At 67.6% G+C, this 52,927-nt stretch carries 67 protein-coding genes and 2 tRNA genes (1 of these 69 cut by a window edge); 49 read left to right on the top strand and 20 right to left on the bottom strand.

Features of this window, described 5'->3' with window-relative positions:
• Positions 1 to 1,179, top strand: partial view of a tRNA (N(6)-L-threonylcarbamoyladenosine(37)-C(2))-methylthiotransferase gene (locus C458_RS11625; protein WP_008575911.1) — the 3' portion only. The gene continues 111 nt to the left of window position 1, outside the view; the window shows 1,179 of its 1,290 coding nt (coding positions 112–1,290); its start codon lies beyond the left edge, outside the window; its stop codon occupies positions 1,177 to 1,179.
• Between the two features lie 57 nt (positions 1,180 to 1,236).
• Here the strand turns inward: C458_RS11625 and C458_RS11620 are convergent, their stop codons facing one another.
• Positions 1,237 to 1,686: a GNAT family N-acetyltransferase gene (locus C458_RS11620; RefSeq protein WP_008575910.1), complete on the bottom strand. Its 450-nt coding sequence runs from the start codon at positions 1,684 to 1,686 to the stop codon at positions 1,237 to 1,239.
• 91 nt (positions 1,687 to 1,777) lie between these two features.
• Between C458_RS11620 and C458_RS11615 the strand changes: the two genes are divergently transcribed.
• Positions 1,778 to 2,368 (top strand): S26 family signal peptidase, encoded by a 591-nt coding sequence (locus C458_RS11615; protein WP_008575909.1) that lies wholly within the window; start codon positions 1,778 to 1,780, stop codon positions 2,366 to 2,368.
• Between the two features lie 54 nt (positions 2,369 to 2,422).
• Here the strand turns inward: C458_RS11615 and C458_RS11610 are convergent, their stop codons facing one another.
• The 3 genes from C458_RS11610 to map all read right to left on the bottom strand — a co-directional run bounded on the left by C458_RS11610 (position 2,423) and on the right by map (position 4,989).
• Positions 2,423 to 3,358, bottom strand: a complete 936-nt coding sequence (locus C458_RS11610; RefSeq protein WP_008575908.1) for a cation diffusion facilitator family transporter — start codon at positions 3,356 to 3,358, stop codon at positions 2,423 to 2,425.
• A gap of 81 nt (positions 3,359 to 3,439) precedes the next feature.
• Positions 3,440 to 4,006, bottom strand: a complete 567-nt coding sequence (locus tag C458_RS11605) for an HIT domain-containing protein (RefSeq protein ID WP_008575907.1) — start codon at positions 4,004 to 4,006, stop codon at positions 3,440 to 3,442.
• A 92-nt stretch (positions 4,007 to 4,098) separates the two neighbouring features.
• Entirely contained in the window at positions 4,099 to 4,989 is an 891-nt protein-coding gene (map, locus tag C458_RS11600; RefSeq protein ID WP_049896873.1) for a type II methionyl aminopeptidase, read from the bottom strand.
• 183 nt (positions 4,990 to 5,172) lie between these two features.
• On the opposite strand from map, the gene C458_RS11595 reads away from it, so the two are divergent.
• Both C458_RS11595 and ppk1 read left to right on the top strand, forming a co-directional pair.
• The gene (locus C458_RS11595) at positions 5,173 to 5,874 is read left to right on the top strand and encodes a metallophosphoesterase family protein (protein ID WP_008575905.1); all 702 of its coding nucleotides are present in this window, start codon (positions 5,173 to 5,175) and stop codon (positions 5,872 to 5,874) included.
• A 143-nt stretch (positions 5,875 to 6,017) separates the two neighbouring features.
• Positions 6,018 to 8,276: a polyphosphate kinase 1 gene (ppk1, locus tag C458_RS11590; protein WP_008575904.1), complete on the top strand. Its 2,259-nt coding sequence runs from the start codon at positions 6,018 to 6,020 to the stop codon at positions 8,274 to 8,276.
• Positions 8,277 to 8,291: 15 nt separating this feature from the next.
• Here the strand turns inward: ppk1 and C458_RS11585 are convergent, their stop codons facing one another.
• From C458_RS11585 to C458_RS11575, 3 genes are read right to left on the bottom strand one after another with little or no spacing between them, the layout of a single operon-like run.
• A complete protein-coding gene (locus tag C458_RS11585; RefSeq protein WP_008575903.1) occupies positions 8,292 to 8,552 on the bottom strand; it encodes a lipoyl domain-containing protein in 261 nt (86 codons plus the stop codon).
• A gap of 31 nt (positions 8,553 to 8,583) precedes the next feature.
• Positions 8,584 to 9,624 carry an alpha-ketoacid dehydrogenase subunit beta gene (locus tag C458_RS11580; RefSeq protein WP_008575902.1) on the bottom strand — a complete coding sequence of 347 codons (1,041 nt, stop codon included), beginning with the start codon at positions 9,622 to 9,624 and terminating at the stop codon, positions 8,584 to 8,586.
• On the bottom strand, positions 9,624 to 10,658 hold the full coding sequence (locus tag C458_RS11575; protein WP_008575900.1) for a thiamine pyrophosphate-dependent dehydrogenase E1 component subunit alpha: 1,035 nt from the start codon (positions 10,656 to 10,658) through the stop codon (positions 9,624 to 9,626). Before C458_RS11575 ends, C458_RS11580 begins: the two co-directional genes overlap by 1 nt.
• Positions 10,659 to 10,824: 166 nt before the next feature.
• Here C458_RS11575 and C458_RS11570 point away from each other — a divergent pair, with 166 nt between their 5' ends.
• The 3 genes from C458_RS11570 to C458_RS11560 all read left to right on the top strand — a co-directional run bounded on the left by C458_RS11570 (position 10,825) and on the right by C458_RS11560 (position 14,156).
• The gene (locus C458_RS11570; RefSeq protein WP_008575898.1) at positions 10,825 to 11,466 is read left to right on the top strand and encodes a dienelactone hydrolase family protein; all 642 of its coding nucleotides are present in this window, start codon (positions 10,825 to 10,827) and stop codon (positions 11,464 to 11,466) included.
• Between the two features lie 131 nt (positions 11,467 to 11,597).
• Positions 11,598 to 13,409: a formate/nitrite transporter family protein gene (locus C458_RS11565; RefSeq protein WP_008575896.1), complete on the top strand. Its 1,812-nt coding sequence runs from the start codon at positions 11,598 to 11,600 to the stop codon at positions 13,407 to 13,409.
• A 114-nt stretch (positions 13,410 to 13,523) separates the two neighbouring features.
• Positions 13,524 to 14,156, top strand: a complete 633-nt coding sequence (locus tag C458_RS11560) for a DsbA family protein (RefSeq protein ID WP_008575894.1) — start codon at positions 13,524 to 13,526, stop codon at positions 14,154 to 14,156.
• A gap of 67 nt (positions 14,157 to 14,223) precedes the next feature.
• Here the strand turns inward: C458_RS11560 and C458_RS11555 are convergent, their stop codons facing one another.
• The 3 genes from C458_RS11555 to C458_RS11545 form a co-directional block, all read right to left on the bottom strand.
• On the bottom strand, positions 14,224 to 14,652 hold the full coding sequence (locus C458_RS11555) for a hypothetical protein (RefSeq protein WP_008575893.1): 429 nt from the start codon (positions 14,650 to 14,652) through the stop codon (positions 14,224 to 14,226).
• Positions 14,653 to 14,763: 111 nt separating this feature from the next.
• A complete protein-coding gene (locus C458_RS11550; protein ID WP_008575891.1) occupies positions 14,764 to 15,699 on the bottom strand; it encodes an oxidoreductase in 936 nt (311 codons plus the stop codon).
• A gap of 85 nt (positions 15,700 to 15,784) precedes the next feature.
• Positions 15,785 to 16,804 carry an isoaspartyl peptidase/L-asparaginase gene (locus C458_RS11545; protein WP_008575890.1) on the bottom strand — a complete coding sequence of 340 codons (1,020 nt, stop codon included), beginning with the start codon at positions 16,802 to 16,804 and terminating at the stop codon, positions 15,785 to 15,787.
• Between the two features lie 118 nt (positions 16,805 to 16,922).
• Here C458_RS11545 and icd point away from each other — a divergent pair, with 118 nt between their 5' ends.
• The gene (gene icd, locus C458_RS11540; protein WP_008575888.1) at positions 16,923 to 18,182 is read left to right on the top strand and encodes an isocitrate dehydrogenase (NADP(+)); all 1,260 of its coding nucleotides are present in this window, start codon (positions 16,923 to 16,925) and stop codon (positions 18,180 to 18,182) included.
• Positions 18,183 to 18,233: 51 nt separating this feature from the next.
• Here icd and C458_RS11535 read toward each other — a convergent pair whose 3' ends face one another.
• From C458_RS11535 to C458_RS11525, 3 genes are all read right to left on the bottom strand, one after another.
• Entirely contained in the window at positions 18,234 to 18,689 is a 456-nt protein-coding gene (locus C458_RS11535; protein ID WP_008575886.1) for a hypothetical protein, read from the bottom strand.
• A gap of 183 nt (positions 18,690 to 18,872) precedes the next feature.
• Positions 18,873 to 19,376 (bottom strand): hypothetical protein, encoded by a 504-nt coding sequence (locus C458_RS11530; RefSeq protein WP_008575884.1) that lies wholly within the window; start codon positions 19,374 to 19,376, stop codon positions 18,873 to 18,875.
• 243 nt (positions 19,377 to 19,619) lie between these two features.
• Positions 19,620 to 19,964 carry a cupin domain-containing protein gene (locus C458_RS11525; RefSeq protein ID WP_008575881.1) on the bottom strand — a complete coding sequence of 115 codons (345 nt, stop codon included), beginning with the start codon at positions 19,962 to 19,964 and terminating at the stop codon, positions 19,620 to 19,622.
• A gap of 140 nt (positions 19,965 to 20,104) precedes the next feature.
• Between C458_RS11525 and C458_RS11520 the strand changes: the two genes are divergently transcribed.
• Positions 20,105 to 20,644, top strand: coding sequence for a DUF5817 domain-containing protein (locus tag C458_RS11520; RefSeq protein ID WP_008575879.1), 540 nt, complete (start codon positions 20,105 to 20,107; stop codon positions 20,642 to 20,644).
• A gap of 42 nt (positions 20,645 to 20,686) precedes the next feature.
• On the opposite strand, the gene C458_RS18275 is transcribed toward C458_RS11520, so the two are convergent.
• Both C458_RS18275 and hmgA read right to left on the bottom strand, forming a co-directional pair.
• Positions 20,687 to 20,836, bottom strand: coding sequence for a hypothetical protein (locus C458_RS18275; protein WP_160162998.1), 150 nt, complete (start codon positions 20,834 to 20,836; stop codon positions 20,687 to 20,689).
• A gap of 209 nt (positions 20,837 to 21,045) precedes the next feature.
• A complete protein-coding gene (hmgA, locus tag C458_RS11515) occupies positions 21,046 to 22,257 on the bottom strand; it encodes a hydroxymethylglutaryl-CoA reductase (NADPH) (protein ID WP_008575877.1) in 1,212 nt (403 codons plus the stop codon).
• 151 nt (positions 22,258 to 22,408) lie between these two features.
• Between hmgA and C458_RS11510 the strand changes: the two genes are divergently transcribed.
• The 8 genes from C458_RS11510 to C458_RS11475 all read left to right on the top strand — a co-directional run bounded on the left by C458_RS11510 (position 22,409) and on the right by C458_RS11475 (position 32,416).
• Positions 22,409 to 24,052, top strand: coding sequence for an amidohydrolase (locus C458_RS11510; protein WP_008575875.1), 1,644 nt, complete (start codon positions 22,409 to 22,411; stop codon positions 24,050 to 24,052).
• A 210-nt stretch (positions 24,053 to 24,262) separates the two neighbouring features.
• The gene (nadA, locus tag C458_RS11505; RefSeq protein ID WP_008575874.1) at positions 24,263 to 25,420 is read left to right on the top strand and encodes a quinolinate synthase NadA; all 1,158 of its coding nucleotides are present in this window, start codon (positions 24,263 to 24,265) and stop codon (positions 25,418 to 25,420) included.
• Positions 25,417 to 27,024 carry an L-aspartate oxidase gene (locus tag C458_RS11500; protein WP_008575871.1) on the top strand — a complete coding sequence of 536 codons (1,608 nt, stop codon included), beginning with the start codon at positions 25,417 to 25,419 and terminating at the stop codon, positions 27,022 to 27,024. The genes nadA and C458_RS11500 overlap by 4 nt, the downstream gene beginning before the upstream one ends.
• Complete coding sequence (gene nadC / locus C458_RS11495) at positions 27,011 to 27,817, top strand: carboxylating nicotinate-nucleotide diphosphorylase (protein ID WP_008575869.1); 807 nt, start codon at positions 27,011 to 27,013, stop codon at positions 27,815 to 27,817. Before C458_RS11500 ends, nadC begins: the two co-directional genes overlap by 14 nt.
• 81 nt (positions 27,818 to 27,898) lie before the next feature.
• Positions 27,899 to 29,092, top strand: coding sequence for an MFS transporter (locus C458_RS11490; protein ID WP_008575867.1), 1,194 nt, complete (start codon positions 27,899 to 27,901; stop codon positions 29,090 to 29,092).
• Between the two features lie 99 nt (positions 29,093 to 29,191).
• Positions 29,192 to 29,989: an orotidine-5'-phosphate decarboxylase gene (gene pyrF / locus C458_RS11485; protein WP_008575864.1), complete on the top strand. Its 798-nt coding sequence runs from the start codon at positions 29,192 to 29,194 to the stop codon at positions 29,987 to 29,989.
• Between the two features lie 89 nt (positions 29,990 to 30,078).
• On the top strand, positions 30,079 to 30,669 hold the full coding sequence (locus tag C458_RS11480; RefSeq protein WP_008575862.1) for a J domain-containing protein: 591 nt from the start codon (positions 30,079 to 30,081) through the stop codon (positions 30,667 to 30,669).
• 142 nt (positions 30,670 to 30,811) lie between these two features.
• Complete coding sequence (locus C458_RS11475; RefSeq protein ID WP_008575859.1) at positions 30,812 to 32,416, top strand: GTPBP1 family GTP-binding protein; 1,605 nt, start codon at positions 30,812 to 30,814, stop codon at positions 32,414 to 32,416.
• A 39-nt stretch (positions 32,417 to 32,455) separates the two neighbouring features.
• Here the strand turns inward: C458_RS11475 and C458_RS11470 are convergent, their stop codons facing one another.
• The 3 genes from C458_RS11470 to C458_RS11460 all read right to left on the bottom strand — a co-directional run bounded on the left by C458_RS11470 (position 32,456) and on the right by C458_RS11460 (position 34,323).
• Positions 32,456 to 32,947, bottom strand: a complete 492-nt coding sequence (locus C458_RS11470) for a hypothetical protein (RefSeq protein WP_008575857.1) — start codon at positions 32,945 to 32,947, stop codon at positions 32,456 to 32,458.
• Positions 32,944 to 33,876: a methenyltetrahydromethanopterin cyclohydrolase gene (gene mch / locus C458_RS11465; protein WP_008575855.1), complete on the bottom strand. Its 933-nt coding sequence runs from the start codon at positions 33,874 to 33,876 to the stop codon at positions 32,944 to 32,946. Before mch ends, C458_RS11470 begins: the two co-directional genes overlap by 4 nt.
• A gap of 132 nt (positions 33,877 to 34,008) precedes the next feature.
• Positions 34,009 to 34,323: an MTH1187 family thiamine-binding protein gene (locus tag C458_RS11460; protein ID WP_008575853.1), complete on the bottom strand. Its 315-nt coding sequence runs from the start codon at positions 34,321 to 34,323 to the stop codon at positions 34,009 to 34,011.
• A gap of 103 nt (positions 34,324 to 34,426) precedes the next feature.
• Between C458_RS11460 and C458_RS18270 the strand changes: the two genes are divergently transcribed.
• From C458_RS18270 to C458_RS11435, 6 genes are all read left to right on the top strand, one after another.
• Complete coding sequence (locus C458_RS18270) at positions 34,427 to 34,594, top strand: hypothetical protein (protein ID WP_155821754.1); 168 nt, start codon at positions 34,427 to 34,429, stop codon at positions 34,592 to 34,594.
• 108 nt (positions 34,595 to 34,702) lie between these two features.
• On the top strand, positions 34,703 to 35,761 hold the full coding sequence (locus C458_RS11455; RefSeq protein ID WP_008575852.1) for a YhjD/YihY/BrkB family envelope integrity protein: 1,059 nt from the start codon (positions 34,703 to 34,705) through the stop codon (positions 35,759 to 35,761).
• 39 nt (positions 35,762 to 35,800) lie between these two features.
• On the top strand, positions 35,801 to 36,085 hold the full coding sequence (locus tag C458_RS11450; protein ID WP_008575850.1) for a hypothetical protein: 285 nt from the start codon (positions 35,801 to 35,803) through the stop codon (positions 36,083 to 36,085).
• Positions 36,086 to 36,161: 76 nt separating this feature from the next.
• On the top strand, positions 36,162 to 36,416 hold the full coding sequence (locus C458_RS11445) for a hypothetical protein (RefSeq protein ID WP_049896826.1): 255 nt from the start codon (positions 36,162 to 36,164) through the stop codon (positions 36,414 to 36,416).
• A gap of 71 nt (positions 36,417 to 36,487) precedes the next feature.
• The gene (locus tag C458_RS11440) at positions 36,488 to 36,715 is read left to right on the top strand and encodes a hypothetical protein (protein WP_008575847.1); all 228 of its coding nucleotides are present in this window, start codon (positions 36,488 to 36,490) and stop codon (positions 36,713 to 36,715) included.
• Positions 36,712 to 37,002 (top strand): hypothetical protein, encoded by a 291-nt coding sequence (locus C458_RS11435; protein ID WP_008575844.1) that lies wholly within the window; start codon positions 36,712 to 36,714, stop codon positions 37,000 to 37,002. The genes C458_RS11440 and C458_RS11435 overlap by 4 nt, the downstream gene beginning before the upstream one ends.
• 173 nt (positions 37,003 to 37,175) lie before the next feature.
• Here C458_RS11435 and C458_RS11430 read toward each other — a convergent pair.
• Positions 37,176 to 37,246 (bottom strand) — tRNA-Gly (locus tag C458_RS11430).
• 12 nt (positions 37,247 to 37,258) lie between these two features.
• Positions 37,259 to 37,329: transfer RNA gene (locus tag C458_RS11425), tRNA-Gly, on the bottom strand.
• A gap of 289 nt (positions 37,330 to 37,618) precedes the next feature.
• On the opposite strand from C458_RS11425, the gene C458_RS11420 reads away from it, so the two are divergent.
• The 26 genes from C458_RS11420 (at position 37,619) to C458_RS11295 (ending at position 52,791) form a co-directional block, all read left to right on the top strand.
• Positions 37,619 to 38,461 carry a putative RNA uridine N3 methyltransferase gene (locus tag C458_RS11420; RefSeq protein ID WP_008575842.1) on the top strand — a complete coding sequence of 281 codons (843 nt, stop codon included), beginning with the start codon at positions 37,619 to 37,621 and terminating at the stop codon, positions 38,459 to 38,461.
• A gap of 4 nt (positions 38,462 to 38,465) precedes the next feature.
• Positions 38,466 to 39,482 carry a 50S ribosomal protein L3 gene (locus tag C458_RS11415; RefSeq protein ID WP_004062414.1) on the top strand — a complete coding sequence of 339 codons (1,017 nt, stop codon included), beginning with the start codon at positions 38,466 to 38,468 and terminating at the stop codon, positions 39,480 to 39,482.
• Positions 39,483 to 39,485: 3 nt separating this feature from the next.
• Complete coding sequence (gene rpl4p, locus C458_RS11410) at positions 39,486 to 40,232, top strand: 50S ribosomal protein L4 (RefSeq protein ID WP_008575840.1); 747 nt, start codon at positions 39,486 to 39,488, stop codon at positions 40,230 to 40,232.
• Positions 40,229 to 40,480 (top strand): 50S ribosomal protein L23, encoded by a 252-nt coding sequence (locus tag C458_RS11405; RefSeq protein WP_008575837.1) that lies wholly within the window; start codon positions 40,229 to 40,231, stop codon positions 40,478 to 40,480. Before rpl4p ends, C458_RS11405 begins: the two co-directional genes overlap by 4 nt.
• A 2-nt stretch (positions 40,481 to 40,482) precedes the next feature.
• Positions 40,483 to 41,208: a 50S ribosomal protein L2 gene (locus C458_RS11400; protein WP_004042612.1), complete on the top strand. Its 726-nt coding sequence runs from the start codon at positions 40,483 to 40,485 to the stop codon at positions 41,206 to 41,208.
• Between the two features lie 2 nt (positions 41,209 to 41,210).
• Positions 41,211 to 41,633 (top strand): 30S ribosomal protein S19, encoded by a 423-nt coding sequence (locus C458_RS11395; protein ID WP_004042610.1) that lies wholly within the window; start codon positions 41,211 to 41,213, stop codon positions 41,631 to 41,633.
• Positions 41,634 to 41,636: 3 nt separating this feature from the next.
• Positions 41,637 to 42,098 (top strand): 50S ribosomal protein L22, encoded by a 462-nt coding sequence (locus C458_RS11390; RefSeq protein ID WP_004042608.1) that lies wholly within the window; start codon positions 41,637 to 41,639, stop codon positions 42,096 to 42,098.
• Positions 42,098 to 43,006 (top strand): 30S ribosomal protein S3, encoded by a 909-nt coding sequence (locus C458_RS11385; RefSeq protein WP_008575836.1) that lies wholly within the window; start codon positions 42,098 to 42,100, stop codon positions 43,004 to 43,006. The genes C458_RS11390 and C458_RS11385 overlap by 1 nt, the downstream gene beginning before the upstream one ends.
• Positions 43,007 to 43,219, top strand: coding sequence for a 50S ribosomal protein L29 (gene rpmC / locus C458_RS11380; protein ID WP_004062417.1), 213 nt, complete (start codon positions 43,007 to 43,009; stop codon positions 43,217 to 43,219).
• Positions 43,219 to 43,650 carry a ribonuclease P protein component 1 gene (locus C458_RS11375; protein WP_008575835.1) on the top strand — a complete coding sequence of 144 codons (432 nt, stop codon included), beginning with the start codon at positions 43,219 to 43,221 and terminating at the stop codon, positions 43,648 to 43,650. The genes rpmC and C458_RS11375 overlap by 1 nt, the downstream gene beginning before the upstream one ends.
• Positions 43,641 to 43,985 carry a 30S ribosomal protein S17 gene (locus C458_RS11370; RefSeq protein ID WP_013035359.1) on the top strand — a complete coding sequence of 115 codons (345 nt, stop codon included), beginning with the start codon at positions 43,641 to 43,643 and terminating at the stop codon, positions 43,983 to 43,985. Before C458_RS11375 ends, C458_RS11370 begins: the two co-directional genes overlap by 10 nt.
• Positions 43,985 to 44,383, top strand: coding sequence for a 50S ribosomal protein L14 (locus C458_RS11365; protein WP_004042597.1), 399 nt, complete (start codon positions 43,985 to 43,987; stop codon positions 44,381 to 44,383). Before C458_RS11370 ends, C458_RS11365 begins: the two co-directional genes overlap by 1 nt.
• A 1-nt stretch (position 44,384) precedes the next feature.
• A complete protein-coding gene (gene rplX / locus C458_RS11360; RefSeq protein ID WP_004042593.1) occupies positions 44,385 to 44,741 on the top strand; it encodes a 50S ribosomal protein L24 in 357 nt (118 codons plus the stop codon).
• Positions 44,738 to 45,481 carry a 30S ribosomal protein S4e gene (locus C458_RS11355; RefSeq protein ID WP_008575832.1) on the top strand — a complete coding sequence of 248 codons (744 nt, stop codon included), beginning with the start codon at positions 44,738 to 44,740 and terminating at the stop codon, positions 45,479 to 45,481. The genes rplX and C458_RS11355 overlap by 4 nt, the downstream gene beginning before the upstream one ends.
• Complete coding sequence (locus C458_RS11350) at positions 45,478 to 45,996, top strand: 50S ribosomal protein L5 (protein WP_004042589.1); 519 nt, start codon at positions 45,478 to 45,480, stop codon at positions 45,994 to 45,996. Before C458_RS11355 ends, C458_RS11350 begins: the two co-directional genes overlap by 4 nt.
• A complete protein-coding gene (locus C458_RS11345) occupies positions 45,993 to 46,169 on the top strand; it encodes a 30S ribosomal protein S14 (RefSeq protein ID WP_004042587.1) in 177 nt (58 codons plus the stop codon). Before C458_RS11350 ends, C458_RS11345 begins: the two co-directional genes overlap by 4 nt.
• A 3-nt stretch (positions 46,170 to 46,172) precedes the next feature.
• The gene (locus C458_RS11340) at positions 46,173 to 46,565 is read left to right on the top strand and encodes a 30S ribosomal protein S8 (protein ID WP_004042581.1); all 393 of its coding nucleotides are present in this window, start codon (positions 46,173 to 46,175) and stop codon (positions 46,563 to 46,565) included.
• 4 nt (positions 46,566 to 46,569) lie between these two features.
• Complete coding sequence (locus tag C458_RS11335) at positions 46,570 to 47,106, top strand: 50S ribosomal protein L6 (protein ID WP_004042575.1); 537 nt, start codon at positions 46,570 to 46,572, stop codon at positions 47,104 to 47,106.
• Positions 47,106 to 47,813 carry a 50S ribosomal protein L32e gene (locus C458_RS11330; protein ID WP_004042573.1) on the top strand — a complete coding sequence of 236 codons (708 nt, stop codon included), beginning with the start codon at positions 47,106 to 47,108 and terminating at the stop codon, positions 47,811 to 47,813. The genes C458_RS11335 and C458_RS11330 overlap by 1 nt, the downstream gene beginning before the upstream one ends.
• Positions 47,813 to 48,268, top strand: coding sequence for a 50S ribosomal protein L19e (locus tag C458_RS11325; RefSeq protein WP_004042571.1), 456 nt, complete (start codon positions 47,813 to 47,815; stop codon positions 48,266 to 48,268). The genes C458_RS11330 and C458_RS11325 overlap by 1 nt, the downstream gene beginning before the upstream one ends.
• Entirely contained in the window at positions 48,268 to 48,822 is a 555-nt protein-coding gene (locus C458_RS11320; RefSeq protein ID WP_004062419.1) for a 50S ribosomal protein L18, read from the top strand. The genes C458_RS11325 and C458_RS11320 overlap by 1 nt, the downstream gene beginning before the upstream one ends.
• Positions 48,819 to 49,463 carry a 30S ribosomal protein S5 gene (locus C458_RS11315; protein ID WP_004042565.1) on the top strand — a complete coding sequence of 215 codons (645 nt, stop codon included), beginning with the start codon at positions 48,819 to 48,821 and terminating at the stop codon, positions 49,461 to 49,463. Before C458_RS11320 ends, C458_RS11315 begins: the two co-directional genes overlap by 4 nt.
• Entirely contained in the window at positions 49,463 to 49,927 is a 465-nt protein-coding gene (locus C458_RS11310; RefSeq protein ID WP_004062421.1) for a 50S ribosomal protein L30, read from the top strand. The genes C458_RS11315 and C458_RS11310 overlap by 1 nt, the downstream gene beginning before the upstream one ends.
• Positions 49,924 to 50,421, top strand: a complete 498-nt coding sequence (locus C458_RS11305; RefSeq protein WP_008575827.1) for an uL15m family ribosomal protein — start codon at positions 49,924 to 49,926, stop codon at positions 50,419 to 50,421. The genes C458_RS11310 and C458_RS11305 overlap by 4 nt, the downstream gene beginning before the upstream one ends.
• 3 nt (positions 50,422 to 50,424) lie before the next feature.
• Entirely contained in the window at positions 50,425 to 51,894 is a 1,470-nt protein-coding gene (gene secY, locus C458_RS11300) for a preprotein translocase subunit SecY (protein ID WP_004062422.1), read from the top strand.
• Positions 51,895 to 52,059: 165 nt separating this feature from the next.
• Entirely contained in the window at positions 52,060 to 52,791 is a 732-nt protein-coding gene (locus C458_RS11295) for a hypothetical protein (protein WP_008575824.1), read from the top strand.
• Positions 52,792 to 52,927 lie beyond the last annotated feature (136 nt).

The raw sequence follows: 52,927 nt of genomic DNA, 5'->3' as shown, positions 1-52,927 counted from the left end.
GAGGCCGATGTCGCCATCATGAACACCTGTACGGTCGTGGAGAAGACGGAGCGGAACATGCTCCGTCGGGCCAAAGAGCTGGCGGCGGAGACGGCGGACCTCATCATCACGGGCTGTATGGCGCTCGCGCAGGGCAACGACTTCCGCGAGGAGGGCATCGACGCCCAGATTCTCCACTGGGACGACGTGCCGACCGCCGTCACCAACGGCGAGTGTCCGACCCCCGGCCCCGGCGTCGAGCCCGTCTTGGACGGCGTCGTCGGCATCCTACCCATCGCCCGCGGCTGTATGTCGAACTGCTCGTACTGCATCACGAAGTTCGCCACCGGCCGGGTCGATTCGCCCTCGGTCGACGAGAACGTCGAGAAGGCGCGGGCGCTCGTCCACGCCGGCGCGAAGGAACTCCGCATCACGGGCCAGGACACCGGCGTCTACGGCTGGGACAACGGCGACCGGAAGCTCCCCGAGCTACTGGACCGCATCTGCACCGAAATCGACGGCGAGTTCCGCGTCCGCGTCGGCATGGCCAACCCCGGCGGCGTCCACGGCATCCGCGAGGAACTCGCCGCGGTGTTCGCCCGACACGACAAGCTCTACAACTTCATCCACGCGCCGGTGCAGTCGGGGTCCGACGAGGTGCTCGAGCACATGCGTCGCCAGCACCGCGTCGACAAGTTCAGAGAAATCGTCGAGACGTTCGACCGCGAACTCGACTACTGGACGCTCTCGACCGACTTCATCGTCGGCTACCCCACGGAGACCGACGAGGACCACGAGCGCTCGATGGAACTGCTCCGCGAGATTCGCCCCGAGAAGGTCAACGTCACGCGCTTCTCGAAGCGCCCCGGAACCGACGCCGCCGACCTGAAGGGCCTCGGCGGGACGCTCAAGAAAGAGCGCTCCAAGGAGATGTCCGAGGCGAAGATGGACATCGTCGCCGCCGCCTACGACGAGATGGTCGGCACGGAGCGCGAGGTGCTCGTCGTCGAGGAGGGCACCGGCGACTCCGTGAAGTGCCGCGACGAGGCCTACCGCCAGATAATCGTCCAGAACGCCACCGAACACGGCCTCGAACCCGGCGACTTCGCCCGCGTGACGGTGACCGCCCACCAGACCGTCTACGCCTTCGCCGAACCGGTCGAGGCACAGCCCGAACCGCGCGAGCCGACCGCCGCCTGAGCGGCCGGTTGCGCGCCGAAGACACGTCACTCCGCCGATTCACACTCCGCTCGGTTCTCAGTGCTCGTCGCGCCCTCGAACGCCGTCCACGCCGACCCGGAGAAACATCCCTTTCGACGCCGGCGCGGTCGGTTCGAACCCCCAGCGCTCGTAGTAGCCGTCCACGTCGGCCATGAGGTTCACGAACGCCGACGGCGGGGCCTCGCGGTCGAGGTAGTCCACGAGCGCGTCCATCACGCGGGTGCCGAGCCCGCGGCCCTGATGGTCGGGGTGGACCGCCACGTCGACGACCTGAAAGACGGTGCCGCCGTCGCCGACGAGCCGACCCATGCCGACTATCTCGTCGCCGGTCGCCCCCTCGAAGACGACGCGCACGCCGAAAATCGTGTTCGGAACGCCGCGCTCGGCGGCCGCGAGGGAGCGCGGAGCCATCCCCGCGGCGTCGCGGAGAGAGACGTACGTCTCGGGGTCGGGAAACTCGGAGACGAGGCGGTAGTCGTCGGTCACGACTCGACCGTCGCGCCGCCCGGTCCTAACGGTTTCTCTCACGCCGGTGTCGGCAACAAGATTGATAGCGACGCGACGGCTGACAGCAGCCGTGTCCGACGATAATCAATCGGAGGCCCGAGCGTTCGCCAGGGACGCGCTGGAAACGGTCGCGGTCGTCGTCGCGGTCGGCGCGGTGCTGTTCGCGGTGAGCGGCGTGTGGCCCCCGATGGTCGCCGTCGAGAGCGGGAGCATGCAGCCGACGCTCGAACGCGGCGACCTCGTCGTCGTGACCGCGGAGGGTCGCTACGGCGGCCCCGCGGCCGACGACTACGGCGTGGTCACGGCCAACGCGAGCGAGGGCTACGGCCGGCTCGGCGGCCCGGGCGATGTCGTCGTCTATGACACGCCGTCGCGCGACGGCTCGCCCATCATCCATCGCGCGGTCTTCTGGGTCGAGGACGGAGAGAACTGGTACGACCGGGCCAACACGTCTTACGTCGACGGCGCGGACTCCTGTGCGGAACTCCTGTCCTGCCCCGCGCCGCACGCCGGCTACGTCACTCGCGGCGACGACAACGACTACTACGACCAGGCGCGGGGCATCGCCCCGCCCGTCCGACCCGACTGGGTGCGGGCGAAAGGCCAGTTCCACGTGCCGTATCTCGGGGAGCTCCGGCTGGAAGTCCAGAAGCTGCTTTGAGGACCCCCGGCGCGTCAGCGGTCGTCAGCGGCCGTCAGTGGCAGTTAGTGGCCGTCAGCGGTCGTCGCCGCCGTCGGGCGAGAACATGGTGTAGCGCTCGGTCTCGTCGTCTTCCTTCCACTCGCCGAGTTCCTTCGGGTCGATGTGGACGAACACGTCGTCCACCTCGTCGATGTTCCGAATCGCCTGCACGACCCACGTCTCGATGTCGTGGGCCTCGGCAATCGTCATGTCGCCTTCCACCTCGATGTGGAGGCTCACGTCGATTTCGGGGCCGACGTAGTGGGCGACCACGTCGTGTGCGCCGTACACGTCGGGGTGCGACAGGGCGGTCTGGACGATGAGCGCCCGGAGGTACTCCGGCGGGGCGGCCCCGACGAGGTAGTTCACGTTGTCGCGGACGATTTCGTAGCCGGTGTAGACGATGCCGATGGAGACGACCATAGCGGCCAGCGGGTCCAAGATGGGGTAGCCGAACTGCCCGCCGACCACGCCGACGAGCGCCGCCCCGGCGGTGAGGATGTCGTTTCGGTTGTCGACGCCGGCGGCGACGAGCGCCGGCGAGTTCTGCTCGCGGCCGACCGAGTAGCAGTAGCGGTAGAGGACGTACTTGGCCGCCGCCGCGACGACGAGGACGACGACGCCGAGCGTCCCCGCGTCTCCGCCGTAGGTCCCCGCGAGGATGCTGGACGTGCTCCGCCAGAGAATCGCCCCGCCGGCGGCGAAGATGCCGACCGCGACGAAAAGCGAGATGAACGGCTCGATGCGCTCGTGGCCGTGGGGGTGTTCCCAGTCCGGCGGCTTCGTCGTCAGATAGAGGCCGCCGAGGATGATGGTGCTGTAGACAGCGTCCGCGAGGCTGTTGACCGCCTCGGACCCGAGGGCCAGGCTCCCGGTCGTCCACCACACGCCGGCCTTCCCGGCGACGAGAAGCACGTTCGCCGCGAGGACGACGAATCCGACCCGACGGATGGCCCGCTTTCGCTCCATTACCGTGGCTTTCGAGAGTGGGGTTCAAATGCGCTTCGGGCCGGAGCGGGCTATTAGACGCACTCGACGTGAGTTTTAGAGTCAGTCTAATTCGAAGCGAACCGCGTCGTCGTCGCCGTCGACGACCGCGCCGTCGAGGCCGGCGAACGCCTCGCGAAGCTGGTCGTAGGAGTCGTCGAGCGCCTGCACGAGCACTTTCGTGTCGGAGATGACCGGCATGAAGTTGGTGTCGCCGCTCCACCGCGGGACGACGTGGGTGTGGAGGTGGTCGTCGATGGAGCCGCCGGCGGCCGAGCCACCGAGGTTCTCGCCCGCGTTGCAGCCGTCGGGGTCGAAGGCGGCGTCCAACGCGGCGAGCGTCTTCGACTTGAGCCGCGCGTGGTCGAGGAGTTCCGCGTCCGAGAGGGCGGCGAACTCGCCGGTGTGGCGGTGCGGGATGACCATGACGTGGCCCGGCGCGTAGGGGTAGTTGTTCAGGAGGACGAACGAGTGCGGCGAGCGGGCGACGATTTTGCTCTCCCTGTCGTCGTCGCGCTCGGGGAGCGCACAGAAGGGACAGCGGTCGTCATCCGGGTCGTCGGCGTCGGCGTCTTGGTCGTCGTCGCGGGCGACCCACTCGATGCGCCACGGGGCGAACAGTTGGTCCATGGCGGCCCAATGGACCCGGACGTGCAAGCCGTTTCGGTCTCGGAGCGGTCGGTGCCGACCCCGAACCCGACGCCGACCCCGACTTCGTCCGATTACCGCGTCAGGTTCTCGTAGCCGTCTTCGGTGACGATGATGGTGTCTTCGGCCTGTCCGACCATCGCGCCGTCTTCCTCTTTCAGCACGGGGTAGCCGCGGAGGATACCCTGCTGTTCGAGCCGTCGGATGGCCATCTCGGAGCGGCCGCCCTCGAACCAGCGGGCGGCGAAGGGGAGCAGTTTGTACTCCTCGCGCACCTCGTCGAGCAGTTTTCGCGACATGCGGTCGCGGACCGAGCGGTCGTTGACGAGGCTGTAAATCTCGTTTTTCGACCCCTCGGTGACCTTGCCCGTGCCGTCGGTGGCGAACGGTTCGATGGCGACTACGTCACCGACTTCGAGTTCGACGCCGCGGTCCGCGCCGCGGTTCGGGATGGTCGGGTCGGTGTGGGCGTCCCACTGCTCGACGCCGTGGCCCGAGAGATTGAGGACGGGCGTGTAGCCGTAGCCGCGAATCACGTCCTCGATTTCCGCGCCGATTTTCCCGGTGTGCGCGCCCGCTTCGACCATGTCGAGGGCGGCGTCGAGCGCCTCCTCGGCGGACTCGACGAGCTCGTCGTTGCCCGAGAGGTCGACGGTCACCGCGGAGTCTGCGATGTAGCCGTCGACGTGGACGCCGACGTCGAGACAGACCATGTCCTCGCCGAACGCGGTATCGTCGTCGCGGCCGGGGCTGGCGTGCGACGCCTCCTCGTTGATACTGATGTTGACCGGGAACGCACAGCCATCAGCGAGTTCGCGGATGCGCGCTTCGGCGTGTTCAGCGACTTCGAGGTGGGTGACGCCGGGTTCGACCATCTCGGCCGACTCGTCCAACACCGTGCGGAGGACCTCCCCCGCCTCTCGATACTTCTCGACCGTCTCGTCGTCGAGGGGTCCGATACTCATGGCCGCGACTTCGCGGCCGCGCCGGAAAGCGATTGCGGGACGGCCGGCGACAGAGGGCGGGCCGTCGCCGGCGGCTCGCGCGGCGTGCGTGAGACACGCAGCCATGTCTATATAGCACAACAGTTCGAAACTAGCAACCCTTTCTTAGGTAGCCACCTTCAGACAGAGGAGAGAACGTTTCCAATGAGTGTCCCATCCTTCCACCCCGACGTCGCCGAGCAACACCTTCGAGTCGACATCGACGACTGGGACGACGTGTACGTCGTCGGCGACGTACACGGCTGTCTGCCGGCGCTCGAACGCCTCGTCGACCGGCTCGACCCCTCCGAGGACGACCTCGTCGTCTTCGTCGGCGACCTCGTGCGGAAGGGCCCCGACAGCAAGGGCGTCGTGGACTACGTCCGCGAGCGCGACAACTTTCTGACCGTCCGCGGCAACAACGAAGAAAAGCTCATCCGCGGCACGAAGGAGCTAGACGCGCTGACCGACGACGACCTCGAATGGATGTCGAACCTCCCGGTCGCCATCACGTGGGAGGACGCCATCGTCGTCCACGGCGGCATTCACCCCGAAAAGCCGCTCGACGAACACGACGTGGACGAACTCGAAAACACCCGGGCGATGAACCCCGGCGACAGCTACGACGGCCCCTTCTGGTTCGAGTACTACGAGGGGCCACAGCGCGTCTTCTTCGGCCACACCGTGATGGCCCACCCCGCCGTCTTCGAGCACGCGATGGGCCTCGACACGGGCGCGGTCTACGGCGGCGCGCTCACCGCCTACGACCTCCACGCCGACGAACTCGTCGCCGTCGACTCCGAGGTCACCCACGAGTCCCGCAAGGACTCGAAGATTCTCGAACCCCGCCAGCCCGCGCTGGTCTGAGCCACCGAGGCGACGGTAGCGGCGACGACGGAGGCGGCGAACTAAAGGTCGCCGCCGAACTGAACTCGCGGCCCTCGTACAGCAGGCGCGCCAGTTGGAGGCGGCGAACTAAAGGTCGCCGCCGAACCATCACCACGCAGCACATGTCCGACGACGAGGTTCGCGGCGGCGACTCGCAGGGCCGACAGGCCGGTCAGGGACAGACGACCGCGCCGGTCCGCGTTCGCGACCGCGACGACGACGAGTCGAATCCGGCCGACGCCGACCTCGCAGACCCCGCGCTGTATCTCAACCGCGAACTCAGCGAACTCGCCTTCCACGAGCGCGTCCTCCACGAGGCGAGAGACGACCGCAACCCGCTTTTCGAGCGCGTCAAGTTCCTCTCGATTCTCACCTCGAACCTCGACGAGTTCTTCATGAAGCGCGTCGGCGGCCTGAAACAGCAGATGGCCGCGGGCGTGAGCGAACTCTCCCCCGACGGCCGGACCCCGAGCCAGCAGTGGTCGCTCGTCCTCGACTGCGCCCGCGACCTGCTCGACCGGCAGTCCGACTGCTTCCACGACCTCGTTCGACCCGCGCTCACCGACGCCGGCATCGAAATCGTCGGCTACGACGACCTCGCGCCCGACGAGCGGGCGGCCCTCCGCGACTACTTCGAGGCGTCGGTCCTGCCGACGCTGACGCCCCTGACGTTCGAGCCGGCCCATCCGTTTCCGTTCATTTCGAACCTCTCGCTGTCGCTCGCGGTCCGCACGACCGAGGGCGACGACGAGCCGACGAAGTTCTCGCGGGTCAAGGTTCCCGGCAACCGCCCGCGACTCGTCAACGTGGACGAGCGCGTCGCCGGTGCGGATGGCGCAAGCGATTCCAACACCGCATCTGCGTCCGCCGCCTCCGCCCCCGTCAGATACGTCCCGCTCGTGGCCGTCATCGAGCGCAACATCGACCTGCTGTTCCCGAACGTCGAGGTCGTCGACACCTCCGCGTTCAGGGTGACGCGGAACGCCGAGGTCCGCCGCAACGAGGAGGTCGCAGAGGGCCTCATCGCCATGATAGAGGACGTGCTCCGCCAGCGCCGATTCGCCACGGTGGTCCGCTTGGAGGTCCAGTCGGGCACGCCCGAGGCCGTCCGCGACCTGCTCGCGGAACAGCTCGGCGTGGACGACCGCGAGGTGTTCGAGCGCGACCTGCCGCTGGACTACGGCGCGCTCGCGTCGCTTTTCGACCTCGACCGGCCGGAACTCGAAGTCGCGCCGTGGACGCCCCAGCCCCACCCGCGGTTCGCCGGTCGCTCCGCCGACGACCCCGACTCGGTGTTCACCGAAATCGCTCGGAAGGACGTGCTCGTCCACCACCCGTACCACTCGTTTACGGGCACGGTGGGGACGTTCCTCGCGGCCGCCGCGGCCGACCCCGACGTGCTGGCCATCAAAGCCACCATCTACCGGACCGCGCCGGACTCCGAGGTCATCGAGACGCTCATCGAGGCCGCCAAGAACGGCAAGCAGGTCGCGGTGATGGTCGAACTCAAAGCGCGGTTCGACGAGGAGAACAACCTCCGGTGGGTCCGCCGCCTCGAAGAGGAGGGCATCCACGTCGCCTACGGCACCATCGGGCTCAAGACCCACTCGAAGACGGCGCTCGTCGTCCGCGAGGAGGACGACGAGGTGCGACTGTACTCCCACGTCGCCACCGGCAACTACCACTCTCAGACGGCGAAGCTCTACACCGACCTCGGGCTGTTCACGGCCGACCCCGACATCGGCCACGACCTCGTGCGCCTGTTCAACTTCTTCACCGGCCACTCGCGGCAGGAGGCGTACCGGAAACTGCTGGTCGCGCCGACGAACCTCCGCGAGGAGATGACCCGACTCGTCCGCCGGGAGGCCGACCACGCCCGCGCCGGCCGCGAGGCCCGCATCGTCGCCAAGATGAACGCCCTCGAAGACCCCGCGATGGTCCGCGAACTGTACGAGGCGTCGATGGCCGGCGTCGATATCGACCTCGTGGTCCGCGGCATCTGCCGGCTCAGTCCCGGCATCGAGGGGCTGTCGGAGAACATCTCCGTCTCGAGCGTCGTCGGTCGGTTCCTCGAACACTCGCGCATCTTCTACTTCGAAAACGCGGGCGACCCGGACTACTACGTCGGCTCCGCCGACTGGATGACCCGCAACCTCGACCGCCGGGTCGAGGCCGTCGCGCCCGTCGAAGACCCCGAACACCGCGCGGAACTCGACGCCGTCCTCGACGCGCTCCTGTCGGACAACCGCCGGCGCTGGGTGATGGACAGCGACGGCCGGTACGAACAGCGCCGACCCGGTGACGGCGAACCGGTTCGCGAGGCTCACCGAGAGCTGATGGACCGGGCGCTCGGCGCGGCGTACCGCGCGAGCGACGACTGACGAAAAAAGACCGGTTCAGGCGCTCGGTTGCACCCGCGCGAGCACGTCGCCGCGGGCGAAGTCGTCGCCTTCTGCCACGACTATCTCCGCGACCGTCCCCGTCGTCGGCGCGGCCACGTCGATGCTCACCTTCTCGACCTGTATCTCGCAGAGCGTCTCGCCCGCGTCGACCGCCGAGCCCTCGCGGACGAACCAGTTGGCGAGGTAGCCCTCGGCCACGTCGTCGGCGTCGTCGGGCCACGAGTCCGCCGAGTTCACGTCCACGGCGTCCGTCATGCGCGACCCCCGTTTGGTTCCGACTCGCCCGTCATTCGTGGAGTTCGCGGACGGCCGCCGCGATGTCGTCGGTGCCGGGGTTGACTTCGTCTTCCAGCGAGCGGGCGTAGGGAATCGGCACGTCCGGGATGGCGAGGCGCTTGACGGCCGAGAGGTCGTCCAGCGCGCCTTCCGCCGCCCGGGCGATGATTTCGCCCGTCACGCCGAACGACTGGTAATCCTCGTCCACGACGAGGAGTTTGCCGGTCTTGCGGACCGAGTCGAGCACCGTCTCGGTGTCGAGGGGGACGAGCGTCCGGAGGTCGACGACCTCGGCGTCGATGCCGTCGTCGTCGAGCTGTTCTGCGGCCTCCATCGCCCGGTGGACGTGCAGGCCGAGAGTGACGACGGTCACGTCGTCGCCGGGGCGCTTCACGTCGGCCTCGCCGAACGGAATCGCGTAGTCCTCCTCGGGGACGCCGGTCTTCGGGCCCGAGGGCGACGGCATCCAGCCGAGACCCATCAGGCGCTTGTGGAACATGTAGACGACCGGGTCGTCGTCGCGGATGGCGCTGTGCATCAGCCCCTTGGCGTCGTAGGCCGTCGAGGGGACGACGACTTTCATCCCCGGCAGGTGGGCGAAGGTCCCGTAGAGCGTCTGGGAGTGCTGGGCGGCGTCGTTGTAGGTGCCGCCGACGGCCGTGGTCAGCACCATCGGGACCGAAAAGGACCCGCCGCTCATGTAGGTGTTCTTCGCCATGTTGTTGTAGATCTGGTCCATGGCGACGCCGAAGAAGTCGACGAACATCAGTTCGGCAATCGGGCGCATGCCGGCCTGTGCGGCCCCGACGGCCGCGCCGAGGTAGGCCGTCTCGCTGATGGGTACGTCCATCACGCGGTCGCGGCCGAACTCGTCCAAGAGGCCGGTCGTACTGGAGAAGATGCCGCCGTAGTCGGCCACGTCCTCGCCCATGTAGAACACGTCGTCGTTCTCGCGCATCTCCCACGCGATGGCCTCGACCATCGCCCGGCTCATGGTTAGTTCGCGGTCCGTCTCGGTCGCTTCCGTGTAGTCTCGTGATTCGGTCGCCATCAGTTGTCACCTCCCGTCTCGTCGGCGTCACCCGGCGCGTCTGCCGCGGCCCCGCCGTCCGTCGCCGCCTGCGCCGGCGGGGTCGTGAACACGTTCTCGTACGCCTCCTCCGGGTCTGGTTCGGGCTGTTCTTTCGCCCACGAAATCGCCGCCTCGACCCGCTCGTGGGCGCGCTCCCGCATCTCGTCGATGTCGTCGTCGGTGACGCCGTGCGAGCGGAGGTCCGCGGCGAGTCGCTCGATGGAGTCGCGCTGTTTCGCGCGGTCGATGTCGGCCTCGGGGCGATACCCCTCCGCGTCGCCCATGAAGTGGCCCATCCGGCGGTGGACCTGCACCTCGATGAGCGTCGGCCCGTTGCCGTCGCGGGCGCGCATCACGGCCTCGCCCGCGGCCTCGTACACCGCCATCGCGTCGTCGGAGTCGACGCGGACGCCCGGCAGGTCGAAGCCGTCGGCGCGCTGTGCGCCGTTCCGAACGTCGGTCACGCGGTCTTTCGGCATGCTGATGGCCCAGTCGTTGTCCTCGACGACGAAGACGACCGGGAGGTCGTGGACCGCCGCGAGGTTCAGCGATTCGAGGAAGCCGCCCTGGTCGATAGCGCCCTCGCCGAGGAAGGCGACGGCCACGGCGTCCGTGTTCCGCTTTTTCGCCGCCATCGCCGCGCCGACCGCCGGGGGACAGCCCTGCGCGATGATGCCCGAACACGCGAAGTTCACGTCGGGGTCGAACAGGTGCATGTGGCCGCCCTTCCCGCGGCACAGCCCCGTCTTCCGCCCGAAAATCTCGGCCGTCATGCGCTCGAGGTCGACGCCCTTCGCGATGGCGATGTGGTGCGGCCGGTGCGGCGCGGTCACCGTGTCGTCGTCGCGGAGGTGGATACACACGCCCGCCCCGGACGCCTCGTGGCCGGCCGCGAGGTGCAGTTCGCCGGGAATCGGCCCCGCCGAGATGTCGAACGCCGGCTGTTTGCCGACGAGGTACTCGTCTACCAGTCGCTCCTCGTACTGTCGAGCGGTCACCATCTGCTCGTACATCGTCCGTAGGTCGGTAACACTTACCATGGTTGGCGTTCGGGTGTACTCCCGAGAATCTATTAACATTAATTGTGTAAGTCATGACCATCAGAACGAGCGGACTGCGAATTCACGCGAATCGACGGGTCGAGACAGGCCTAAGCCGCAGTCCGACGTACCGTTTCGCATGAGCGACACGACGCCGAATCTCGTCTCGATACCCGTCGGCGACGCGGTGCTGGAGGGCGACCTTCGGATTCCGGACGGCGCGTCGGGGCTCGTGGTGTTCGCCCACGGGAGCGGCAGCAGTCGGCACAGCCCGCGGAACAACTCCGTCGCCGAGGTCATCCGCGACCGCGGGGTCGGGACGCTCCCGTTCGACCTGCTCACCGAGGAAGAAGACGAGACGTACGAGACGCGGTTCGACATCCCGCTTCTGACCGAGCGACTGCTCGGCGCGACCGAGTGGCTCCGCGGCCGCGACGACACCGCCGGCCTCGACTACGGCTACTTCGGGTCGAGCACCGGCGCGGCGGCGGCGCTCCTCGCGGCGGCCGACCTCGGTGACGACGCGGGCGCGGTCGTCTCCCGCGGCGGGCGCGTCGACCTCGCGGAGTCGCGACTCGGTGACGTGACCGCGCCGACGCTGTTCGTCGTCGGCGGCGCCGACGAGCCGGTGTTGAGTCTGAACCGCGACGCGTTCGCGGAACTCGACTGCGAGAAGCCGCTGGAAGTCGTCGACGGCGCGGGCCACCTGTTCGAGGGGCCGGGCGAACTCGACGCGGTGGCCGGCCTCGCCGCCGACTGGTTCGGGACGCACCTCGGGTGAGCGCGTCGCTCACCGGTGTCGGAATCGCGGCCGCAGAGCATAGATGACTGCCCATCTCCGACGCGGCCGAACTGTTGCAGACGGCCTGAACCGGTACGTTTAGAACGGTTTGTTCGAAAACCACCGCACCAATGACAGACTCCGAGTCGACGGAGCTCGACGAATCCGTTCGCGAGGCCGTCGAACGGTCACGAAGCGGTGCGCCGGCGGTCGGTTCCGTGGTTCGCGACCGGTTTTCGTCCGACGAGGTGTTCCAGCGCATCGTCGCGGCCGCGGACGAGGAGATAACCTCCGGCGCGCGGGAGCTGTTCTTCAGTGCCCTCGCCGCGGGCTTCGCGATTACGATTACGTTCCTCCTCTACGTCTCGATGAAAGCGTCCACCGGCGGCGACCCGGTGTTAAGCGCGATGCTCTATCCGCTCGGGTTCATCTACATCATCATCGGGGGCTATCAGCTCTACACCGAGAACACGCTCCCGCCGGTCGCGCTGACGCTGGAGCGGCTGGCCAGTATCCCCGCGCTCTTGCGTAACTGGGTCGTCGTCCTCGCGGGGAACCTCTTCGGCGGGACGCTCGGTGCGGCCGCCCTCGCCTTCGGCGGCGTTCTCTCGCCGGAGGCCGCGAACGCGGCGCTCGAACTCGCTCAGAAAGGCGTCGAGACGCCGTGGTGGAGTCTCTTCTTCAAGGCCGCGTTCGCCGGCCTCATCGTCGCCGGCGTCGTCTGGGTCACCTTCGCCGCCCGCGACACCATCTCTCGTCTCGCCGTCGTCTACCTCGCGTTCCTCGCGGTTCCGCTGGGCGGGCTCTTCCACGTCGTCGTCTCCTACACCGAGATGGTCTACCTCGTGATGAACGGCCAGTTGGCGTTCCTCGTCGGACTGACCGAGTTCGTCATCCCCGTGCTGTTGGGCAACACCTTCGGCGGCGTCGTCCTCGTCACCGTCGTCAACTACTTCCAGACGACGGAAAACCGGTTAGAATCCGCTCGTTTCGAGGGGGCGAAACGACAGCTTTCGATTCGTGAGTGGGCGCTGGGCGGACTCGCCGGTCGGTCGTACGTCCCGCTCATCGAGACCGAAGAGGGAACCGACGACCACACGGACTCCTACCGGGTCGTCGTCCCCATCTCGAACCCGCGGACCGAGTCGCACGTCGTCGAACTCGCCTGCGCGCTCGCGAAGTCGAAAGAAGACGCCGTCGTCGATATCGTCCACGTGGTGCAAGTTCCCTCGCGCGTCTCGCAACGCTACGGTGCCGCACAGAACCAACGGATTATCGCACACTCCAACGAACAGCTCGAAGACGCCCGCGAACGCGTCGCCGGCTACGACATCGAAGCCCGGACGTCGACGGTCGTCTCACACCGCTCGTTCGAGGAGATATTCACCGTCGCCAGCCGCAAGGACGCCGACCTCGTCGTCATGGGCTGGAGCAACGACCGAATCTGGTCGGGAGGGCGTGCAGAACGGACGATGAGCGAGTTGACGAGTCGCTTGCCCTGTGATTTCCTCGTCCTCAACGACCGGAACTACGACACCAGTCGACTCCTCTTGCCGACTGTCGAGAGTCCCCACTCGGCGCTCAGCGCCGAGGTCGCGAAATCCCTCCGCTCGGTCGTCGGGTCGGAGGTGACGCTCCTCCACGTCGTCAACGGTCCGGACGAGCGCGAACGGGGCGAGGCGTTCCTGTCCGACTGGGCGACCGAACACGACCTTCAGGACGCGACGCGGATCGTCGACGACACCGGCGACATCGAACGAGCCATCGCTGACCGGGCCGACAGCCACTCGATGGTGCTGATGGGCGCGACCGAACGGGGTCTCCTCACTCGACTTCTGACCGACTCGTTGCACCTCGACGTGGTCAACGACACCGACCACGCGGTTCTCTTGGTGGAGCGCGCCACCGAACGAAGCCTCAGACAGCGTCTGTTCGGACGCTGAGTCGGTCGACTTCTCTCCTCGCGGGCGCTTCCGCCCTGCTCTCAGTCGCGACGGTATCCGAACGTGTCGCCGGCGACCGCGCCGCTTTTGTAACCGTAGGAGAGACAAATACGTATGAGTTCAGACGCCGATCAGGCGATAACGGTCTACTCGGACTACGTGTGTCCCTTCTGTTATCTCGGAAGACAGTCCCTCTCGCAGTATCAAGAGACGAGAGACGAGGAACTCGATATCGACTGGCACCCGTTCGACCTGCGGAGTCAGAAGCGCCGCCCCGACGGAAGCATCGACTTCTCGGTCGACGACGGCAAAGACGAAGACTACTACGAGCAAGCGAGGCAGGGCGTCCGCCGGTTACAAGAGCAGTACGGCGTCGAGATGACGCTTGACCTCGGAACCGACGTTGACTCGCTGCCGGCGCAGATCGTCTCGTACTACCTGAAGGGACACGCCGACTACGAGACGTGGCTCGCGTTCGACGAGTCGGTCTTCGAGGCGCTCTGGCAGGACGGCAAAGACATCGGCGACGAGGCGGTGCTCGTCGAACTCGCCGAATCGGCGGGCATCGACGGCGAGGAAGTCGCGTCCGCGCTCGACGACGAAACGCTTCGGGCCGAAGTGCGCGAACGATTCAGCGAGGCCCAGCAGCACGGCGTCACCGGCGTCCCAACGTTCGCGTACGAGGGCTACGCCGCGCGAGGAGCGGTGCCGCCGGAGCAGCTAGAGCGACTCGTCGAGGGAGTGTAGACACCGAACGCGCGACGAACGGGACCGACGGCGCTCGAAGAGTCGTCGCGCCCGCCGGCGAGTCGATTCACCCGGCGGTGGTCGTTTCGAGCATCCGGCGGAGCGCGACTTCCATCTCCTCGAACTCCGAGAGTTCGAGTTCGTCGGTGGTGACGATGACGCCGCGGTCGCCGCCCACGACGCGGCCGACGAAGCCGTCCGAGAAGACGCGGAGCGTGAACTCGTACTCGCCGAAGTCGGTGGTCGCAACGCTCCCGTCGGCGTTGTAGGTCTCTCGCGGGCCGAATCCGGTGCGCTCGCTCTCGACGAGTTCGGATGTGGCGGCGCGCGCCGCGGCCTCGTCGCCGCCGTAGAGGTCCCGTCGGACGTACAGCACGTCGAAGTCGTCGCGGGTGAAGTGAACGACGCTCCGCAGGGAGTCCCCGAGGGTCGTTCGGCAGGTGGAGACGATTGCGTCGGCGACGCCCCCGGTGATTGTCGGCGTTGATTCGGTCACGGGCGTAGATAGCACGCCGCAGTATTTGGCCGTCTCGCCTCCCGGTACGGCCGATGCCACCGCCCTCTCACGACCGTCCCGCCCCTCCCGCTCGTCCGAGGCGGCTCGTGGTCAGGCCAGTCGGAACCGCGTGTCGGTGAGTTCCTCCGACACGTCCCAGAGCCGGGCGGCGGTCTCGGGGTCTCTGGCGCGGTCGCTCGGCTCCGCGATGCCGGGGGTGCCGCGCATGCCGAACAGCCCCTGCGGGCCGACGTACTCCCCGCTTTCGACGGCCGGCGAGGTCGCGGCGTACAGGAGCGGGAGCGCGCCCATCGCGGCCGATTGGGCGAATATCGCGTTACCGAGCTTGCTCAGCCAGTACCGGAGCGTCGACCCGGACGCCTCGGGGCCGCGGAACTGGAGGTTCGTGGCCGCGTATCCGGGGTGCGCGCCCACGCTCAGCACGTCGTCGATGCCCGCGGCGGTCAGCCGGCGGTCGAGTTCGAACGCGAAAAGCAGGTTCGAGAGCTTGCTCTGGGCGTAGGCGTCCCACTCGTCGTAGTCGCGTTCGCCTTGCAGGTCGTCGAACTCCATCCGGCCGCGCTCGTGGAGGCCGCTCGACATCGTGACGAGCCGCGTCTCGCCGGGCGTGTCGCGGAGCGTCGGGAACAGACGGGCGCTCAGGGCGAAGTGGCCGAGGTGGTTGACGCCGAACTGCGTCTCGAAGCCCTGTGCGGTCTCCCGCCGGGGAATCACCATCACGCCGGCATTGTTGCAGAGGACGTGCAGCGACCCGTGTTCGGCGGCGAACTCGTCTGCGAACCGGCGGACCGAGTCGAGGTCTGCGAGGTCGAGTTCCGAGAGCGTCAGCGAGGCCGCCGGCACCGAGCCGCGGATGTCGGTCATCGCGTCCGCGCCGCGGTCGAGGCTTCGGCAGGCCATGACGACGTGCGCGCCCTTCTCGGCGAAGGCGCGCGTCGCCTCGAAGCCGAGACCGCTGTTCGCGCCGGTGACGACGACGGTCTTCCCGGAGAGGTCGGGAACGTCGGCAGCGGTCCAATCGCTCATGAGAGCTTCAACGGCCTGAATCGAGTAAACCGTGGCGGCGACGGTCAGCGCGACCGGAACGCGGTCACCGTCGGCCGCGACGACCTCAGTTCGACGCGGTGCTGGTCTGCATTCCGTCGGAGTTGTACGCCGAGCCGAAGCCCTCGTCGTCGAGGAGGATGATGCCCGCCGACGACCCGGTGAGTTCACCGAACTCCGCGATGGCGAGGTCGGCCGCGGTCTGGGCGTCGCAGCCGCGTTCGAGGTGGCCGACGGCGCGGCGGGCGAGCGTCACGCGAGCGATGTCTTCGCCCGCTCCCGTGGTCGACGCGCCGCCGGCCGGGGAGGCGTAGAAGCCCGAGCCGATTTGCGGCACGTCGCCGACGCGACCGGCGAGAGCGAACCAGCGGCCGCCGGTCGAGGTCGCGGAGGCGAACGTCTCGCCGTCGGTGGCGACCGCCCCGACCGTGTCGTGGCCGGGAAGGCGAACATCGTGAGCCGAGCGGTCACTGCTTGCCGAGGTCTCCTCGGAATTGTCGTGGCCGGGAAGGCGAACATCGTGAGCCGAGCGGTCACTGCTTGCTGAGGTCTCCTCGCGGGCCGGCAGATAACCGTCGCCCGCCTCGGCCGTCGGGTCGCTCGTGCTACCGCCGAATCGGTCGGCCAGCCACGCGAGGTGTTCGCCGGGCGACCCCTCGGGCGCGTCCGCGTTCGCCCAGCGCTCGCGGGTCTCGTCGGTGAAGAGGTCGACGCCGGTCTCGACGCCCGCGTCGGCGGCGAACTCGACCGCCGGCTCACCGCTCAGGAGGACGTGCGGCGTCTCTTCGAGGACCGCTCGCGCGACGGAGACGGCGTGTTCGACGCCCTCCATGCCGGCGGCCGCGCCGGCGCGTCGGTCGCTCAGCATGACGCCCGCGTCGGTGCGGACGACGCCGTCGGACTGGACTGCGCCGCCGACGCCGGCGTTGAACCGGCGGTCCGATTCGAGGACGCGGACCGCGGTCTCGACCGCCGAAAGCGGGTCGGACTCGCTCGCGCCCGCGTCGGCCGCGTCGTCCAAGACGGCCTGTCTGGGCTCCGGTTCGCCGGGGATGCCGCCGGCCCCGCCGTGAAGGATAATTCGCATACGCGAGTGTCTCCCGAGCGCGGGTGTAAACGTATCGACCGCCGAACGGAGCGATAGTTGCAGTTCGCCGTCGATAACGGCAGGACTTTTACACCGCACTGGAAAACCCAAAATGTTCATGAGCTACGACCAGATTGAGGTTCCGGACGACGGCGAGAAAATCACGGTCGACGAGGAGACGGGCGAGCTCTCCGTCCCCGACAATCCGATTATTCCGATCATCCACGGCGACGGAATCGGAACGGACGTCGGCCCCGCCGCACAGAAGGTCCTCGACGCCGCCGCCGAGGCGACCGGCCGCTCTGTCTCTTGGATGCGCGTCTACGCCGGTTCGTCCGCCCGCGACAAGTACGACGAGAATCTCCCGGAAGACACGGTAAGCGCCATTCGCAACCACCGCGTCGCAATCAAGGGCCCGCTCACGACGCCCGTCGGCGCCGGCTTCCGCTCGCTCAACGTCGCGCTCCGTAAGAAGCTCGACCTGTACGCGAACGTCCGCCCGACCTACCACCTCGACGGCGTCCCGTCGCCCGTGAAGAACCCCTCGGCGATGGATATGGTCACGTTCCGCGAGAACACCGAAGACGTCTACGCCGGCATCGAGTGGGAAGCCGGCACCGACGAGGTCCAGCAGGTCAAGGAGTTCGTCGAAGAGGAGATGGGCGCGGACGACGTCATCCACGACGGCCCCGTCGGCATCGGCATCAAGCCCATCACCGAGTTCGGGACGAAGCGCCTCGTCCGCGAGGCCATCGAGTACGCCCTCGAAAACGACCGCGACTCCGTGACCCTCGTCCACAAGGGTAACATCATGAAGTTCACCGAGGGAGCGTTCCGCGACTGGGGCTACGAACTCGCAGCAGAGGAGTTCGGAGACGTCACCATCACGGAAGACGAGCTCTGGGAGGAGTACGACGGCGAGAAGCCCGAGGACAAGGTCGTCGTCAAGGACCGCATCGCGGACAACATGCTCCAGCAGCTCCTGACCCGCACCGCCGACTACGACGTCATCGCCACGATGAACCTCAACGGCGACTACATGTCCGACGCCGCCGGCGCGCAGATTGGCGGCCTCGGCATCGCCCCCGGTGCGAACTTCGGTGAGGGCCTCTGTCTCGCAGAGCCCGTCCACGGCTCCGCGCCCAAGTACGCCGGCGAAGACAAGGTCAACCCGACCGCGATGATTCTCTCCGGCCGTCTCATGTTCGAGTACATGGGCTGGAAGGACGCCGGTAAGCTCATCCGCGACGCCGTCGAGAAGACCATCTCGGACGGCGACGTGACCTACGACCTCGAACGCCAGATCGAGGGCGGCAACAAGCTCGCCACGAGCGAGTACGCCGACAAGGTCGTCGAGAACATTCAGGAACTCGCGTAAGCGAACACACCACTTCTCTCGCGGCACCGACGCCGCAGTTTTTCGCGCCGACTACAGTCGATTCGGGTCCCGCCAGCGACGAATCCGGTTCCACAGCGGTCTGACGACGCCGAAGACGACCGCGCCGGCGGTGTCGGCGACGATATCGACGGCCGTGTCTTCCAGGTAGACCGAGCGGGGCCACTCGACCCAAAAGCCGGTGAAGAGCCGCTCGTACACCTCGAACCACGTCCCGATTGCGGCGACGGCCATCGGGAGGACGACGAGGAGCGCGAGCCGCGAGTGGAGCAGACGGGGATTGAGGACGTAGAGAATCGCCGCGACGCCGAACCCGGAGGCGGCGTGGACGAGAATGTCCCACCACCAGATGCGCGTGTAGAGAAACAGCGCCATGCTCGTGAAGTGCGTCACGGTGACGACGCTCCCGAACACGGCGACGGCAGCCATCTCTCGGGGGCGTTCTTCCCAGCCGGCCAACACCGTCTCGTTCAAGGTTCGTCTCAGCATGCGCGGGTCGGTAGACGGGGCGGTAGGCGGGGCGGGTCGACTGCGGTGGCGGGGTGCTGTGCCGTATCTCCTGCGAGCGGACGCATAGACGAGAGATAGGACATCATCGATATGTACGTTATCTCGACGGAGCAACACGTTTGGGGTTAAATTAACCCCGCCGACGGGAGCACCGCAGTCGAGTCAGCGGTTCGAGCGGCGGTCGTCGTCCGGCGACTCGCCGCCGTCCGAGCGGACGTGAGTTGAGCGCGGCGGCGAGTCGCCGCGGCGGGCGTCCGCCTGCCCTCGCGACCAGAAGATACCTTCGACGAAGGCGAAAAAGCCGAGGCCGCCGGCCACGTTGACCACGAGGTCTATCGCGGTGTCTTCGGCGTAGTAGGCCATCGACCAGCCCCACCAGAAGTCCTTGAACAGGTACTCGTACACTTCGAATCCCGCGCCGATGGCGAGGAGGGTGGCCGCGACGACCGCCGGGGCGCGAGGGCCGCGGAACGTCTGCGGGAACACGAGGAACAACACGCCCGCGACGCCGAAGCCCGAAAGGGAGTGGGTGAGCACGTCCCACCACCAGATGCGCGTGTAGATGTCGTACGCGAGCCCACCGAAGTGGAGCGCGCTGACGACCGCGGCCCAGACGCCGACGAACGCCCACAGCCACGGCTCTCGCGCGAGCTTCGAGTGGCTCATCGTTGCCCGCTGCTCGACGTGCTGACCGGGGTGTTCGGCGCGCCGTACGCTGTCCATGATGAGAGTACGCGTGGGGAGGGCATAGTTAGGGACTACCGTCTACTGAGTGATGACACGGGGTTGATAAATGCTTTCTCCTTACACGTCGTGGCTGAGCCGACCCAAGCCACTCGTTCGAGAGGCTCCAAACCCCCGAAACGCACCGCACGGAGAGTTTAGTCCGGGTGGCGGTTCGCGCTCGGTTCAGTCCAGCCACGGCGGGTTGGCCCGCGGCGGCGAGAACACGTCGATGCCGACGACGGTCTCGTCGCCGCGGTTCTCCGCGCCGTGGGGTTCGCCGCCCGCGAGCGAGTAGGAATCACCGGGGCCGACGACGAGTTCCTCGCGGTCGTCGCCGACGAGGAACGTCAGTTCGCCGGCGACGATGTAGCCGACCTGCTCGTGGGGGTGGTCGTGAACCGGGACCGTCGCGCCGGGTTCGATGCGGAAGTGTTGGACGTTCATCTCCTCGCCGCCCGCGAGGAGCGAGAGGAACACGTTGTCGGCCGCCTCGGCGGACGGCGCGTCGTCGACAGAAACTCGGTCCATGATGACACGCCACGGGGAGCGAAGATAAATCCGCCGGGGAGACGCCGCCGGGGAGACTCCGCGGGGGTCGGCACCGCGTCGGGGTCCGCGGTCGCTCGTGCTCCCGAACGTTCAAATCCGCCGCCGCGGAACACCGACGTATGTACGCGGTCGTGGGGTGTACGGACTGCGCGAACATGTGGCTGCTTTCGGACCCCGACGGGTCGAAGACGGCGACGTGTCCGCGGTGCGGCAGGCGACACCAGACGAAGAAGCTCCGGCGCTTCTTCGAGTCCGACGACAGGGACGCCGCGCGACAGGCGCGGTCGGCGCTGTTGGCGAAGAAACACGGCGACAGCGAGGCGTTCGCACAGGTCGAACACGTCTCGGAACTCGACCGGCGAGTCGAGGAGTCGGGCATCGACGACCGGGAGTACCTCGAAGGCTCGGGGCTCGACGCCGACGAGGTGTTCGAGGCGGGCGAGGCCGCCGCGCGGGGGCGAGACTCGTCGTCGGGGTCGCCCGACCGCCTGACGGTCGTCCGCGAGGCGATACGGGACGGCGACCGGCCGACCGAAGCGGAAATCGTCGCGGCCGCGGTCGAACGGGGCGTTCCCGAGGACCGCGCCCGCGACCTGCTCGACAAACTCCGGCGGCGCGGCGAGGTGTCGGAGTCGCGGGGGCGACACCGACTGGTCTGAGATTCGGCGCGGGCGAACAGACACTCGGTGAGCACGCTCGCCTCAGAGCGCGCCGAGGAGCTTCGCCACCGTCAGCGCGGAGGCGACGACGCCGAGGGCCAACTTCACCAGTCTGAGCGCGAGCGCCAACCGCCGCGCGTCGTCGTACTCGTCGGGCGATTCGGGGTCGGTACTGCGTGTGAAGAGGGGCATGGGAGGGGATGGGTTGTGGACACGCCCGCGGGTGCTCCCCGACGGACGCGTTTTCATCGTTCCCGCGGAAACGGAATAAACGCGAGCCACGGGTGCGGAGTGAAAGTGGAAGTGGACGGAGAGACGCGAATACGCTGGTATAGTGCGGGAACGCGCTGAGAAACGCAGTTCAGCTGTGTCCGGTGCCGGCGAAACTGAAACCGGTCGAGTTACCGGCCGAGTTCGGCGTGGGCGCTGGAGAGATGCCGCGAGGCGAGCGCAGAGAGAAGGGAGAGTTCGCCCGCAAGCGAGCCGACGGCGATGCATTCCGCGAGGGCGTCGGCGTTGGAGCCGGCGGGGTCGCCGCCGCCGCTGACGCCGAGGACGTCGAGGCCCTCGGACTGGGTCGGGAGTTTCGTGCCGCCGCCGACGGTGCCGACTTCGAGGGAGGCGATGGAGACCGAGACGTAGAGGTCGCCGTCCTGCACCTCGGCGGTCGTGATGGCGTTCGCGCCCTCGACGACCTGCGCCTCGTCCTGTCCGGTGGCGAGGAACATCGCGGCGACGACGTTGGCGACGTGGGCGTTGAACCCGAGGCTCGCGGCCTTCGCGGAGCCGACGAGGTTCTTTCGGGTGTTGAGCTCCGCGACCGCTTCGGGCGTGGTGTGCAGGCGTTCTTCGACGACCTCGCGCGGGATGCGAACGTCGGCGGTGACGCTCCGGCCGCGGCCCTCGACGGCGTTGATGGCGGCGGGCTTCTTGTCGGTACAGAGGTTGCCCGAGAGGGCGACGAGCGAGGCGGTCGTCTCGGCTTCGACGATGCCGCAGGCGGCCTCGGTGGCGATGGTTGCCATGTTCATCCCCATCGCGTCCTTGGTGTCGTAGCGGAACCGCAGGTACACCGAGTTGCCGACGACGTACGGCGTCACGTCGAGGAGTTCGCCGTGGTTCGTCGTCTCCTCGGCGGCTTCCTGCAGCGCCGCGAAGTTGTCGCGGGTCCACGAGACGAGCGCCTCGGCCTCGGCCACGTCGGCGACGCGGAACACCGGCGCGCGGGTCATCCCGGACTTGAGGACGCGGGCGGTCGCGCCGTCGGCGCTGTTGATGACCGAGCAGCCGCGGTTGACCGACGCGAGGAGCGCGCCCTCGGTCGTGGCGAGCGGGAGGTACTTCTCGCCGGAGACGGAGCCGCCGTCGACGCTGACGGGGCCGGCGACGCCCATCGGCACCTGAATCGCGCCGACCATGTTCTCGATGGCGGACTCGGCGGCCTCCGCGGGGAAGCCGTAGTTCCCGACCGCGTCGAGCGACGCGCCGGACTGCGATTCGACGAGCAGTCGGCGCGCCTCGGCGGCGGTGTCGGCGTCGGCGTGCGCTTCGAGTTCGTGGAGGCGGAGGTCGCCCTCCCGAACGCGGTCTGCGAGGGACGCGGCGTCTGTCATACCCCGACGTTTCCCGCGCCGGCCCTAACGCGTTCCGGTTCTTCCAACGGCCGCCACCGACCCGACCGGCGTCACCCGCGACGACCGACCGCCGCCCGGCCACCCCGCAGCCTCCCGAACCGTTTTGCCCTCCCGCGTCGGCGTCGAACGTATGACCGCGGCAGCGGACCTCGTACTGACGAACGCGGAGGTACACACCCTCGGGTCGCCCGACGAGACGCACGAAGCCGTCGCCGTCCGCGACGGCGAGGTCGTCCGCGTCGGCCGCGCGTTCGACGTGGAACTGCTCGCCGGCGTCGAGACGCGGGTCGTCGACTGCGGCGGCCGCGTCGTCCTCCCCGGCTTCGTCGACGCCCACACGCACCTCCCGATGGTCGGCCGCTCGCTCGTTCACGCCGACCTCTCCGCCGCCGACTCGCCGGCGGAGGCGGTCGAACTGCTCCGCGAGCGGGCCGCCGAGGTCGAATCCGACGACGAGACCGGCGACGGCGAGCCTGACGACGGGGCCGACTGGGTGCTCGGCTACGGCTACGACGAGAGCACGTGGGACGACTCCAGATACCTCACCCGCGACGACCTCGACGCCGTCTCCGAGTCGCGCCCCGTGGTCGCCTTCCGCGAGGACCTCCACACCGCCGGCGTCAACTCGGTCGTCCTCGACCGCTACGCCGACGAGATGCCCGACTCGGGCGTGCAGACTGCCGGAGACAGCGGCGATGGCGAACCCGCGGGAGATGGCGACGCCGCCGCCGAGCCGACCGGCGTCGTGGTCGAGGGCGCGGTCGACGTGCTCCGCGAGGCGACCGAACCGGGCCGCGAGGAGATGGCGGACCTCGTCCGCGCGGCGCAGGCGTACGCGACCGCCCGCGGCGTCACCGGCGTCCACGACATGGTCCGCGGCTCCCGCGCGCCCGAGGTCTACCGCGACCTCGACGAGGCCGGCGAACTGGCGCTCCGCGTCCGCATCAACTACTGGTCCGACCACCTCGACGCGCTCCGCGAAGTCGGCCTGCGGACGAACCACGGGGGCGGGAGCCGCGGCGGCCTCGTCACCGTCGGCGCGATAAAAACGTTCACCGACGGGAGCTTCGGCGGCCGGACCGCGAAGCTCACCGACCCCTATGCCGACGCCGCGGCCGACCCCGACGCGGCCGACGACGAGACGGGCCAGTGGGTCGTCGCCCCCGATGACCTCCGCGACCTCGTCGCCGACGCGGACGAGTCGGGGTATCAGCTCACCGCACACGCCATCGGTGACGCGGCCATCGACGCGGTGCTCGACGCGTACGAGGCGACCGACGACCCCGGCGCGGCCCGCCACCGGGTCGAACACGTCGAACTCGCGTCCGACGAGGCAATCGAGCGGTTCGACGAGTTGGGCGTCGTCGCCTCGGTCCAGCCGAACTTCCTGAAGTGGGCCGACGGGGGTGGCCTCTACGACGCCCGGCTCGGCGAGCGACGCCTGCGGACCAACCGCTACCGCGACCTGCTCGACGCCGGCGTGGACCTCGCGTTCGGGAGCGACTGTATGCCGCTCGGACCGCTTCTCGGCGTGGACCTCGCCACCGACCACCCGAACCCCGACCAGTCGCTCACCGTCACCGAGGCGCTCCGGGCGTACACCTCCGGCGCGGCCTACGCCGGCTTCGACGAGGACCGACTGGGAACCGTCGAAGCCGGCACCGCCGCGGACCTCGTCGTCCTCGACGAGTCGCCGTGGGATGCCGATTCGATTCGCGATATCGCCGTCTCGATGACCGTCGTGGACGGTCGCGTCGTCTTCGAACGAGATTGAACGGGTAATCGCCACCGACGGCGGCGTACTTTTGAATAAAATCATTCTTCTGACGAGTAACGACCGTGTTCAGATTCTAATGGCTCATCAGGTGCGTTTACCACCGGCGAATCAGTATTGTAGGGAATATATACGCGTGAGTGGCGAGTATTGAAGAAAAATATTTTTCAATAAGGGCCGATGATTGGACTTCCACCGTGGTGACCAATCGTGGTTGAATTACAGTCGGTCGGGTTCGAGTCGGAGCTCAGCCTGTTCAAATACGACACGCTCGAACAGCTTCCGGAGAGCCACCGCGACCTCGACGAGGCCGCCCGCTCCCGGCGAATCGCCGCCGCCCGCGAGGCATTGGGCGACCGAGTTATCGTGCTCGGACACAACTACCAGCGCCGGGAAATCGTCGAGCACGCGGACTTCGTCGGCGACTCCTACGAGCTCTCGAAGCGCGCCGCCGAGTCGGACGCCGAGTACGTCGTCTTCGCCGGCGTGACGTTCATGGCCGAGAGCGCGGACATCATCACCGACGACGACCAGACGGTGGTTCTCCCGTCGATGGAGGCGTCGTGTCCGATGGCCGGGATGGCCGAGGCCGTGCAGGTCGACTCCGCGTGGGAGACGCTCGTCGAGGAGTCCGGCGGCAAGGACATCGTCCCCGTGACGTACATGAACTCCTACGCCGACCTGAAGGCCTTTTGCGCCTCCCACGGCGGGCTCATCTGCACCTCCTCGAACGCCGCCGACGCCTTCGAGTGGGCGTTCGAGCGCGGCGACGCCGTGCTGTTCCTGCCCGACAAGCACCTCGGGCGCAACACGGCCGACGACCTCGGCATTGACGAGGTGGTCGAGTGGGACCCGTGGGCCGGCGACGTGGCCGAGTCGATGGGTGCTGCCGACGAGGTGGAGCCCGATATCCCGGAGCTCGGTGACGCCGAAGTCATCCTCTGGGACGGCTACTGTCAGGTCCACGAGCGCTTCCGCGCCGACCACGTCGAAGAAGCGCAGGCCGACGGCGCGAAGGTCGTCGCCCACCCCGAGTGCCGCCCGAGCGTCGTCGCGGCCGCCGACGAGGTCGGCTCCACCAGCCACATCTGCGACGTCGTCGCGAACGCCGACCCCGGCGAGACGTGGGCCATCGGCACCGAGGTCCACCTCGCGCGACACCTCGCGCGCTGGCACCCCGAGGTCGACGTGCGGCCCCTCTGCGGCGACGCCTGCATGGACTGCAACGCCATGCGACAGGTCGACCCGAATTACCTGACGTGGGTGCTCGAAGAGCTCGCCGCGGGCCGCGAACCCAACGTCGTCGAGGTCGCGCCCGAGGAGAAGGAACTCGCCGCGGTCGCGCTCGACCGCATGCTCGAACTATGAAGGCCGACGTGCTCGTCGTCGGCTCCGGCATCGCCGGCTGCGCCGCGGCGCTCGCCGCCGCCCGCGAGGGGGCCGACGTGCTCGTCGTCACGAAGGCGACCGAACCCGAGGACGCCGCGTCCGACTGGGCGCAGGGTGGCATCGCCGTCACTCAGTCCGCGCCCGACGAGTTCGCCGCCGACATCCGCCGGGCGAGCGACGGCACCGCCGACTCCGAGGCGGTCGAGACGCTCGTCTCCGAGTCCCGCGCCGTCGTCGAGGACGTGCTGTTGGACACGCTCGAAGTCGAGTTCGACGCCAGCGCCGACGGTCCGGGCGCTGACGACACCGCCGACACCGACACCAACTCCTTCGACCTCGCCCGCGAGGCGGGCCACTCCAGCCGCCGCATCCTCCACGTCGACGCCAGCACCGGCGCGCACGTCCTCCGGCCGTTCCTGAAGCACCTCTCGGCCCGCGACGGCGTGCGAATCGTAGAGGATGCGATGGCGCTCGACCTCCTGACCGAGGAGGGGACCGTCCGCGGCGCGACCGTCCTCGCGGACGGCGAGGTCGAACCCGTCTTCGCCGGGGCGACCGTCCTCGCCACCGGCGGCATCGGGGACTGTTACGCCCGCTCGACCAACCCCGCGGGCGCGACCGGCGACGGCGTGGCGATGGCCGCCCTCGCCGGCGCGACCGTCTCGGACATGCAGTACGTCCAGTTCCACCCGACGGCGTACGACCCCCGGACTGACCCACGGGCCGACGACGACGCGCGACCGTTCCTCGTCAGCGAAGCCGTTCGCGGCGAGGGCGCGATCCTGCGCGACGCCGACGGCCGCCGATTCATGCCCGACGTGCACGACGACGCCGAACTCGCCCCCCGAGACGTGGTCGCCCGCGCCGTCTCCCGCGCCCGCGACCGAACCGGCCGCGTCGTCCTCGACGTGTCCGACCTCGACGTCCGCGAGGAGTTCCCCGACCTCGCGGCGCTCTGCGACGACCGCGGCGTCGACCTCGGCGCCGGCATCCCAGTCGCCCCGAGCGAACACTTCCTCTGTGGCGGCGTCGCCGTCGACGACCGCGGCAGGACCTCGCTGTCCCGCCTGTTCGCCGCCGGCGAGTGCGCCCGCACCGGCGTCCACGGCGCGAACCGACTCGCCTCGACCAGCCTGCTCGAAGGGCTCGTCTGGGGCGTCCGCGCCGGCGAGACGGCGGCCGACCGGGGTTGCGGCGAGGCCGAGACCGTCGAGTACGCGCCGCCGCGCGACTCCGACCCGGCGCTCCCCGACGCCTTCGCGGACGCGAAGTTCGACCGCCTCGGGCGGACGATGGACGAGTTCGTCGGCATCGAGCGCACGCCCGACGGCCTCGACACCGCGCGGGCGCGGCTCCGCCGCCTGAAAGGCGAGGTCGACGCCTACGCCCGCACCCGCGTCTCGCGGTCCGTCTACGAACTCCGGAACGCCTGCGTCTCGTCGCTCCTCGTCGCCCGTGCGGCCGCCGACGCGCCGTCGGCCGGTTGTCACTCGCTCGTCGACCCCGACGGACGCGATGGGGGCGACGGAAGCGACGGAAGCGACGACGCCGGACGGGGGGTGACGCCGAGTGCTGACGACTGAGACGGTCGAGCGCTGGCTGGCCGAGGACGTCGGCCACCGCGACGTGACGAACGACGTGCCCGGCGACACCATCGGGCGACTCGTGGCCAAAGAGCCGACTATCGCCGCCGGTCTCGACGCCGCGGTCGCCGTCTTCGACTACCTCGGCGTCGAGGCCGAGAAAGCGGTCGCGGCCGGCGACGCGGTCGAATCGGGCGACGAAGTCTTGCGGGTCGAGGGCGACGCCCGGAACGTCCTCCGCGGCGAGCGCGTCGCCGCCAACGTCGTCGGCCACGCCTCCGGCGTCGCCACCACGACCCGCGAGGCCGTCGACGCCGCCCGCGAGGTTTCCGATTCGGTTCGGGTCGCCGCGACCCGCAAGACCACCCCCGGCCTCCGCGGCGTCGAAAAGCGCGCCGTCGTCGCCGGCGGCGGCGACACCCACCGCCTCACGCTCTCGGGGATGGTGATGGTCAAAGACAACCACGTCGCAGAACTCGGCTTGGAGGCGGCGGTCCGCCGCTTCGCCGCGCGCAAGTCGTTCGCGACGAAACTCGAAGTCGAAGTCGAGACGCCCGAGATGGGCGAGCGCGCCGCGGCCGCCGGAGCCGATATCGTCCTGTTCGACAACCTCCCGCCCGAGGCGGTCCGCGAGGGCGTCTCCCGACTCCCCGAAGGCGTCATCTCGGAGGCCAGCGGCGGCATCACCTTGGAGACGCTCCCCGCCTACGCCGACACCGGCGTCGACGTGGTGTCGATGGGGTGGCTCACCCACAGCGCGCCGAGTGCCGACTTCTCCTTCCGAACCGGGTGAGCGGCGGGCGTTTCGATCGACCCGGACACCGCCGTCGGTCGAATCCACACGTTCTTTGGCTCGTGTCGAGACGGTGGAACGATGACTTCGTGGCGCGCCGCCCGCCTGCGCTCCCCGGTCGCGAAGTACTACGCCTACAAGACGACCGAGTTCGTCTCCTTTACGACGGCCATCTGGATTCTGTTCGTCCGCTCGCGGGACCTCTCGTTCGCTGAGGTGGGCGCGCTCAACAGCGTCTGGTGGCTCGCGCTCGTCGCGGCCGAGATACCGACCGGCTACCTCGGCGACCGGCTGGGCCGCCGGAGCGCGATGGCCCTCGGCACGGCCGTCATCGCCGTCTCGACCGCGGCGATGGGGCTGTCCGAGACGTTTCTCCAACTCGCGGTCGTCTACGGCGCGTGGGCGGTCGGCCAGACGTTCCGGTCCGGCAGCGACGACGCGTGGCTCTACGACCTCTTGGCCGAGACCGACGAGACCCACGAGTTCGCCGCCGTCCGCGGGCGCGCCACCGGCGTCGGCCTCGCAATCGGCGCGGTGACGACCCTCGCCGGGGGCCTCCTCGCCGACGCGACGAACTACGCGGTCCCCTTCTTCGCCACCGCCGCGGTGACGGCGCTGGGCGTCCCGATTCTGCTGTCGGTCCCCGAGACCGGAGCCAACGGCGGCGACTTCACGCCGCGGACGGCGCTTCGGGTCATCCGCGAGAAACTCTCGCGCCCGCCGCTCCGCGGCTTCGTCGCCTACTTCGCGCTCCTGTTCGGCGTCGCCAACATGGTGTACATCTTCGACCAGCCGATTCTCCGCGACGTGGCGCTCGACCTCGGCGTCCCCGCGTCTGCGACGAACACCGCCGTCAGCGCCTCCTACGCGCTGTTCTCGCTCGTCGCGGCCGCGGCGACGTTCCGCGCCGGCTGGGTCGAATCCCGCGTCGGCGTCCGCCGGTGGTTCCTCGCCTCGCCGCTCGTGCTCGCGGTCGCTTACGCGTCGGTCCCGCTTTTCGGGCCGCTGGCCTTCCCCGCGTTCGCGGTCGCCCGCGGCGTCACGAACGTCTCGTCCGTCCTCGGGAACCAGTACGTCAACGACCGGGTGGACTCGGTCGGGCGCGCGACCGTCCTCTCGGCCGCCGGGATGCTCTACTCGCTCGCTGTCGTCCCGTTCGAACTCGCCGGCGGGGTCGTCGCCGACGCCCTCTCGCCGGCCGGCGCGCTCGCGCTCTTCGGCGGGGTACTCGTCGTCGGCGCGGGCCTCCTCTGGACGGTCGAGCGACCCGTCTGAGGGTTCGGGGTGGGGCGGCCAGCGCGCTCGATTCGTGGGAGGCCCGCCGCCCACGCCGAAGGGAAAACCCCTTACTGTCGGTCGTCGCACTCGCGGGCAATGGGCTTCTTCGACGACCTCCGCGACCGCATCGAGGCGACAGACAGCGTCGTCTCGGTCGGCCTCGACGCCGACATCGACCGCATCCCCGACCACCTGCTCGACAAGGACCTGCCGCGCTGGGCGTTCAACCGCCGCATCATCGACGCGACTCACGAGCACGCCGCGGCGTTCAAGCCGAACGCGGCGTTCTACGAAGACGAAGACGGCTGGCGCTCCCTGCGCGAGACCGTCGCCTACGCTCACGGCAAGGGCGTTCCGGTCCTCTTGGACGCCAAGCGCGCCGACATCGGCAACACGACCCGCAAGTACGCCGACCTGCTCGACGACGCCGACGCCATCACCGTCAACCCCTACATGGGCCGCGACTCCATCCAGCCGTTCCTCTCGCGGGAAGACAAGGGGGTGTTCGTCCTCTGTCGCACCTCGAACCCCGGCGGCGCGGACCTCCAGTCGCTCGAACTCGACTCGGGCGAACCCCTCTACGAGCGCGTCGCGGCGCTCTGCGACCTCTGGAACGAACACGGGAACGTCGGCCTCGTCGTCGGCGCGACCGGCCCCGACGAACTGGAGCAGCTCCGCGAGCAGGTGCCCGACCTGCCGTTTCTCGTCCCCGGCGTGGGGGCGCAGGGCGGCGACGCCGAGGCCGCCGTCGAGTTCGGCCTCGCGGACGGCGTCGGTCTCGTGAACTCCTCGCGCGGCATCATCTTCGCCGGCGAAGACAGCGGCGAGGACTTCGACAAGGCCGCCGGACAGGCCGCAAAGCGCCTCAAAAAGCGGCTGAACCAGTACCGCTGAGGCGACGCGGTGGTCGATTCTCCCGGCCGAATCGTCCGGCGGTCGCCGCCCGGCGAGACGTTTACCACCGTGGCCCCCTAACTGCGCCCGTGGACCGAGACCGACTCGTCATGGGGCTCGCGGCGGTGTTCGCGGGCATCACCATGCTCCTCGTCGTGTTGGCGTTCGCCTACCGACAGCTCTTGTTGCTGTTCGTCGCCGTCCCCTTCGGCGCGACGACGTACTTCATGTACGCCCACGTCAGCGGCCGCCTCCACGAGCGGTTCCGCCGGACGCGCGTCCGCGCCGACGCCGGACGCGGCGGGTTCGGTTTCCGGTCGGAGCGACGGCGAGGCGACCGCCGGGAGACCGGTGGCTTCGGCGCGGGCCCCCGCGGCGACCCACAAGAGGGTCCGCGTACCGGGCGGTTCGGCCCTAACGCCGGTCCCGACGGCGGATTCGACGGCGACCGCCGCCGGCGACAGCGAACCCGCGGTGACGGGCCGAGCGTCCGCCCGCCGCGGCGCGGCATGAGTCGGCAGCAGGCCCTCGACACGCTCGACCTCGACGGCGACGCCTCCGCGGACGACGTGAAAGCGGCCTACCGCGAGCGGGTCAAGGAGACCCACCCGGACTCGAAGACCGGTGACGAGGAGGCGTTCAAGCGCGTCAACCGCGCCTACGAGCGTCTGACCGACTGAGCGTGGCTCGGTTTCGTTCGCATTCGGCCCTCATGGGCCTCGATGGTCGCGTCCGCGCCCGACGCCGTCTCGATTGCGGTACGTTCTCATGGCAATCGCTACCGCGGAAAGCGTTTTCACGGTCGGTTTCCTACCCGCTTCCATGAGCGCGGATCGGGCTCTCTTGGACGAGGCCCTCGAGCGCGGTGAGGAAGAAGGCGGCAACGTCGAGTTCAAAGAACGCCTCACCCGCGCCGTTCACCTGTCCGACGGCCGGATGGAGTCGCTCGCGGCCCAACTCAGACACCGAGTGCTCTCCGGCGACGGCGTGGCGACCTACGTGGTCGGCGTCACCGACGACGGCGGCATCGCCGGCATCCCCCCGGACGACTTCTCCGAGACCATGGACGTGCTGTCGCTTCTGGCCGAGGAGGCCGGGGCGCACATCGAAGACGTGGAGACGTGGGGCGTCGGCGACTCGGCCGAACGCGGCCTCGTCGGCGTCGCGACCGTCCGCGAGGGCGCGATGCTCGACGTTGACGACGACCACATCGTCGTCGGTACCGCGGGGCACGTCGACCACGGCAAATCGACGCTCGTCGGGTCGCTCGTGACCGGACAGGCCGACAACGGCAACGGAAGCACGCGGTCGTTCCTCGACGTGCAACCCCACGAGGTCGAACGCGGCCTGTCGGCGGACCTCTCGTACGCCGTCTACGGCTTTTCCGACGACGGCCCGGTCCATATGCGCAACCCTCACCGGAAGTCCGACCGGGCGCAAATCGTCCAGGAGGCCGACCGGCTGGTGTCGTTCGTCGACACCGTGGGCCACGAACCGTGGCTCCGGACGACGATTCGCGGCCTCGTCGGCCAGCGCCTCGACTACGGCCTGCTGGTCGTCGCCGCCGACGACGGCCCGACGCGGACGACCCGCGAACACCTCGGCATCCTGCTCGCCATGGAGCTGCCGACGGTCGTCGCCATCACGAAAATCGACGCCGTCTCCGAGGAGCGCGCCGCCGAGGTCGAACGCGAGGTCGAGCGACTCCTCCGCGACGTGGGACGGACGCCCCTGAGCGTCGAGCGCCACGGCGTCGAGGCCGCCGTCGAGGAGATAAGCGAGTCAGTCGTCCCGCTGTTCCCGACGAGCGCGGTGACGATGGACGGCCTCGACGACCTCGACCAGTTGTTCGAGTCGCTCCCGAAGCGCAGCGCCGCCGAGGGCGACTTCAAGATGTACATCGACCGGACCTACTCGGTCACGGGCGTCGGCGCGGTCGCCTCGGGCACGGTCAACTCCGGGGCTGTCGAGGCCGGCGACGAACTCCTCTTGGGGCCGATGTCAGACGGCGAGTTCCGCGAGGTCGAGGTCCGCTCCATCGAGATGCACTACCACCGGGTCGACCGGGCCAACGCCGGCCGCATCGTCGGCATCGCGCTCAAGGGCGTCCGCGAGTCCGAAATCGAACGCGGGATGGTGCTCCTCCCGTCCGACGCGGAGCCCACGGCGGTCCGCGAGTTCGAGGCCGACGTGATGGTGCTCAACCACCCGACGCGGATTCAAGAGGGCTACGAGCCGGTCGTCCACCTCGAAACCATCTCCGAGGCGGCCGTCTTCCACCCCGACGGCGGACGACTCCTGCCGGGCGACACCGGCACGACTCGCGTGGAGTTCAAATTCCGTTCGTACTTCGTCGAGGAGGGCCAGCGATTCGTCTTCCGCGAGGGCCGGTCGAAGGGCGTCGGAACCGTGACGAAAGTCGACTAAAACAGTACGGGCGCGACGCGAGTTCGCACCCACCGACGGTCAGGCCGAGCGCTCGACCGCGACGTAGCCGTCCGGTTTTCTCGCCGCCGCGCCGAACAGCACCGCCCAGTCGAGTAGGCGGGCGACTCTGTCGCGCCAGCGCGACTCCCACCCCTCCGGGTCGCGGTGGCGCTCCCAGTTCGGCACGGTCGGCTCGAACGCGTCGAACACCGCGTCCGCCGACATCGGCTCGGCGTTGAGCGCGTCAAGCACCTCGCGCGCGCCGAAGACGTTCTCCTCGAACGCGCGCCGCAGGTCGTCTGGGTCGGGGTCGTCGCGGACGCGCTCGAAGCCGCGGCTCACCTCGCGGGCGAGCCCGAGCGACTGACAGAACACGAGCCAGTCGCGCCCCTCGTCGGGCGTCACGTCGAGTCGGGTCGCCACTCGGCCGCAGCAGTCGTCTTCGGAGCCCGGAATCAGCGGAACGGCGCGGTGGGCGTCCCACAGCCGGTCGAGGGCGTCCGGCGCGGGCGGGACCGGCTTGCGCCTCACAGCCCGAACGAGTCGGCGAGCACGTCCTCGTCGGTCTCGCCGAGGGTGTACGTCGGGCCGTTGACCACGTCGACCGTGACCTGCGCCGGGCCGAACACGTCGGGGTCGACCGCGCCGAAGTCCCAGTCGGCGTCCTCGAACAACTGTTCGAACGGGACGCCGTAGTCCGGACCGGCCGTGGAAATCGCGCGGTCGAACTCGTCGAAGTCCTCGCTGACGGTGACGTGGACGCGCCCGCCGTAGGCGACGGCGTCGTTCGTCCGGCCCATGGCGACGCTCTCGTCGTAGCTGACGGGGGCGAGCGGGGCGGAGCCGTTGATGGAGAGGACGTTCGTCGGGTCGTAGCCCGCCTCGAAGAGGTTGAACACGGCGAGTTCGGCCGCGCGGGCCGCGCCCGTGACGCTCCCGACGAGCGAGCCGGTCGCGTAGGTCGGCAGGAAGACGGCGCTCGGTTCGAGGCCGGTCGTCTCCGCGACGTGTTCCGCGACTTCGTCGGTCGGGAGGTCGATGCTCTCGACGGCGAGGACCGTCAGGTCGAACTCGTCGTAGTAGCCGAGGTGGTGGAACTCCTCTTCCTCGCCGACCAGCGCGCGGGCCGGCCCGGAGCCGAGGCCGTCGAAGTCGTCGAAGGTGAGTTCCCAGCCGGCCTTCTGCGAGCAGAGGAGGGCCAGCGCGGGGCGGTCGGTGGAGAGTTCGACGTGCGGACGGGGCGTGCCGGCGACCTCGCCCATCCGCGTCTGTACCGTGGCGAGACCCGCGGTCTGAATCTCCGCGAGGAGCATCCCCGCTTCGACACCGCCGTCGGCGTCGACGCCGAAGTCGATGACCGTCGCACCCGAGTCGAGTTCGTAGCCCTCGATGCCGAGCTCTCCGGCGAAGTCGAGCGCCTCGTCGACCAGTTCGATGGCCATCCGATTGATGCTGTCCATGCGAGGCGATTGCGCGCCTTCGGCTAAAGGGTTTGTCAGTCACCCACTGCTGCGGGTCGCGTGGACGTGTCTCGTGTCTCGAACGGCGGATCCGCGCGACGGGTCCGCGGGCCGCGACCGTGAGCCGCGACGCTACTCGCGGTCGCTTCTCGCTTCCCGTCCGAGATGGGCTTCGACGGCGTCGACCTTGTCGGCGGCCGTCTGGTCCGTCGCGCGCTTGTCGTCTATCTTCAGGAACGTGCTCACGCGGTCGCCGTCGACCGCCTTGTGGGCCGCGCCGACCGCCGCGAGCAGTTCGTCGATGTCGTCGGCCTCGATGACCGTCCCCATCGGGTTCGTCTCGTAAGACACGTCGAAGTCGTCAAGGGCCGCGACGGCCTTGGCGACCTCGCCCGACATGCTCCCTTCGACGACCGGTGCGACGCTCAACATGGCGATAACTGTCATGGCCGAACCAACGCGCCACGCGGTAGTAAAACGGGGTGACCTGTCGGCCGAGTCGATGACGGAACCGACGAGGCTATCCCCTCGAACAGCCACAGATTCCGATATGTTCCAGAGCGAACTCACTCGGATGGCGCTCGTCGCGGGAGCGAACGTCGCCGGCGGGGTGACTCTCGGCTCGGCCATCGGCGGCGCGGTCGGCTACGCGGTGGAATGGACCGTGACGGGTGCCGTGTTGGGGCTGGCGGTTGCCGTCTTCGCCGCCCGTCGGTAGCTCCCACCGCCGAGAGCCGCCACCGCCGAGAGCCGCCATCACTGACAGCCGCCACCGCTGACCCGACCGCGCAGCGCGCTTTTCTCGTCTGCCGACGTATCAGCGCCCATGAACCCGCGCATGACGAGAGCGCTCACGCTCGGCCGGGCTATCGTGTACGAGGTGCGCACCGAGCGGCTCACCTTCATGGCGGGAAGCATCGCCTACGGGGCGTTCGTCTCGCTGTTACCGCTGTTCCTGCTCGTCCTTGCAGCCGTCTCCGCCACCGGCGACAGCGGTCTCCGCGAGGGCGTCATCGCCGTCATCCAGTCCGTCCTGACTCCCGGCGCGGGCGACGTTATCGTCGCCGAACTGGAGTCGTCGACCCAACTGGCGAGCCTCTCCGTCGTCGGGGCGCTCGTGTTGGTGTGGGGGACGCTCCGCATCTTCCGCGGTCTCGACACCGCCTTCTCGGACATCTACGAGTCGGAGGCGGCCAACACCTTCGCCGACCAGCTTTCGGACGGCATCGTCGTGCTCGTCACCGTCTCGCTCGCCGTCGTCGCCGGCGCGCTCATCGAGTCCGCGCTCCCGGCGCTCGACGGCGCGCTCGGCTGGGTCGTCCACCGCGGCCTCCTCGTCGCCGTCCTGTTCGTGACGTTCTACCCGATGTACTACATCTTCCCCGACGAGGACGTGACCTCCCTCGAAGTCGTTCCCGGCACGCTCGTCGCCGCCGTGGGGCTGACGACGTTCGAGTCGCTGTTCCGGCTCTACGTCGAGTTCAGTAGCCGCGCCCCCGAGTCGAGCGTCGTCGCCGGCATCCTCGTCCTCCTGACGTGGCTCTACTTCAGCGGGCTCGTCATCCTCCTCGGCGCGGCCGTCAACGCGGTGCTGTCGAACCGCTCGCGCGACGTGAACGTCCGCCCGCTGTTCGGCGGCGTCGCCCTCGACTCGCAGGCCGACACGGCGACTCGCGGGGAGGTGACCGCGGCCATCGAGCGACTTGACCGCCTCGTGGCGGCCGCCCCCGACGAGGACCTGACGCTCCGCGTCGGCGACGAATCAGTCACGCTCCCCCGACCCGAACGGGTCGTCACCGACACCGAGACCAGTCGGTTCCTCCCGGAAGGCCCCGTCAGACTGGAACTCAGATGGTCTTCGTGGCCTGACAGTCACGAGGAGTGACGACGGGCGTTTATGCGGCTGGCGTGCGTATGCGACACTATGGCAATAAAGACTCCCGCGCGACCGACAGAGCCGGCGCGACCGCTTGACGACGACCGAGCGCGGTGGGAGGCCGTCGAGACGACCGCCGAAACGGCGTCTCGCGCGGTTCGACCGCCGACCGTCGTCGAACATCAGCGACTGCCCGAGAAGGACTTCGGCGAGGCGCGACTCGTCTGGCGCTGCGACGACTGCGGCGAACTCGGGTCGCTGACGGCGTTCCCGTCGTCGTGCCCGGACTGCGGCGCGGGCCGCGAGGCGCTGTTCTACTTCACCGAGGACTGACCCGCTTCCCTCGGTCGAAGGCGGCCGGCCACCGGCCGATCGCGACCGTTTTCCCGCCGGGCGACGACCCGCGGGTATGTATCTCTCTCACCCCGTCCGTCGCATGCGCGACGACCCGCTCGACGACGAGGTCGCGGCACTCCGCGTCGAACCCGCGGACGACGACGCCCGTACCGCGCTCGAAAGCCGCGTCGAGTCCCTCGGCGGCAGCCTCGAACGCGAACTCCAGTTCGGCGGCGTCGTGGTCACCCTCGCGGAATCGGCCGTCTCCGACCTCTGCGAACTCGAGGGTATCGAGCGAATCGAGACGGTCGACACGCTCGGATACTGATTCTTCGCCCACGCGTGCGCGGTCCCGCGACTGTTGTCAACTGTTTAGTGTATTCTCTGCGGACGTTCCGTATGGTCTCCCTCCATTCCCGCGTCACGCGAGTGGTCGGCGTCGTCGCCGCCGCCGTCGGCGCGTCCGCCGCGCTCTCCGCCAGCGAGTTCGGCATCGAACACCGTGAGAGCACCGCGCCCGCCTCGCTCATCACACGACTCGCCACCCGGTCGCCGCTCGAATTCGGCGCGCTACTCGTCGTGTTCGCGGCCGCTATCGTCCTCGTGACGGTTCCGATCGACTCATGAGCGTGCTCGCCGACCTCGGGGGCGTTTTCCTGCTCGTCGCGTACCTGTTGCTTCTCGCGGGCACGGCCGTGCAGTATCGGCGCGGAACGCTCTCCGCTCCGCGGGCGGTTCTCCTCGTCGGGATGTGTCTCACGTGGCTCTCGTACGCCCTCTTGCAGGTGACCCAGTCCGGGACCGTGCCGACGGGAACGCCGCTCAACTACGCCCTCGACGCGCTCGCCGTCGTTGTCCTCATCGTCGGCGTGGGAGCGATGGTCTGGTGGTGGCGGGCGCGGGACGCAGCGTGAGTTTTCGGAGACGCGTCGGTGACTGAGTTGAGGTCAGAGACCTGCGTCGGCTGGGATTTGAACTCCACTCGCTCACTCGCGTTCGCTCGCTAGTTCAAATCCCAGCGGCTCACACACAACCTCACGAGACCGAGAGACACAGCGGTCTCTCGGAGGTTCGTGTTCGGTAGAAGTGCGTCGGCTGGGATTTGAACCCAGGTTGTGACCATGGCAAGGTCACGTGATACCACTACACTACCGACGCATGTGGTGGAAGTGCGCTGGCTGGGATTTGAACCCAGGTTGTGACCATGGCAAGGTCACGTGATACCACTACACTACCAGCGCATTCCGCGTGTATCGTGGCGTGCTGCTGCGTTACTCGATAGTGTCGGGTTGATAAATAAGACTTGCGAAACGGGGGAGAAATCGGGCGACGGAGCGCCACCTGCTACCACGTGAGATTCGCCTTCGACAACCTGTCGCCGGCCGTGTAATTATGTACCATGCGACGTTCGCCAATCCTCCGCAAACTGGGTCGTGGGACGCTCTATCACCCCAGAATGGATTCGCTACTCTTTTAGGTAGGCCCCCGGTAGAAACGCCACAGTCTAGACGAGACGAGGATGAACCCGGCATGAAACTCAGCGTACTCGTGCCGTCCTCACTCGTCCGGGAAGCCGAAGACAAACGCGAGGCAACTCGCAAACTCGGCTACGTCGCCCGCGCGGCGGCGGTCTTCCGGGCGAACGAACTCGTCGTCTTCCCCGACGAAGACGGCGAGAACAACTGGGGCGGCGAGTTCGTCGAAACCGTACTTCGGTACGCCGCGACGCCTCCTTACCTCCGCAAGGAGGCCTGGGGCAAGCGCGACGAACTCCGCTACGCTGGTATCCTGCCGCCCGTTCTCGTGGCGTCTACGACCGCGGACGACTCCGACGAGTCGCCCGCGTTGCGAGAAGGAATCGTGACCGAGGTCGGACCTGACGACCGCGTTCGGGTCAATTGCGGAATGCAACACCCGATCTCCCTGTTCGTCCCTCCCGGGATGGACCTCACAGAGGGAGAGCGCGTCGCTGTCAGGATCTCTTCGCGAGAACCGGTCCGTGCGCGGATCGTCGACGAGCCCCTCCCGGGCTTCGACGTATCCCGCATGGACCTCACGGAAGCACTCGGCAGGCCGGATGCGGGCGTGCGAATCGCCACGTCTCGCTATGGCGAACCGCTGTCGGTCCCCACATTGGGCGACCTGACGGCCCGCATCACCGAGGCCGGCGGCATGACCGTCGTCTTCGGGTCGCCGGGCCGTGGGCTTCCGGACATGCTCGGGATGTCTCCCGAGGATGTTGCAGACGTCGAACCTTCCGTTGGTCCGGGGTTCGACCTCTGGCTCAATACGATTCCGCGACAGGGCAGCGAGGTCGTGCGAACGGAGGAAGCGATGTTCGCCTCCCTCTCTCCCCTGACACTCACGGAGTGAATCCATGCCACAACCAAGCAGACCACGAAAAGGCTCGATGGGCTTCAGCCCGCGCAAGCGAGCAGTCAAGGAGGTTCCACGCATCAAGTCGTGGCCGTCCGACGACGGCTCCCCAGCGCTGCAGGGCTTCGCCGGTTACAAGGCCGGTATGACCCACGTGATGATGGTCAACGACGAGGCAGACTCCCCCCGCGAAGGAATGGAGGAGTCCGTCCCGGTGACCGTCGTCGAGACGCCGCCGATGCGCGCCGTCGCCCTTCGCGCCTACGAGCAGACGCCGTACGGTATGAAGCCGCAGACCGAGGTCTGGGCGGGCGAGTTCCACGACGAACTCGACCGCGTCCTCGACCTGCCGGCAGAAGACACGTTCGACTCGGACGCCGACGCGCTTCGCGAGGCCGTCGAGGCCGGCGAAGTCGATGACCTCCGCGTCATCACGCACACGGTGCCCTCCGAGCTCGCGAACGTGCCCAAGAAGAAGCCCGACGTGATGGAGACTCGCGTCGGCGGCGGCTCCATGGTGGAGCGCGCCGACTTCGCCCTCGACCTCGTTGCCGAGGGCGGCGAACACGAGATGTCCGACGTGTTCCGCGCCGGCGAGTACCTCGACGCCGCGGGTGTCACGAAGGGTAAGGGTACGCAGGGTCCCGTCAAGCGATGGGGCGTCCAGAAGCGTAAGGGCAAGCACGCCCGCCAGGGCTGGAGACGCCGTATTGGCAACCTCGGCCCCTGGAACCCGTCCCGTGTCCGCTCTACGGTTCCGCAGCTCGGTCAGACTGGTTACCACCAGCGCACCGAGCTCAACAAGCGCCTCATCGACCTCGGTGAGGGCGACGACGCCTCCGTCGAAGGTGGCTTCGTCAACTACGGCGAGGTCGACGGCTCCTACGCGCTCATCAAGGGCTCGCTGCCGGGCCCCAACAAGCGCCTTCTGCGGTTCCGCCCGGCCATCCGGCCGAACGACCAGCCGCGCCTCGACCCCGAGGTGCGCTACGTCTCTACCGCATCGAACCAGGGATAATCCATGCAGGCAACTATCCGAGACCTGAACGGCGACGACGCGGGCAGCATCGACCTGCCCGAGGTCTTCGAGACGGCTTACCGTCCGGACCTCATCAAGCGTGCCGTCATCGCCGCGCAGGCAAACCGAAAACAGCCGTACGGTGCCGACCCCTACGCCGGACTTCGAACCCCGGCAGAGTCCATGGGCAGCGGCCGTGGGATGTCCCACGACCCACGCCAGAACGGCGTCGCCCGACGCGTCCCGCACGCCGTCTCCGGCCGTCGCGCTCACCCGCCGAAGGCCGAGAAGGACCAGGGGAAGGAGATCAACACGAAGGAGCGTAAGCTCGCCGTCCGCTCGGCGCTCGCCGCCACGACGGACACCGAGCTCGTCGCCGAGCGCGGTCACCGCTTCGACGACGACGTCGAGCTCCCCCTCGTCGTCTCCGACGACTTCGAGGACCTCGTCAAGACGCAGGAGGTCGTCGACCTCCTGCAGTCCCTCGGCGTCTACGACGACATCGAGCGCTCCGAGGAGAACAAGAAGGTGAAGTCCGGTCAGGGCAAACTCCGCGGCCGCAAGTACACCCGTCCGAAGTCCATCCTCTTCGTGACGGCAGAGGAGCCGTCGAAGGCTGCTCGCAACCTCGCCGGCGTCGACGTCGCCACCGCGGCGAACGTCTCCGCCGAGGACCTCGCGCCCGGTACGCACGCCGGTCGCCTGACGCTGTTCACCGAGAGCGCGCTCGAGGAGGTCGCAGACCGATGAGCATCATCGAACACCCGCTGGTCACGGAGAAGGCGATGAACCAGATGGACTTCGACAACAAGCTCCAGTTCATCGTCCACATCGACTCGACCAAGTCCGACGTCAAGTCGGAAGTCGAGTCGCGCTACGACGTGGCCGTCGAGAAGGTCAACACGCAGGTCACGATGAAAGGCAAAAAGAAAGCAACAGTTCGTCTCTCTGAAGACGACGACGCGCAGGAAGTCGCGTCGCGTATCGGGGTGTTCTAACCATGGGACGCCGAATTCAGGGCCAGCGTCGCGGTCGCGGTACGTCCACGTTCCGGGCGCCGTCGCACCGCTACAAGGCCGAACTGTCGCACAAGAAGTCCGAAGACAAAGACACCATCTCGGGGACGGTCGTCGGCATCGAGCACGACCCCGCACGAAGTGCGCCCATCGCCCTCGTCGAGTTCGAGGACGAGCAGCGCATGATTCTCGCGCCCGAGGGCATCAGCGTCGGCGAAGAGCTTCAGATCGGCGTCTCCGCCGAGATCAAGCCCGGCAACACGCTGCCGCTCGCCGAGATTCCCGAGGGTGTTCCCGTCTGTAACGTCGAGCACCAGCCCGGCGACGGCGGGAAGTTCGCCCGCGCCTCCGGCGTGAGCGCGCAGTTGCTCTCGCACGACCGCAAGGTCGCCATCGTGAAGCTCCCGTCGGGCGAGGTCAAGCGCCTCAACCCCAACTGTCGAGCCACCATCGGCGTCGTCGCCGGTGGCGGCCGCACGGAGAAGCCGTTCGTCAAGGCGGGGAAGAAGTACCACAAGATGAAAGCGCGCGGTATCAAGTGGCCGCGCGTGCGTGGTGTTGCTATGAACGCCGTCGACCACCCGTTCGGTGGCGGCGGCCGGCAGCACCCCGGTCAGCCGAAGTCCGTCTCGCGGAACGCTCCGCCGGGCCGGAAGGTCGGTGACATCGCCTCCAAACGCACCGGTCGCGGTGGCAAGGGAGGGAAGTAACCATGAGTACGCAATACCGCACCGGCCGCGAAGGTGAGTTCACCTACCGCGGCTACACGCTCGACGAGCTGCAGGAGATGGAGCTCGACGAGGTCGCGGAACTGCTCCCCGCTCGTCAGCGGCGAACCATCACCCGAGGCCTGTCGGCCGAGCACGAGAAGCTGCTCGCGAAGGCTCAGGACAAGACGGAAGAGGAGACGGCTAACGCGCCCATTCGAACGCACCTGCGCGACATGCCGATTCTCCCCGAATTCGTCGGTCTCACCTTCGCCGTCTACACCGGTCAGGAGTTCGAGCGCACCCAGATTCAGCCCGAGATGATCGGCCACTACCTGGGCGAGTTCCAGCTGACCCGTAGCTCGGTCGAGCACGGTCAGGCCGGTATCGGCGCGACCCGGTCTTCGAAGTTCGTGCCCCTCAAGTAAACCATGGGAATCAACTACAGCGTCGAGGCCGACCCGGACACCACGGCCAAGGGTATGCTCCGGGACCGGCCCATCAGCATCAAGCACAGCAAGGCCATCTCCCGCGCCATCAAGGGGATGCCCGTCGCCGACGCAGAGGAGTACCTCGAAGCCGTCATCGACGGCGAGCGGTCGGTTCCGTTCAAGCAGCACAACTCCGGCGTCGGTCACCGAAGCGACATCGACGGCTGGGACGCGGGACGGTACCCCGAGAAGGCGTCCAAGGCGTTCCTCGAACTCCTCGAAAACGTTCGCAACAACGCGACCGAACAGGGCTTCGACGGACCGGCCATGGAGATCAAGCACGTCGCCGCCCACAAGGTCGGCGAGCGTCAGGGTCGCAAGCCCCGCGCCTTCGGTCGGGCGGACCCGTGGAACACCCCAATCTGTGACGTCGAACTCATCATCGAAGAGGTCGAGGAATAATGGCTGACGAACACCAATTCATCGAGAACGGACTGCAGCGGTCCCAGATCGACGAGTTCTTCGCAGAAGAGCTCGGTCGAGCGGGCTACGGCGGCATGGACGTCGCCAAGACGCCGATGGGCACCCAAATCGTGCTCAAGGCCGAAAAGCCCGGGATGGTCATCGGGAAAGGCGGGAAGAACATCCGTAAGGTCACCCGCGAACTCGAAGAGCGATTCAATCTCGACGACCCCCAGATCGACGTGCAGGAAGTCGACGAGCCGGACCTCAACGCCCGGATCGTCGCCGACCGCCTCGCCAACGCGCTCGAGCGCGGTTGGTACTTCCGTAAGGCGGGTCACACGACCATCGACCGCATCATGGACGCCGGCGCACTCGGCGCCGAAATCGTCCTCTCCGGCAAGGTCACGGGCGCTCGCTCCCGCGTTGAGAAGTTCAACCGCGGCTACATCAAGCACAACGGCGAGCCCGCACAGGAGATCGTCGACGAGGGCCAGGGCGTCGCAGTCATGAAGCTCGGCACCATCGGCGTGACGGTCAAAATCATCCCGCCGGGTGCGCGACTCCCCGACGACTTCGAAGTCGAGGAAGACGCCAACCCCGACGCGGTCGAACAGATCGAAGAGACCGAGAGCGTCGAGGACCTCCTCGAAGAGGAGCCGGAAGAGGTTCCGGACGTCTCCGAGGACACCGACACCGACGCCGAGACGGACGCCGTCGACGAAGATGTCGTCGAGGAAGCGGCCGTCGAAGCGGTCGAAGAGGAAGTCGTCGACGATGCCGACGACGAGGAAGCGGTCGAGGAGGTCGTCGACGACGACGAAGAACTCGACGAAGACGTCGCCGAAGAGGCGGCCGACCTCGTCGCGGAGATGGAAGACGAAGACGACGAAACGGAGGAAGAATAAATGGCGATCCTCTACACCGAAGAGATTCGCGACATGACGCCCGCAGAGCGCACCGCCGAGCTCGAAGAGCTCGAAACGGAGCTGCTCAACGCGAAGGCCGTGCAGGCCGCGGGTGGCGCGCCGGAGAACCCCGGCCGCGTCTCTGAACTGAAAAAGACCATCGCCCGAATCAAGACGATTCAGGGCGAAGAAGGCGACCTCGACGAAGAATAATGCCACTGACACCCGAGACCCTCACGCGACACGAACTCAACGGCCTCCACGTGGAGGTCGTCGACGCGGCGAACTCCGACCTCGTCGGAATAGCCGGTCGCATCGTCGTCGAGACGATGCACACGTTCATGGTCGACGACGGGTCTCGGGTGCGGCAGGTGCCCAAACGAGGGGCGACCTTCGAATTTGCGATTCCGCGTACAGATGAAGCCGCCGGCGCTGCGAAGGCGTCGGGGACCGCGTCCAAACTTCGGTCGGATACTACTGGCGGATTTGATGCCAGTCAGTCTGATCGGCTCGCCGACTCATCATCGGCGGCTTCCCCTTCGGGGAATTGCGAGGGCGTGGCCTACGTTACGGTGGATGGCGCACAACTGCTCTCACGACCCGCCCTGCGCACCGAAACTACAGGTGACTCGAAATGGCGATAGGACTTGACGTTCCAATGCCTCCGGAACCTGACGATTCCGAGGCTTACGACTACGAAAAATGTCCGTTCTACGGCTCGCTCTCCGTCCGGGGTCAGACCCTGGAGGGGACAGTCGTCTCGACGGACATGGCAAAGACCGTCATCGTCGAGCGGGAGTACGACGTATTCGTTCCGAAGTACGACCGCTACATGAAGCGACGTTCCCGCATCCCGGCACACGTGCCGGGCGTGCTCGACGACGTCGCTGTCGGTGACGAAGTAACGATTGCGGAGACCCGACCTCTCTCGAAGACGAAATCTCACGTCGTCGTCGAGATTATGGGAGGTGACGAGTGATGGAAGCGCTCAAAGCGGACATCACCAAGGGTGTCGCCCGTGGCTCGCTTGTCACGTGCGCCGACAACACCGGCGCTCGTGAACTGAAGATTATCAGCGTCGCGGGTTACTCCGGCACGAAGAACCGCCACCCCAAGGCAGGCATCGGGGACAAGGTGACCGTCTCGGTCACCAAAGGTACCCCCGAGATGCGCCGCCAGGTGCTCGAAGCGGTCATCGTCCGCCAGCGGAAATCCATCCGCCGGCCCGATGGCACGCGTGTGAAGTTCGAGGACAACGCCGCCGTCATCATCGACGAGATGGAAGAGCCTCGCGGGACCGAAATCAAGGGTCCCGTCGCACGCGAAGTCGCCGAGCGCTTCGGGAGTATCGCATCGACGGCTACGATGATCGTATAGTATGACTCGACAACCGCGCAAACAGCGAACCCAGATTCGCGACGCGCCGCTCCACGAGCGGCAAAAGCAGGTCCGCGCACCGCTGTCGGCCGATCTCCGCGAGGAGTACGGCAGCCGTAACGTCCGCGTCAACGCGGGCGACACGGTCGAGGTGCTCCGCGGCGACTTCGCCGGCGAAGAAAGCGAAGTCACCGAGGTCGACCTCACCGACGCCGTCATCTACGTCGACGGTGTCGTCGTTGAGAAAGCCGACGGCGAGGAGGTCCCACGCCCCCTTCAGGCCAGTAACGTCCGCGTGACGGAACTGGACCTCGAAGACGACGTGCGCGAGGCCCGACTCAAGGAGGATAACGAATGACTCGACACCAGAAGCGACTGTCCGTACCGAAGTCCTGGCCGGTCGAGCGCAAGACAGGCACGTTCACGGTCAAGGCCGGAGCGGGTCCGCACGGCGAAGAGGGGGTTCCCCTCCTCATCGTCCTGCGCGACGTGCTCGGCTACGTGGACTCGAAGAAGGAGGCCCAGTACGCCCTCAACCACCAGAGCATTCTGGTCAACGGCAACGTGGCTTCCGACGTCCGCCGTCCCATCGGGATGTTCGACATCCTGGCGTTCGTCCAACGAGAAGAGTACTACCGCGTCTTCCCCGACGAGGGAGGCCGCCTGGCGCTGACGCCCATCGACGCCGACTCGGCATCCAGCCGTCTCGGCAAGATCGTGAGCAAGACGCAGGTCACCGGCGGTGACTTCCAGCTGACGCTCCACGACGGTGCGACCCTCGTCGTCGAGGACGCCTCGGAGTACAGCGGCAAGGACTCCATCGTCGTCGACAACGAGACGAAGGACGTCGTCGCGCACTTCCCCTACGAGGAAGGCGCGCTCGTCACGGCCGTCAACGGACGGCACTCCGGCGAAATCGGTGAAATCACCGAGATTATCGTCACGCCCGGCAGCGGGAACAACTCCGTTGTCGTCGAGACCGAAGACGGCGAGTTCGAGACGGTCGAACAGTACGTCGTCGTCATCGACGAGAACTTCACGGGTTCGGACGACGAGTCCGAAGCACGTCAGGCTGCTGACGGCGGTGATGACGAATGAGCGAGGCTGACTTCCACGAGATGCGCGACCCGCGCATCGAGAAGGTCGTCGTCCACATGGGCGTCGGCGAAGGTGGTCGCGAACTCGCCAAGGCCGAAGACATCCTCGAAGAGATCACCGGTCAGGAGAGCGTTCGCACGATCTCCGGCCGCGCCTCCCAGGACTTCGGCGTTCGCCGCGGCGAACCCGTCGGCGCGAAGGTCACCCTTCGCGGTGACACCGCCGTCGAGTTCCTCGAAACCGCACTCCCCATCGCGGACCTCTCTGTCTCGTCGTTCGACGAGACCGGTAACTTCGGCTTCGGCGTCGAAGAGCACACGGAGTTCCCGAGCCAGGAGTACGACCCGCAGATCGGTATCTACGGGCTGGACGTGACGGTCAACCTCGTCCGCCCCGGCTACCGAGTGAAAAAACGCGACAAGCGTTCCCGTCAGATTCCGTCGTCCCACCGGATGACCGTCGAGGACGCCGTCGCGTTCATCGAGTCCACGTTCGACGTGGAGGTTGAAGAATGAGCGATAGCGAAACAGAACAGACGGGCGAGCACGCGTCCCGCCGCACCGGCCAGGAGAACGAGTGCCGGCGCTGCGGTCGAAAACAGGGACTTGTCAGCAAGTACGACATCAACCTGTGCCGCCAGTGCTTCCGAGAGATCGCCCGCGAGATGGGATTCAAGAAGTACCGATAAGCAATGGCTGACAACGACCCACTCAGTAGCGCGCTCTCCGGTGTGGACAACGCCGAGAGCGTCGGACACCTGTCCCACGAGATCCAGCCCGCCTCCAACATCATCGGCTCCGTCCTCGAGGTCTTCTACGACCGCGGGTACATCGACGGCTTCGAGTTCGTCGACGACGGCAAGGCCGGTCTGTTCGAGGTTGAACTGAAAGGCGCAATCAACGATTGTGGCGTCGTCAAGCCCCGGTATTCCGCCGGAGCCGACGACTTCGAGAAATGGGAGAAGCGATTCCTCCCCGCCCGTGACTACGGCGCGCTCATCGTCACGACGAGCCACGGCGTCATGAGCCACTACGAGGCCCGCGAGAAGGGCATCGGTGGCCAGATCATCGCCTACGTCTACTAGTACAATGAGCCGAATAGAAATCGAAATCCCGGACGAGGTATCCGCCGAGGTCAAGAACCTCGAGCTCACCATCGAGGGCCCCAACGGAAGCGTCACCAAGCGCCTCTGGTACCCGAACGTCTCGGTCTCTGCCGAAGACGGCGCTGTCGTCATCGAGAGCGACGTCGAGAACGCGAAGACCAACGCGACCATCGGTACCTTCGAGAGCCACGTGAACAACATGCTTCACGGCGCGACCGAGGGGTGGGAGTACAAGATGGAAGTCCACTACGCTCACTTCCCGATGCAGGTCAGCGTGGAAGGCAGCGACGTGGTCATCAAGAACTTCCTCGGCGAGAAGTCCCCGCGACGAGCGCAGATTCGCGGCGACACGGACGTACAGGTCGACGGCGAAGAACTCACCCTGACGGGCTCCAACAAGGAGGACGTCGGGCAGACCGCCGCCGACATCGAACAACTCACCCGCGTCAAGGACAAGGACACTCGCGTGTTCACCGACGGCGTGTACATCACCCAGAAACCGCAGACTGGTGATGCCTAATGTCGGAAGAAATCACCGAACTCGAAGACATCAGTGGCGTCGGCCCGTCGAAGGCCGACGCGCTCCGCGAAGCCGGCTTCGAGAGCGTCGACGACGTACAGGCCGCGAGCCAGTCCGAACTGGCCGAGGTCGACGGCATCGGGAACGCGCTCGCCGCGCGTATCAAAGCCGACGTCGGTGGCCTCGAGGTCTCCGACGAGGCCGAGGCCGAAGTCGAAGACGAGTCCGAAGCCGAGCCTGAGGAAGAGGAAGCCGAAGCAGTCGAGACGGAGCTTCAGCCCCGCGGTCACGCGGACAAGAAGCCCCAGCTCGACGACGAAACCGCGGAAGCCTTGGCGCAGAAGCGCCGCGAGGGCAAGCCGCAGTTCAACCGGCAGGACTACCACAAGAAGAAGCGCACGCCCACGTCGTGGCGTCGCCCCCGTGGTGGTCTCTCCAAACAGCGTATCGGAATCAAGGGCAAGGGAGCCAAGGTCGAGGCGGGCTACCGCACGCCGAAGGCCGCCCGCGGCCTTCACCCGTCGGGCTTCGAGGAGGTCCGCGTGTTCAACACGGACGACCTCGAAGGCATCGACGGCGATACGCAGGCAGTTCGCATCGCCTCCTCGGTCGGCGCGCGCAAGCGCGAGCGCATCGAGGAAGCGTGTGAGGACCGCGAGATTCGCGTCCTCAACCCCACCTACGTCGAAGTCGAGGTGGACAACTGATGACGGACCTCAAAGCGCAGAAGCGAATGGCGGCCGACGTCCTCGATGTCGGCAAGAGCCGAGTGTGGTTCGACCCCGAAGAACAGGCCGAAATCGCGGAGGCCATCACGCGCGAAGACATCCGTGAACTCGTCGACGAGGGCACGATTCGCGCCAAGGACGCCAAGGGCAACTCGAAAGGTCGCGCACGCGAGCGCGCCGCCAAGCGTTCCTACGGTCACCGCAAGGGTGCCGGCTCCCGCAAGGGCCGTTCCGGCGCTCGACAGAACAAGAAAGACGCATGGGTCAGCCGAATCCGCGCCCAGCGCCGTCGCCTGAAGGAGCTTCGCGAGGACGGAACGCTCGACCGTTCCCAGTACCGCACGCTCTACAACAAGGCGTCCGGTGGCGAATTCGATAGCGTGGACCGGCTCGAAGCATACATTCAGAACAACTACCAGGTGGAGATTCAATAATGGCGACCGGACCACGATACAAGGTTCCGATGCGGCGTCGCCGCGAAGTCCGGACCGATTACCATCAAAGGTTGCGCCTGCTGAAATCGGGCAAGCCCCGCCTTGTCGCTCGCGTGAGCAACAAGCACGTCAGGGCGCAGCTGGTCACTCCGGGCCCGCAGGGCGACGAGACCCACGCTGCAGCGACCTCTGCCGACCTCGACGAGTACGGCTGGGAAGCCCCCACGGGCAACCTCCCGAGCGCGTACCTCACGGGGTATCTGGCAGGTAAGCGGGCGCTGGCCGCCGGCGTCGAGGAAGCGGTCCTCGACATCGGCCTCAACACGGCCACGCCCGGAAACAAGGTCTTCGCGGTGCAGGAGGGTGCTATCGACGCTGGCCTCGAAATCCCCCACAACGACGCAGTACTCGCTGACTGGGACCGCAACCGCGGTGTCCACATCGCAGAGTACGCAGAGCAGCTCGACGAGCCGCTCTACAGTGGAGAGTTCGATGCCACGAACCTCCCCGACCACTTCGACGAAGTGCTCGGGAACCTTCAGGAGGACGAATGAGCAGCAATAACAACGGCTGGGAGCCGCGAACGCGGCTCGGCCGCATGGTGCAGAACGGCGACGTCACGTCGATGGACCAGGCGCTCGAGACGGGACTTCCGCTCAAGGAACCCCAGCTCGTCGACCAGCTCCTTCCCGGACTGGACGACGAGGTGCTCGACATCAACATGGTCCAGCGCATGACCGACTCCGGCCGCCGGGTGAAGTTCCGGTGTGTCGTCGCAGTCGGGAACCGTGACGGCTACCTCGGCTACGCTGAGGCCCGCGACGACCAGGTCGGCGGTGCCATCCAGAAAGCCATCGAGGTGGCGAAACTGAACATCATCAAGGTAGACCGCGGCTCCGGATCGTGGGAAGACCGCGCAGGCGGCCTCAACTCCCTCTCGCGCAAGGCAGAGGGCAAGGCCGGCTCCGTGACGGTCCGCATCATCCCCGCCCCGCAGGGTCTCGGCCTCGCGGCCGCAGAGACCGTCCGGAACATCCTCGAACTCGCCGGCGTCCAGGACGCCTGGACCAAGAGCGACGGGAACACCCGGACCACGGTCAACCTCGCGAAGGCGACCTACAACGCGCTCAAGAATGCGTCGCAGTCCCGCACGCCGCGGCGCGCTCGTGAAGTCCGTCAGGAGGTGCGCGAATAATGCAGGCTATCGTTCAGCTTCGCGGTGAGGTCAACATCGCACAGGACGTCCGCGACACGCTCACGATGCTCAACATCCACCGCGTGAACCACGCGACGTTCGTGCCCGAGACCGACGCCTACCGCGGGATGATTTCGAAGGTCAACGACTTCGTCGCGCACGGCGAGCCGAGCGTCGACGTCGTCGAGACCCTCATCAGCACGCGCGCCGAGCCCGAGGAGGGCGACGGCGACATCACCGACGAGTGGGTCTCCGAGAACACCGACTACGACGACGTGGCTGCGCTCGCGCAGGCCATCGTCGACGAGGAGACGACGCTGCGAGAGCAGGGCGTCTCCCCCGTGCTCCGTCTGCACCCGCCGCGCGGCGGCCACCGCGGACAGAAGCACGTCACCAAGGAAGGCGGCCAGCTCGGTAAGCACAGCACCGAACAGATCGACGAACTCCTGGAGGACATGCGATGACGTCCAAGAAGCGACGCCAACGCGGTTCCCGCACGCACAGCGGCGGTACGCACAAGAACCGACGCGGTGCCGGTCACCGCGGCGGTCGCGGTCGCGCCGGACGCGACAAACACGAGTTCCACAACTACGAGCCGCTCGGCAAGCACGGCTTCAAGCGACCGGATGTCCTGCAGGACGACGTCGCTGAAGTCAAGGTCCAGAAGCTCGACGAGGACGCGGCGCTCCTCGCGGCCGACGGAGTCGCCGAGAAGGACGGCGACACCTACGTCATCGACGCCCGCGACGTGGCCGAGGACGGCTGGGAAGCGGACGTCGTGAAGGTGCTCGGCGGCGGGCAGGTCCGCAACGAACTGCACGTCGTCGCCGACGCCTTCACGGCCGGTGCCGTCGAACTCATCGAAGAGGCCGGCGGCGACGCCGAACTCTCCGAACGCGCGGAAGAAGCGGCTGAATCCGAGGAATCGGCCGACGCCGACGAAGACGACGAGGAATAAATCATGGGATGGAAGGACGCCGCCGAACCAGTGCTTTCGCGGATGCCCGCAGTCGCCCGACCGGAGGGACACGTTCCGTTCCGCCGGAAGCTCGGGTGGACCGGCGGCATTCTCGTCTTGTACTTCTTCCTGACGAACGTGACGCTGTTCGGCCTCGACGCCGCGACCGCGAACGACCTGTTCGGTCAGTTCCGGTCCATCTTGGCCGGCCAGCAGGGTTCGGTGCTCCAGCTGGGCATCGGTCCCATCGTCACCGCGAGCATCGTTCTACAACTGCTCGGCGGTGCTGACCTGCTCGGGCTCGACACGGACAACAACCCGCGCGATCAGGTCCTCTATCAGGGACTGCAGAAGCTGCTCGTCGGGGTCATGATCTGCCTGACGGGCCTGCCGATGGTGTTCGCCGGCAACTTCCTGCCGGCCGACCAGGCCGTAGCGACATCGCTCGGTATCGGCACGGTCGGCGTGAAGGGACTCATCTTCGCGCAGATCGCCGTCGGTGGCGTCCTCATCCTATTCATGGACGAGATCGTCAGCAAGTGGGGCGTCGGCTCCGGGGTCGGCCTGTTCATTATCGCCGGCGTCAGCCAACAGCTCGTCGGCGGGCTGTTCAGCTGGCAGGGCCTCGGCGGCACGTCGGGCTTCTTCGCGACGTGGATCGGCATCATCACCGGTGCCATCGAACTGCCGGCCTCGCCGACCGACCTGCTGTCGACGGTCTTCCTCGGTCAGGGACAGCTGCTCGCGCTCATCACGACATTGCTCATCTTCGGCATCGTCGTCTACGCCGAGAGCGTCCGCGTCGAGATTCCCCTCTCGCACGCCCGCGTGAAGGGTGCCCGCGGCCGCTTCCCGGTGAAGCTCATCTACGCGAGCGTCCTGCCGATGATCCTCGTTCGCGCCCTGCAGGCGAACATCCAGTTCCTCGGGCGCTTCCTCAACTCCTCGTGGGTCGGCATGCCAGCGTGGCTCGGCCAGTACACGAGCGGACAGGTCACAGGTGGCCTGTTCTACTACCTCGCGCCCATCCAGTCGCGGTCCGACTGGATGTGGTTCCTCGGACTCACGTCGGCCGACCCGCTCGATATCGCCATCCGCGTGCTCATCGACCTGATCTTCATGATCGTCGGTGGCGCGGTGTTCGCGATCTTCTGGGTCGAGACGACGGGCATGGGTCCGGAATCGACCGCGCAGCAGATTCAGAACTCCGGGATGCAGATTCCCGGGTTCCGCCGTAACCCGCAGGTCATCGAGAAGGTCATGGAGCGGTACATCCCGCAGGTGACCGTCATCGGTGGCGCGCTCGTCGGCCTGCTCGCCGTCATGGCGAACATGCTCGGCACCATCGGCGCAGTCTCCGGGACGGGGCTGCTCCTTACGGTCTCCATCACGTACAAGCTGTACGAGGAGATCGCGGAGGAACAGCTCATGGAGATGCACCCGATGATGCGCAACATGTTCGGCTCCGAGTAGCGAGCCGAGTCCCGACGCGCTCGACTGCCGCCGCACGCTCGCGGCGAACGTCACTTCCACTTCATTTCTGCCGCGCTCGACCGGATAGCGGCGCGTTCGTCTCGGACCGCCCGGCTCGCCGGATAATCCGGCCACTTTTGACTCCCGCCGGCGGAACAGCGGGGTATGCACGAGGGGCGACTCGCGGTCGACATCGAGACGGCAAGCCCGAACGGTCAGCCGAGCGACTTCCGGAACACCGACGACTTCGAGTTGGTCGCCGTCGGCCTCGGCCACCGGGGCGACGGCGACGACCCCGAGGTCGAAGTCGAAGTGCTCCTCCGCGACGGCGACTGGTCGCTCGACCGCACCGCCGACCTCCTCCGGCGGGTCGTCGAGTGGTGCGAGGCCCGCGGCGCGGGCGGCGAGGGCGTCGTCACCTACAACGGCGAGTACTTCGACGAACACCACCTCCGCGCGTGGGCCGACCGAGTCGCGGACGCCGGCGTCTGGGCGGACGCGCCGAGCCGAATCGACGCGCTGTTCGCGGACCACGTCGACCTCGGGATGCTCGCCGCCGAGGCGTACCCGGAGGCGGTCCGTCCGAACCGGGACATCCCCGCGCTGTGGAAGGCGTGCGAGGAGGCGGGCGTCGACCAGCCGACCGTCTGGTACGACGACTACGACCTCCCGGCGGGCTACCTCGACCGTCTCGGCGTCGAGGACGACCACGTCAAGGGAGCGCACGTCGGCGAGGCGCTGGGCGAGGCGTACGTCGACGGCGTCGTCGCGGAACTCGACCACACCCGGACGCACGCCGAACTCACTCGACTCCTCGTCGACTACGCCGCCGGCGACATCGAGCCGCTGTTTTCGCTCCACGACGCGCTTCGCCGGGCCGACGCGAGCGCGGACTGACCCGGTTCGTCCCTGTCGACCCGACGCGGCGCCGTCGGTCGGACCCGCGCGTCGTTCTGTCTCGCGGCAAACGTTTAGCCGCCGGCAGTCGTATCGCGTGGGATGAACGCTGTCTCTTATACACATCTCTGATGGC

This window comes from Haloferax sp. ATCC BAA-644 (genome assembly GCF_000336975.1).
GTDB lineage: Archaea > Halobacteriota > Halobacteria > Halobacteriales > Haloferacaceae > Haloferax > Haloferax volcanii.
This window is presented reverse-complemented; position numbering and strand designations above follow the sequence as displayed.

Coding starts and splice junctions, on each gene's coding strand:
- C458_RS11315 (WP_004042565.1), top strand. CDS start 48,819: ATGAGCAGCAATAACAACGGCTGGGAGCCGCGAACGCGGCTCGGCCGC.
- C458_RS11560 (WP_008575894.1), top strand. CDS start 13,524: ATGAGTTCAGACGCCGATCAGGCGATAACGGTCTACTCGGACTACGTG.
- C458_RS11450 (WP_008575850.1), top strand. CDS start 35,801: ATGGCAATAAAGACTCCCGCGCGACCGACAGAGCCGGCGCGACCGCTT.
- C458_RS11610 (WP_008575908.1), bottom strand. CDS start 3,358: ATGGAGCGAAAGCGGGCCATCCGTCGGGTCGGATTCGTCGTCCTCGCG.
- C458_RS11335 (WP_004042575.1), top strand. CDS start 46,570: ATGAGCCGAATAGAAATCGAAATCCCGGACGAGGTATCCGCCGAGGTC.
- C458_RS11370 (WP_013035359.1), top strand. CDS start 43,641: ATGGCGATAGGACTTGACGTTCCAATGCCTCCGGAACCTGACGATTCC.
- C458_RS11385 (WP_008575836.1), top strand. CDS start 42,098: ATGGCTGACGAACACCAATTCATCGAGAACGGACTGCAGCGGTCCCAG.
- C458_RS11550 (WP_008575891.1), bottom strand. CDS start 15,699: ATGAGCGATTGGACCGCTGCCGACGTTCCCGACCTCTCCGGGAAGACC.
- C458_RS11345 (WP_004042587.1), top strand. CDS start 45,993: ATGAGCGATAGCGAAACAGAACAGACGGGCGAGCACGCGTCCCGCCGC.
- C458_RS11390 (WP_004042608.1), top strand. CDS start 41,637: ATGGGAATCAACTACAGCGTCGAGGCCGACCCGGACACCACGGCCAAG.
- hmgA (WP_008575877.1), bottom strand. CDS start 22,257: ATGACAGACGCCGCGTCCCTCGCAGACCGCGTTCGGGAGGGCGACCTC.
- C458_RS11325 (WP_004042571.1), top strand. CDS start 47,813: ATGACGGACCTCAAAGCGCAGAAGCGAATGGCGGCCGACGTCCTCGAT.
- C458_RS11535 (WP_008575886.1), bottom strand. CDS start 18,689: ATGCTGAGACGAACCTTGAACGAGACGGTGTTGGCCGGCTGGGAAGAA.
- C458_RS11510 (WP_008575875.1), top strand. CDS start 22,409: ATGACCGCGGCAGCGGACCTCGTACTGACGAACGCGGAGGTACACACC.
- C458_RS11530 (WP_008575884.1), bottom strand. CDS start 19,376: ATGAGCCACTCGAAGCTCGCGCGAGAGCCGTGGCTGTGGGCGTTCGTC.
- mch (WP_008575855.1), bottom strand. CDS start 33,876: ATGGACAGCATCAATCGGATGGCCATCGAACTGGTCGACGAGGCGCTC.
- C458_RS11585 (WP_008575903.1), bottom strand. CDS start 8,552: ATGACGGACGCCGTGGACGTGAACTCGGCGGACTCGTGGCCCGACGAC.
- C458_RS11355 (WP_008575832.1), top strand. CDS start 44,738: ATGACTCGACACCAGAAGCGACTGTCCGTACCGAAGTCCTGGCCGGTC.
- pyrF (WP_008575864.1), top strand. CDS start 29,192: ATGGGCTTCTTCGACGACCTCCGCGACCGCATCGAGGCGACAGACAGC.
- C458_RS11435 (WP_008575844.1), top strand. CDS start 36,712: ATGAGCGTGCTCGCCGACCTCGGGGGCGTTTTCCTGCTCGTCGCGTAC.
- C458_RS11595 (WP_008575905.1), top strand. CDS start 5,173: ATGAGTGTCCCATCCTTCCACCCCGACGTCGCCGAGCAACACCTTCGA.
- secY (WP_004062422.1), top strand. CDS start 50,425: ATGGGATGGAAGGACGCCGCCGAACCAGTGCTTTCGCGGATGCCCGCA.
- C458_RS11525 (WP_008575881.1), bottom strand. CDS start 19,964: ATGGACCGAGTTTCTGTCGACGACGCGCCGTCCGCCGAGGCGGCCGAC.
- C458_RS11320 (WP_004062419.1), top strand. CDS start 48,268: ATGGCGACCGGACCACGATACAAGGTTCCGATGCGGCGTCGCCGCGAA.
- C458_RS11475 (WP_008575859.1), top strand. CDS start 30,812: ATGAGCGCGGATCGGGCTCTCTTGGACGAGGCCCTCGAGCGCGGTGAG.
- C458_RS11420 (WP_008575842.1), top strand. CDS start 37,619: ATGAAACTCAGCGTACTCGTGCCGTCCTCACTCGTCCGGGAAGCCGAA.
- C458_RS11570 (WP_008575898.1), top strand. CDS start 10,825: ATGAGCGACACGACGCCGAATCTCGTCTCGATACCCGTCGGCGACGCG.
- C458_RS11375 (WP_008575835.1), top strand. CDS start 43,219: ATGCCACTGACACCCGAGACCCTCACGCGACACGAACTCAACGGCCTC.
- C458_RS11400 (WP_004042612.1), top strand. CDS start 40,483: ATGGGACGCCGAATTCAGGGCCAGCGTCGCGGTCGCGGTACGTCCACG.
- C458_RS11545 (WP_008575890.1), bottom strand. CDS start 16,804: ATGCGAATTATCCTTCACGGCGGGGCCGGCGGCATCCCCGGCGAACCG.
- ppk1 (WP_008575904.1), top strand. CDS start 6,018: ATGTCCGACGACGAGGTTCGCGGCGGCGACTCGCAGGGCCGACAGGCC.
- C458_RS11565 (WP_008575896.1), top strand. CDS start 11,598: ATGACAGACTCCGAGTCGACGGAGCTCGACGAATCCGTTCGCGAGGCC.
- C458_RS11295 (WP_008575824.1), top strand. CDS start 52,060: ATGCACGAGGGGCGACTCGCGGTCGACATCGAGACGGCAAGCCCGAAC.
- C458_RS11305 (WP_008575827.1), top strand. CDS start 49,924: ATGACGTCCAAGAAGCGACGCCAACGCGGTTCCCGCACGCACAGCGGC.
- C458_RS11340 (WP_004042581.1), top strand. CDS start 46,173: ATGGCTGACAACGACCCACTCAGTAGCGCGCTCTCCGGTGTGGACAAC.
- rplX (WP_004042593.1), top strand. CDS start 44,385: ATGACTCGACAACCGCGCAAACAGCGAACCCAGATTCGCGACGCGCCG.
- C458_RS11415 (WP_004062414.1), top strand. CDS start 38,466: ATGCCACAACCAAGCAGACCACGAAAAGGCTCGATGGGCTTCAGCCCG.
- map (WP_049896873.1), bottom strand. CDS start 4,989: ATGAGTATCGGACCCCTCGACGACGAGACGGTCGAGAAGTATCGAGAG.
- C458_RS18275 (WP_160162998.1), bottom strand. CDS start 20,836: ATGCCCCTCTTCACACGCAGTACCGACCCCGAATCGCCCGACGAGTAC.
- C458_RS11455 (WP_008575852.1), top strand. CDS start 34,703: ATGAACCCGCGCATGACGAGAGCGCTCACGCTCGGCCGGGCTATCGTG.
- rpl4p (WP_008575840.1), top strand. CDS start 39,486: ATGCAGGCAACTATCCGAGACCTGAACGGCGACGACGCGGGCAGCATC.
- icd (WP_008575888.1), top strand. CDS start 16,923: ATGAGCTACGACCAGATTGAGGTTCCGGACGACGGCGAGAAAATCACG.
- C458_RS11440 (WP_008575847.1), top strand. CDS start 36,488: ATGGTCTCCCTCCATTCCCGCGTCACGCGAGTGGTCGGCGTCGTCGCC.
- C458_RS11605 (WP_008575907.1), bottom strand. CDS start 4,006: ATGGACCAACTGTTCGCCCCGTGGCGCATCGAGTGGGTCGCCCGCGAC.
- C458_RS11310 (WP_004062421.1), top strand. CDS start 49,463: ATGCAGGCTATCGTTCAGCTTCGCGGTGAGGTCAACATCGCACAGGAC.
- C458_RS11395 (WP_004042610.1), top strand. CDS start 41,211: ATGAGTACGCAATACCGCACCGGCCGCGAAGGTGAGTTCACCTACCGC.
- C458_RS11520 (WP_008575879.1), top strand. CDS start 20,105: ATGTACGCGGTCGTGGGGTGTACGGACTGCGCGAACATGTGGCTGCTT.
- C458_RS11350 (WP_004042589.1), top strand. CDS start 45,478: ATGAGCGAGGCTGACTTCCACGAGATGCGCGACCCGCGCATCGAGAAG.
- C458_RS11365 (WP_004042597.1), top strand. CDS start 43,985: ATGGAAGCGCTCAAAGCGGACATCACCAAGGGTGTCGCCCGTGGCTCG.
- C458_RS11580 (WP_008575902.1), bottom strand. CDS start 9,624: ATGGCGACCGAATCACGAGACTACACGGAAGCGACCGAGACGGACCGC.
- rpmC (WP_004062417.1), top strand. CDS start 43,007: ATGGCGATCCTCTACACCGAAGAGATTCGCGACATGACGCCCGCAGAG.
- C458_RS11500 (WP_008575871.1), top strand. CDS start 25,417: ATGAAGGCCGACGTGCTCGTCGTCGGCTCCGGCATCGCCGGCTGCGCC.
- C458_RS11330 (WP_004042573.1), top strand. CDS start 47,106: ATGTCGGAAGAAATCACCGAACTCGAAGACATCAGTGGCGTCGGCCCG.
- C458_RS18270 (WP_155821754.1), top strand. CDS start 34,427: ATGTTCCAGAGCGAACTCACTCGGATGGCGCTCGTCGCGGGAGCGAAC.
- C458_RS11575 (WP_008575900.1), bottom strand. CDS start 10,658: ATGTACGAGCAGATGGTGACCGCTCGACAGTACGAGGAGCGACTGGTA.
- C458_RS11460 (WP_008575853.1), bottom strand. CDS start 34,323: ATGACAGTTATCGCCATGTTGAGCGTCGCACCGGTCGTCGAAGGGAGC.
- C458_RS11445 (WP_049896826.1), top strand. CDS start 36,162: ATGTATCTCTCTCACCCCGTCCGTCGCATGCGCGACGACCCGCTCGAC.
- C458_RS11490 (WP_008575867.1), top strand. CDS start 27,899: ATGACTTCGTGGCGCGCCGCCCGCCTGCGCTCCCCGGTCGCGAAGTAC.
- C458_RS11405 (WP_008575837.1), top strand. CDS start 40,229: ATGAGCATCATCGAACACCCGCTGGTCACGGAGAAGGCGATGAACCAG.